This window comes from Phenylobacterium haematophilum (assembly GCF_014196295.1).
Taxonomy (GTDB): Bacteria; Pseudomonadota; Alphaproteobacteria; order Caulobacterales; family Caulobacteraceae; genus Phenylobacterium; species Phenylobacterium haematophilum.
On the sequence record NZ_JACIDK010000008.1, the window covers coordinates 1 to 54,538 of the forward strand.

General features: G+C 67.6%; 58 protein-coding genes and 1 riboswitch (1 of these 59 cut by a window edge). Of the genes, 29 read left to right on the forward strand and 29 right to left on the reverse strand.

What is annotated here, in order from left to right:
- Positions 1–91 precede the first annotated feature (91 nt).
- The 3 genes from GGQ61_RS19550 to cysD are packed head-to-tail and all read right to left on the reverse strand — an operon-like array spanning position 92 to position 4,545.
- A complete protein-coding gene (locus GGQ61_RS19550) occupies positions 92–1,651 on the reverse strand; it encodes a DUF389 domain-containing protein (RefSeq protein ID WP_183776568.1) in 1,560 nt (519 codons plus the stop codon).
- Between the two features lie 60 nt (positions 1,652–1,711).
- The gene (gene cysN, locus GGQ61_RS19555) at positions 1,712–3,616 is read right to left on the reverse strand and encodes a sulfate adenylyltransferase subunit CysN (RefSeq protein WP_183776569.1); all 1,905 of its coding nucleotides are present in this window, start codon (positions 3,614–3,616) and stop codon (positions 1,712–1,714) included.
- Positions 3,616–4,545, reverse strand: a complete 930-nt coding sequence (gene cysD, locus GGQ61_RS19560; RefSeq protein WP_183776734.1) for a sulfate adenylyltransferase subunit CysD — start codon at positions 4,543–4,545, stop codon at positions 3,616–3,618. The genes cysN and cysD overlap by 1 nt, the downstream gene beginning before the upstream one ends.
- Before the next feature lie 251 nt (positions 4,546–4,796).
- Between cysD and GGQ61_RS19565 the strand changes: the two genes are divergently transcribed.
- The 7 genes from GGQ61_RS19565 to GGQ61_RS19595 all read left to right on the forward strand — a co-directional run bounded on the left by GGQ61_RS19565 (position 4,797) and on the right by GGQ61_RS19595 (position 11,676).
- Positions 4,797–6,293, forward strand: a complete 1,497-nt coding sequence (locus GGQ61_RS19565; RefSeq protein ID WP_183776570.1) for a DNA-3-methyladenine glycosylase 2 family protein — start codon at positions 4,797–4,799, stop codon at positions 6,291–6,293.
- Complete coding sequence (locus GGQ61_RS19570) at positions 6,277–6,804, forward strand: methylated-DNA--[protein]-cysteine S-methyltransferase (RefSeq protein WP_183776572.1); 528 nt, start codon at positions 6,277–6,279, stop codon at positions 6,802–6,804. Before GGQ61_RS19565 ends, GGQ61_RS19570 begins: the two co-directional genes overlap by 17 nt.
- A 106-nt stretch (positions 6,805–6,910) precedes the next feature.
- Positions 6,911–7,162 (forward strand): hypothetical protein, encoded by a 252-nt coding sequence (locus GGQ61_RS19575; protein ID WP_183776575.1) that lies wholly within the window; start codon positions 6,911–6,913, stop codon positions 7,160–7,162.
- Positions 7,163–7,300: 138 nt separating this feature from the next.
- A complete protein-coding gene (locus tag GGQ61_RS19580) occupies positions 7,301–9,838 on the forward strand; it encodes a coiled-coil domain-containing protein (RefSeq protein WP_183776577.1) in 2,538 nt (845 codons plus the stop codon).
- Positions 9,835–10,818, forward strand: a complete 984-nt coding sequence (gene dgcA / locus GGQ61_RS19585; RefSeq protein WP_183776579.1) for an N-acetyl-D-Glu racemase DgcA — start codon at positions 9,835–9,837, stop codon at positions 10,816–10,818. Before GGQ61_RS19580 ends, dgcA begins: the two co-directional genes overlap by 4 nt.
- Before the next feature lie 39 nt (positions 10,819–10,857).
- Complete coding sequence (locus GGQ61_RS19590) at positions 10,858–11,289, forward strand: DUF4112 domain-containing protein (RefSeq protein ID WP_183776581.1); 432 nt, start codon at positions 10,858–10,860, stop codon at positions 11,287–11,289.
- Between the two features lie 18 nt (positions 11,290–11,307).
- Complete coding sequence (locus GGQ61_RS19595; RefSeq protein ID WP_183776588.1) at positions 11,308–11,676, forward strand: VOC family protein; 369 nt, start codon at positions 11,308–11,310, stop codon at positions 11,674–11,676.
- 106 nt (positions 11,677–11,782) lie between these two features.
- Here the strand turns inward: GGQ61_RS19595 and scpA are convergent, their stop codons facing one another.
- Positions 11,783–13,933: a methylmalonyl-CoA mutase gene (gene scpA / locus GGQ61_RS19600; protein WP_183776597.1), complete on the reverse strand. Its 2,151-nt coding sequence runs from the start codon at positions 13,931–13,933 to the stop codon at positions 11,783–11,785.
- Positions 13,930–15,360, reverse strand: a complete 1,431-nt coding sequence (locus tag GGQ61_RS19605; protein WP_183776599.1) for a methylmalonyl-CoA mutase family protein — start codon at positions 15,358–15,360, stop codon at positions 13,930–13,932. Before GGQ61_RS19605 ends, scpA begins: the two co-directional genes overlap by 4 nt.
- Positions 15,361–15,494: 134 nt before the next feature.
- Here GGQ61_RS19605 and GGQ61_RS19610 point away from each other — a divergent pair, with 134 nt between their 5' ends.
- On the forward strand, positions 15,495–16,502 hold the full coding sequence (locus tag GGQ61_RS19610) for an NAD(P)H-dependent flavin oxidoreductase (RefSeq protein ID WP_183776607.1): 1,008 nt from the start codon (positions 15,495–15,497) through the stop codon (positions 16,500–16,502).
- 70 nt (positions 16,503–16,572) lie between these two features.
- Here GGQ61_RS19610 and GGQ61_RS19615 read toward each other — a convergent pair whose 3' ends face one another.
- Positions 16,573–17,406 (reverse strand): flagellin, encoded by an 834-nt coding sequence (locus GGQ61_RS19615; RefSeq protein ID WP_183776610.1) that lies wholly within the window; start codon positions 17,404–17,406, stop codon positions 16,573–16,575.
- A gap of 370 nt (positions 17,407–17,776) precedes the next feature.
- Here GGQ61_RS19615 and GGQ61_RS19620 point away from each other — a divergent pair, with 370 nt between their 5' ends.
- On the forward strand, positions 17,777–19,129 hold the full coding sequence (locus tag GGQ61_RS19620) for a dicarboxylate/amino acid:cation symporter (RefSeq protein ID WP_183776612.1): 1,353 nt from the start codon (positions 17,777–17,779) through the stop codon (positions 19,127–19,129).
- Positions 19,130–19,197: 68 nt separating this feature from the next.
- Positions 19,198–20,583, forward strand: coding sequence for a sensor histidine kinase (locus GGQ61_RS19625; RefSeq protein ID WP_183776620.1), 1,386 nt, complete (start codon positions 19,198–19,200; stop codon positions 20,581–20,583).
- Here the strand turns inward: GGQ61_RS19625 and GGQ61_RS19630 are convergent.
- The 3 genes from GGQ61_RS19630 to GGQ61_RS19640 all read right to left on the reverse strand — a co-directional run bounded on the left by GGQ61_RS19630 (position 20,580) and on the right by GGQ61_RS19640 (position 22,928).
- On the reverse strand, positions 20,580–21,005 hold the full coding sequence (locus GGQ61_RS19630; RefSeq protein ID WP_183776622.1) for an OsmC family protein: 426 nt from the start codon (positions 21,003–21,005) through the stop codon (positions 20,580–20,582). The two genes, GGQ61_RS19625 and GGQ61_RS19630, sit on opposite strands and share 4 nt — an antisense overlap.
- A gap of 61 nt (positions 21,006–21,066) precedes the next feature.
- Complete coding sequence (locus tag GGQ61_RS19635) at positions 21,067–22,494, reverse strand: MFS transporter (protein ID WP_221221156.1); 1,428 nt, start codon at positions 22,492–22,494, stop codon at positions 21,067–21,069.
- Positions 22,491–22,928: a MarR family winged helix-turn-helix transcriptional regulator gene (locus tag GGQ61_RS19640; RefSeq protein ID WP_183776624.1), complete on the reverse strand. Its 438-nt coding sequence runs from the start codon at positions 22,926–22,928 to the stop codon at positions 22,491–22,493. Before GGQ61_RS19640 ends, GGQ61_RS19635 begins: the two co-directional genes overlap by 4 nt.
- 114 nt (positions 22,929–23,042) lie before the next feature.
- Between GGQ61_RS19640 and GGQ61_RS19645 the strand changes: the two genes are divergently transcribed.
- Positions 23,043–23,231, forward strand: coding sequence for a hypothetical protein (locus GGQ61_RS19645; RefSeq protein ID WP_183776625.1), 189 nt, complete (start codon positions 23,043–23,045; stop codon positions 23,229–23,231).
- Here GGQ61_RS19645 and GGQ61_RS19650 read toward each other — a convergent pair.
- Entirely contained in the window at positions 23,228–23,629 is a 402-nt protein-coding gene (locus tag GGQ61_RS19650) for a hypothetical protein (RefSeq protein WP_183776626.1), read from the reverse strand. The genes GGQ61_RS19645 and GGQ61_RS19650 overlap by 4 nt on opposite strands.
- A gap of 42 nt (positions 23,630–23,671) precedes the next feature.
- The gene (locus GGQ61_RS19655; RefSeq protein ID WP_183776627.1) at positions 23,672–23,959 is read right to left on the reverse strand and encodes a S24/S26 family peptidase; all 288 of its coding nucleotides are present in this window, start codon (positions 23,957–23,959) and stop codon (positions 23,672–23,674) included.
- Between the two features lie 195 nt (positions 23,960–24,154).
- On the opposite strand from GGQ61_RS19655, the gene GGQ61_RS19660 reads away from it, so the two are divergent.
- Together GGQ61_RS19660 and GGQ61_RS19665 are read left to right on the forward strand one after the other, a co-directional pair.
- Positions 24,155–24,532 (forward strand): hypothetical protein, encoded by a 378-nt coding sequence (locus GGQ61_RS19660; protein ID WP_183776628.1) that lies wholly within the window; start codon positions 24,155–24,157, stop codon positions 24,530–24,532.
- Positions 24,533–24,542: 10 nt separating this feature from the next.
- On the forward strand, positions 24,543–24,926 hold the full coding sequence (locus GGQ61_RS19665) for a hypothetical protein (RefSeq protein ID WP_183776629.1): 384 nt from the start codon (positions 24,543–24,545) through the stop codon (positions 24,924–24,926).
- 181 nt (positions 24,927–25,107) lie between these two features.
- Here GGQ61_RS19665 and GGQ61_RS19670 read toward each other — a convergent pair whose 3' ends face one another.
- Positions 25,108–25,656 carry a DUF2239 family protein gene (locus tag GGQ61_RS19670; RefSeq protein ID WP_183776630.1) on the reverse strand — a complete coding sequence of 183 codons (549 nt, stop codon included), beginning with the start codon at positions 25,654–25,656 and terminating at the stop codon, positions 25,108–25,110.
- Between the two features lie 173 nt (positions 25,657–25,829).
- Between GGQ61_RS19670 and GGQ61_RS19675 the strand changes: the two genes are divergently transcribed.
- Together GGQ61_RS19675 and GGQ61_RS19680 are read left to right on the forward strand one after the other, a co-directional pair.
- The gene (locus GGQ61_RS19675) at positions 25,830–27,707 is read left to right on the forward strand and encodes a M1 family metallopeptidase (RefSeq protein ID WP_183776631.1); all 1,878 of its coding nucleotides are present in this window, start codon (positions 25,830–25,832) and stop codon (positions 27,705–27,707) included.
- Positions 27,708–27,719: 12 nt separating this feature from the next.
- Positions 27,720–28,163, forward strand: coding sequence for an FKBP-type peptidyl-prolyl cis-trans isomerase (locus GGQ61_RS19680; protein ID WP_183776633.1), 444 nt, complete (start codon positions 27,720–27,722; stop codon positions 28,161–28,163).
- On the opposite strand, the gene GGQ61_RS19685 is transcribed toward GGQ61_RS19680, so the two are convergent.
- The 5 genes from GGQ61_RS19685 to hutI are packed head-to-tail and all read right to left on the reverse strand — an operon-like array spanning position 28,160 to position 33,924.
- The gene (locus GGQ61_RS19685) at positions 28,160–28,705 is read right to left on the reverse strand and encodes a HutD/Ves family protein (RefSeq protein WP_183776635.1); all 546 of its coding nucleotides are present in this window, start codon (positions 28,703–28,705) and stop codon (positions 28,160–28,162) included. The two genes, GGQ61_RS19680 and GGQ61_RS19685, sit on opposite strands and share 4 nt — an antisense overlap.
- Positions 28,705–30,372, reverse strand: a complete 1,668-nt coding sequence (hutU, locus tag GGQ61_RS19690; protein ID WP_183776637.1) for a urocanate hydratase — start codon at positions 30,370–30,372, stop codon at positions 28,705–28,707. The genes GGQ61_RS19685 and hutU overlap by 1 nt, the downstream gene beginning before the upstream one ends.
- The gene (gene hutG / locus GGQ61_RS19695; protein ID WP_221221158.1) at positions 30,369–31,190 is read right to left on the reverse strand and encodes an N-formylglutamate deformylase; all 822 of its coding nucleotides are present in this window, start codon (positions 31,188–31,190) and stop codon (positions 30,369–30,371) included. Before hutG ends, hutU begins: the two co-directional genes overlap by 4 nt.
- Positions 31,190–32,734 (reverse strand): histidine ammonia-lyase, encoded by a 1,545-nt coding sequence (gene hutH, locus GGQ61_RS19700; protein ID WP_183776639.1) that lies wholly within the window; start codon positions 32,732–32,734, stop codon positions 31,190–31,192. The genes hutG and hutH overlap by 1 nt, the downstream gene beginning before the upstream one ends.
- The gene (hutI, locus tag GGQ61_RS19705) at positions 32,719–33,924 is read right to left on the reverse strand and encodes an imidazolonepropionase (protein ID WP_183776641.1); all 1,206 of its coding nucleotides are present in this window, start codon (positions 33,922–33,924) and stop codon (positions 32,719–32,721) included. The genes hutH and hutI overlap by 16 nt, the downstream gene beginning before the upstream one ends.
- Positions 33,925–33,989: 65 nt before the next feature.
- Between hutI and GGQ61_RS19710 the strand changes: the two genes are divergently transcribed.
- The 3 genes from GGQ61_RS19710 to GGQ61_RS19720 are packed head-to-tail and all read left to right on the forward strand — an operon-like array spanning position 33,990 to position 37,571.
- Complete coding sequence (locus GGQ61_RS19710; protein ID WP_343056227.1) at positions 33,990–35,360, forward strand: formimidoylglutamate deiminase; 1,371 nt, start codon at positions 33,990–33,992, stop codon at positions 35,358–35,360.
- On the forward strand, positions 35,357–36,094 hold the full coding sequence (gene hutC / locus GGQ61_RS19715) for a histidine utilization transcriptional repressor HutC (RefSeq protein ID WP_183776643.1): 738 nt from the start codon (positions 35,357–35,359) through the stop codon (positions 36,092–36,094). Before GGQ61_RS19710 ends, hutC begins: the two co-directional genes overlap by 4 nt.
- Positions 36,057–37,571: a cryptochrome/photolyase family protein gene (locus tag GGQ61_RS19720; RefSeq protein WP_183776645.1), complete on the forward strand. Its 1,515-nt coding sequence runs from the start codon at positions 36,057–36,059 to the stop codon at positions 37,569–37,571. Before hutC ends, GGQ61_RS19720 begins: the two co-directional genes overlap by 38 nt.
- Positions 37,572–37,802: 231 nt before the next feature.
- Here GGQ61_RS19720 and GGQ61_RS22355 read toward each other — a convergent pair whose 3' ends face one another.
- Both GGQ61_RS22355 and GGQ61_RS22360 read right to left on the reverse strand, forming a co-directional pair.
- Positions 37,803–37,985, reverse strand: a complete 183-nt coding sequence (locus tag GGQ61_RS22355; protein WP_343056228.1) for a heme-binding beta-barrel domain-containing protein — start codon at positions 37,983–37,985, stop codon at positions 37,803–37,805.
- Between the two features lie 39 nt (positions 37,986–38,024).
- Positions 38,025–38,219 (reverse strand): hypothetical protein, encoded by a 195-nt coding sequence (locus tag GGQ61_RS22360; RefSeq protein WP_246371119.1) that lies wholly within the window; start codon positions 38,217–38,219, stop codon positions 38,025–38,027.
- 128 nt (positions 38,220–38,347) lie between these two features.
- On the opposite strand from GGQ61_RS22360, the gene GGQ61_RS19730 reads away from it, so the two are divergent.
- Positions 38,348–38,803 (forward strand): GFA family protein, encoded by a 456-nt coding sequence (locus GGQ61_RS19730; protein ID WP_183776647.1) that lies wholly within the window; start codon positions 38,348–38,350, stop codon positions 38,801–38,803.
- A 7-nt stretch (positions 38,804–38,810) separates the two neighbouring features.
- On the opposite strand, the gene GGQ61_RS19735 is transcribed toward GGQ61_RS19730, so the two are convergent.
- From GGQ61_RS19735 to GGQ61_RS19765, 7 genes are all read right to left on the reverse strand, one after another.
- Positions 38,811–39,830 carry a methyltransferase gene (locus tag GGQ61_RS19735; protein ID WP_183776649.1) on the reverse strand — a complete coding sequence of 340 codons (1,020 nt, stop codon included), beginning with the start codon at positions 39,828–39,830 and terminating at the stop codon, positions 38,811–38,813.
- 351 nt (positions 39,831–40,181) lie between these two features.
- The gene (locus GGQ61_RS19740) at positions 40,182–40,601 is read right to left on the reverse strand and encodes a DUF1801 domain-containing protein (RefSeq protein ID WP_343056229.1); all 420 of its coding nucleotides are present in this window, start codon (positions 40,599–40,601) and stop codon (positions 40,182–40,184) included.
- Positions 40,598–40,825, reverse strand: coding sequence for a hypothetical protein (locus GGQ61_RS19745; RefSeq protein WP_183776651.1), 228 nt, complete (start codon positions 40,823–40,825; stop codon positions 40,598–40,600). The genes GGQ61_RS19740 and GGQ61_RS19745 overlap by 4 nt, the downstream gene beginning before the upstream one ends.
- Positions 40,826–40,842: 17 nt before the next feature.
- Complete coding sequence (locus GGQ61_RS19750) at positions 40,843–41,253, reverse strand: SRPBCC domain-containing protein (RefSeq protein WP_183776653.1); 411 nt, start codon at positions 41,251–41,253, stop codon at positions 40,843–40,845.
- On the reverse strand, positions 41,250–41,573 hold the full coding sequence (locus tag GGQ61_RS19755) for an ArsR/SmtB family transcription factor (RefSeq protein ID WP_183776655.1): 324 nt from the start codon (positions 41,571–41,573) through the stop codon (positions 41,250–41,252). The genes GGQ61_RS19750 and GGQ61_RS19755 overlap by 4 nt, the downstream gene beginning before the upstream one ends.
- Positions 41,574–41,641: 68 nt before the next feature.
- Positions 41,642–41,827, reverse strand: a complete 186-nt coding sequence (locus tag GGQ61_RS19760; RefSeq protein WP_183776657.1) for a hypothetical protein — start codon at positions 41,825–41,827, stop codon at positions 41,642–41,644.
- A 204-nt stretch (positions 41,828–42,031) separates the two neighbouring features.
- The gene (locus GGQ61_RS19765; RefSeq protein WP_183776659.1) at positions 42,032–42,502 is read right to left on the reverse strand and encodes an Lrp/AsnC family transcriptional regulator; all 471 of its coding nucleotides are present in this window, start codon (positions 42,500–42,502) and stop codon (positions 42,032–42,034) included.
- A gap of 114 nt (positions 42,503–42,616) precedes the next feature.
- Here GGQ61_RS19765 and GGQ61_RS19770 point away from each other — a divergent pair, with 114 nt between their 5' ends.
- From GGQ61_RS19770 to GGQ61_RS19810, 9 genes are all read left to right on the forward strand, one after another.
- Positions 42,617–43,816 (forward strand): amino acid aminotransferase, encoded by a 1,200-nt coding sequence (locus GGQ61_RS19770; protein WP_183776661.1) that lies wholly within the window; start codon positions 42,617–42,619, stop codon positions 43,814–43,816.
- Position 43,817: 1 nt separating this feature from the next.
- Entirely contained in the window at positions 43,818–44,888 is a 1,071-nt protein-coding gene (gene hppD, locus GGQ61_RS19775; RefSeq protein WP_183776663.1) for a 4-hydroxyphenylpyruvate dioxygenase, read from the forward strand.
- A 163-nt stretch (positions 44,889–45,051) separates the two neighbouring features.
- A complete protein-coding gene (hmgA, locus tag GGQ61_RS19780) occupies positions 45,052–46,347 on the forward strand; it encodes a homogentisate 1,2-dioxygenase (protein ID WP_221221160.1) in 1,296 nt (431 codons plus the stop codon).
- Positions 46,344–47,639, forward strand: coding sequence for a fumarylacetoacetase (gene fahA, locus GGQ61_RS19785; RefSeq protein ID WP_183776665.1), 1,296 nt, complete (start codon positions 46,344–46,346; stop codon positions 47,637–47,639). The genes hmgA and fahA overlap by 4 nt, the downstream gene beginning before the upstream one ends.
- Positions 47,636–48,013: a Rieske 2Fe-2S domain-containing protein gene (locus tag GGQ61_RS19790; protein WP_183776667.1), complete on the forward strand. Its 378-nt coding sequence runs from the start codon at positions 47,636–47,638 to the stop codon at positions 48,011–48,013. Before fahA ends, GGQ61_RS19790 begins: the two co-directional genes overlap by 4 nt.
- Positions 48,014–48,114: 101 nt before the next feature.
- A complete protein-coding gene (locus GGQ61_RS19795) occupies positions 48,115–49,389 on the forward strand; it encodes an O-acetylhomoserine aminocarboxypropyltransferase (protein ID WP_183776669.1) in 1,275 nt (424 codons plus the stop codon).
- Between the two features lie 87 nt (positions 49,390–49,476).
- Positions 49,477–49,674 (forward strand): SHOCT domain-containing protein, encoded by a 198-nt coding sequence (locus GGQ61_RS19800; RefSeq protein ID WP_183776670.1) that lies wholly within the window; start codon positions 49,477–49,479, stop codon positions 49,672–49,674.
- Positions 49,675–49,741: 67 nt separating this feature from the next.
- Positions 49,742–49,850, forward strand: a riboswitch (SAM-I-IV-variant riboswitch).
- Between the two features lie 52 nt (positions 49,851–49,902).
- Positions 49,903–50,937, forward strand: coding sequence for a threonine aldolase family protein (locus GGQ61_RS19805; protein WP_183776672.1), 1,035 nt, complete (start codon positions 49,903–49,905; stop codon positions 50,935–50,937).
- A 46-nt stretch (positions 50,938–50,983) separates the two neighbouring features.
- Positions 50,984–52,108, forward strand: coding sequence for an AAA family ATPase (locus GGQ61_RS19810; RefSeq protein ID WP_183776674.1), 1,125 nt, complete (start codon positions 50,984–50,986; stop codon positions 52,106–52,108).
- 181 nt (positions 52,109–52,289) lie between these two features.
- Here GGQ61_RS19810 and GGQ61_RS19815 read toward each other — a convergent pair whose 3' ends face one another.
- Both GGQ61_RS19815 and GGQ61_RS19820 read right to left on the reverse strand, forming a co-directional pair.
- Positions 52,290–52,502, reverse strand: coding sequence for a hypothetical protein (locus GGQ61_RS19815; RefSeq protein ID WP_183776676.1), 213 nt, complete (start codon positions 52,500–52,502; stop codon positions 52,290–52,292).
- A gap of 101 nt (positions 52,503–52,603) precedes the next feature.
- On the reverse strand, positions 52,604–52,798 hold the full coding sequence (locus GGQ61_RS19820; RefSeq protein WP_183776678.1) for a hypothetical protein: 195 nt from the start codon (positions 52,796–52,798) through the stop codon (positions 52,604–52,606).
- Between the two features lie 185 nt (positions 52,799–52,983).
- Here GGQ61_RS19820 and GGQ61_RS19825 point away from each other — a divergent pair, with 185 nt between their 5' ends.
- Entirely contained in the window at positions 52,984–53,982 is a 999-nt protein-coding gene (locus GGQ61_RS19825) for an asparaginase (protein ID WP_221221161.1), read from the forward strand.
- Positions 53,983–54,032: 50 nt separating this feature from the next.
- Here GGQ61_RS19825 and GGQ61_RS19830 read toward each other — a convergent pair whose 3' ends face one another.
- Positions 54,033–54,538 carry the 3' portion of an alpha/beta hydrolase family protein gene (locus tag GGQ61_RS19830; protein ID WP_183776686.1) on the reverse strand. Its footprint extends 217 nt past the window's final position, so 506 of the gene's 723 nt are visible here — the last part of the coding sequence; its start codon lies beyond the right edge, outside the window; its stop codon occupies positions 54,033–54,035.

The window sequence follows — 54,538 nt, forward strand, 5'->3', positions numbered from 1 at the left end:
GCTTCACCGACATCAATAGGGCTCCGTCCATCGAACCGAGCCCTATGAATCAGACATCTCACATCGTGAGAATCCTGAATGTCGATATCGCCTAGGGCGCGGCGGTCACCCGCGCGGCCAGGTACTGCGTCGGGGCGCCCTCGACGGCGGCCGGCACGCTGGCGCCGACTCTGGCCTCGATCCCGCGCTCTCGCAGGATCGCGGCCACGGCTTCGCCCCTTGCCTGGGCGACGCGCTGGTCTGCGGCGCGAGGGCCGCGGGAGCCAGGCGTCGCCAAGCCTTCGACCTTGGCCGATGTCAGACCCCACCGGTTCAGCGCCCAGGCGATGGTCTCGGCCGTCCGTCGGCCGTCGGCGTCCAGCGCGCTGGACCCGTAGGCGAAGGGCACGACCGGAAGCGCGGCCAGCGGCGGGACGATCCGCACCGGCGTCTGCGGCAGGAAACGCTGGGCGGCCTGCTCGGCGGCCCGGTAATCGGCCAGGGGCGGCGCCCCGTCCAGCACGAGGCTGACCTCCAGCGCTTCGCCATTCCGGCGGAACGACTCCAGCTGTCCCACGCCCGACAGCATGGCGCGCAGCTTCTGCTCAGGACCGCCCGATGCGTTGGTTGGCGTCACGCGGTTGGCCAGGGCGCCGCCGCTGCTGGCCGCGGGCGGAACGCCGGTGGCGGTGACGATCTGCTCGATCTCTACACGCGCGCCTGCCTTGAGTTGGCGGGCCACCTCTTCCTGTGCGCCTGGAACGTACTTGCGGGTGACGACCACCGCCTGGACGTCGCTGGCGCCGCCGCGCTCGGTCTCGACCACCAGTTCGGTGATGTGCGGCGAGGCGCCCGCGAACGCCTCTGTCAGGACGCTGCGCACACGCACCGTCTCACGGGCCTCGACGACAATGCTGCGCAGCGAGACCGCCAGCGGCACGCAAAGCGCCGTCATCACGGCCAGCAGCGCCCAGGTCTCCCAAGCCCGGCCGGCGCGGACCTGGGGGCGGAAACCGTAGCGCCGCGCCACGCCGTAAACGGCGCCGAGGATCGAGACCACGTTGGTCAGAAACAACAGCGTGGCCCCGCTGGCGATCTGCCAGTTGGCCGTGGCCAGGCCGTAGCCCACCACCGCGAGCGGCGGCATCAGGGCCGTCGCGATGGCGACCCCTGCGATCGCGCCGCCCTTCCGGTTGACGGTTAGGTAGGCGCCGACGAAGCCCGAAAGCAGGGCGACGATCAGGTCCAGCAAGGTGGGGCGCGTGCGCGACAGGATCTCGGGCGTCGCGTCCTTCAGCGGCGAGATCCAGACGATCAGGACGGAGGCGGCCACCGACAACGCCGCGCCGATCGCCAGGGTGGAGGCGGCCGAGCGGAAGGCGCGAGTGTCGAGCCGGGCCAGCGCCATGCCCATCGCCATGATCGGCCCCATCAGCGGCGAGATCAGCATCGCCCCAATGATCACCGCCACCGACGACTGCAGCAGCCCGAGCGCGGCGATGCCGCAGGCGCTGAACAGCATGAAGGCGTAGGCCGGCGTCAGTTGGCCGGCTTCGTAGATCTCGGCCGCCGCGACGCTGCGATCGCTGTCGCTGAGCCGGCGGGCAGGCGGCGCCACAGCCTCGCGGATGGCGTCGACCGTCTGGCCGATCAAGGACTTGGACGCCGCCATGCCGATCCTCCCGACTCTCACCGCCACCATAGCGCGCGGCGCGGTCAGAGCCAGGGATCGTCAGATCGAGTAGTCGAGCTCGCCTTCCAGCCAGGCCACGATCTTCTCGGCGGCGTCGGCGGCGGACATCGCGGTGGTGTCGATGACGATCTCGGCGTTCTCCGGCGCCTCGTACGGGCTGTCGATGCCGGTGAAGTTCTTGAGCTCGCCCGCACGGGCTTTCTTGTAGAGGCCCTTCACGTCGCGCTGCTCGGCGACCGCGAGCGGCGTATCGACGAACACCTCGACGAAATCGCCCTCGGCCTGCAGTTCGCGCGCGAGCCGGCGCTCGGCCCGGAACGGCGAGATGAACGAGACCAGCACGATCAGACCGGCGTCGACCATCAGCTTGGCGACCTCCGCCACGCGGCGGATGTTCTCGACCCGGTCCTCGTCGGTGAAGCCGAGGTCCTTGTTCAGCCCGTGGCGCACATTGTCGCCGTCGAGCAGGTAGGTGTGGCGTCCGTCGGCGTGCAGCCGCTTCTCGACGAGGTTGGCGATGGTCGACTTGCCGGAGCCCGAGAGCCCGGTCAGCCAGACCACCCGTCCGCGCTGGCCCTTGAGCGCGGCGCGCGAGGCCTTGTCGACGTCCAGCGCCTGCCAGTGGATGTTCTGGCTGCGGCGCAGGGCGAAGTGCAGCATGCCGGCCCCGACGGTCCGGTTGCTGATCCGGTCGATCAGGATGAAGCCGCCGAGGTCGTGGTTCTCAGCGTAGGCGTCGAATGCGATCGGCGCGTCGAGCGAGAGGTTGCAGACCCCGATCTCATTGAGCTCCAGCCGCTTGGCGGCCAGATGCTCGAGGGTGTTCACATTGACCTTGTACTTCGGCTCGGTGACCTGGGCCGACACCATGCGGGTCCCGACCTTGAGCAGGTAAGGGCGGCCCGGCAGCATCGCCTCGTCGTCCATCCAGACGATGGTCGCCTCGAACTGGTCGGCGGTCGGCGGCGGCGATCCGGCCTCGGAGATGACGTCCCCGCGCGAGATGTCGATCTCGTCCTTCAGGGTCAGGGTGACCGATTGTCCGGCCACCGCTTCGGCAAGGTCGCCGCGAAACGTGACGATACGGTCGATAGTGCTTTCGCGGCCCGACGGCAGGGCCTTGATCTTGTCGCCCGGACGCACCGTTCCCGACGAGATCAGCCCTGAAAAACCGCGGAAATCCAGGTTCGGGCGGTTGACCCACTGCACCGGCATCCGGAACGGCTGCTCGCGCAGATCGTCCTCGACCGGCAGGGTCTCCAGCAGCGGCATCAGGGCCGGTCCCTCGTACCACGGAGCGGCCTGGCTGCGGCTCGTGATGTTGTCGCCTTTCAAGGCGGACATGGGGATTGCGGTGTAGTCCTTGATGCCGATCTGGGCCGCGAACTCGGCATATTCCTGCAGGATCGCGTCGTAAACCTGCCGATCCCAGCCCACCAGATCCATCTTGTTGACGGCCAGGACGACGTGCCGGATGCCCAGCAGCGAGACCAGGTACGAGTGTCGGCGGGTCTGGGTCAGCACGCCCTTGCGCGCGTCGATCAGGATGACGGCGGCGTCGGCGGTCGAGGCGCCGGTGACCATGTTGCGCGTGTACTGCTCGTGGCCTGGCGTGTCGGCGACGATGAACTTGCGCTTGTCGGTCGAGAAGAAGCGATAGGCGACGTCAATGGTGATGCCTTGCTCGCGCTCGGCGGCCAGGCCGTCCACCAGCAGAGCGAAGTCGATGTCGCCGCCCTGGGTGCCGACCTTCTTGGAGTCTGCTTCGAGCGCGGCCAGCTGGTCCTCGAAGATCATCTTCGAGTCATAGAGCAGGCGGCCGATCAAGGTCGACTTGCCGTCGTCCACCGAGCCGCAGGTCAGGAACCGCAGCAGACTCTTGCGCTCGTGCGCGGACAGGTACGCCTCGATGTCCTCGGCGATGAGTGCGGACTGGTGGGCCATCAGAAGTAGCCCTCTTGCTTCTTCTTCTCCATCGAGGCGGCCTGGTCGTGGTCGATCATCCGGCCCTGGCGCTCCGAGGTCGTGGTGAGCAGCATTTCCTGAATGATTTCAGGCAGCGTGGCGGCCGTGGACTCCACGGCTCCGGTCAGCGGATAGCAGCCGAGGGTGCGGAACCGCACCGACTTCTGCATCGGAACCTCTCCGGGCCGCAGCGGCATCCGGTCGTCGTCGACCATGATCAGCGTGCCGTCGCGCTCCACCACCGGCCGCACCTGCGAGAAGTACAGCGGCACGATCGGGATGTTCTCAAGGTGGATGTATTGCCAGATGTCCAACTCAGTCCAGTTGGAGATCGGGAACACCCGGATGCTCTCGCCGGGGTTCTTGCGGGTGTTGTACAGCCGCCAGAGTTCGGGGCGCTGGTTCTTCGGGTCCCAGCGGTGCTGGGCCGAGCGGAACGAGAAGATGCGCTCCTTGGCGCGACTCTTCTCTTCGTCGCGGCGGGCGCCGCCGAAGGCCGCGTCGAAGCCGTACTTGTCGAGCGCCTGCTTCAGGCCCTCGGTCTTCCAGATGTCGGTGTGCAACGCGCTGCCGTGGTCGAACGGATTGATGTTCCGCGCCACCGCCTCGGGGTTCTTGTGGACCAGGAGCTCGAAGCCGAGCTCCTTGGCCATCCGCTCGCGCATTTCGTACATCGCCTGGAACTTCCAGGTCGTGTCGACGTGCAGCAGCGGGAAGGGCGGCTTGGACGGATAGAACGCCTTGGCCGCCAGATGCAGCATCACCGCGGAGTCCTTGCCGATCGAATAGAGCATGACCGGGCGTTCGGCCTCGGCCGCCACCTCGCGCATGATGTGGATGCTCTCGGCTTCCAGGCGCTGAAGATGGGTCAGCGTTTCGGGAGCGATCGCCGGCGCCTTGGCCTGCATCAGGGCTGTACCTTGCACGTGAACCTCGGGCCTCACCCTGAATTCTAACAACGAAAAAGTCCGCCCGTCGCTGCTGACGCGCCGCGCGGATTGGCCCTGAGCGACGGCTTACGGGACACAGGCCCCGATGACGATAGAGATTTCCTGACAGGCTTCCGAGGAAAATGGAGCCGTCCGAAAACCGCCAAAGCTGGGCCGGTCATGTCCGAAAACCGCGAGACATGCGCCGCTCATAGGCCGATCATCGCGCCATGGATATGGATGACGACGCCTGCTACCGCGCCTTCCAGATGCGCGACGCCCGCTTCGACGGACGCATCTTCAGCGGCGTGACCAGCACCGGGATCTACTGCCGGCCGATCTGTCCGGCCCGCACGCCCAAGCGCGAGAACATGCGCTTCTATCGCTCGGCGGCGGCCGCGCAGGAGGCCGGCTTCCGGCCTTGTCTGCGCTGCCGCCCGGAGACCTCGCCGGACCTCGGATCCTGGCGCGGCACCTCCAATACTGTTTCGCGCGCGCTGAGCCTGATCGAGGCCGGCGCGCTCGACAACGGCGACGTCGACACCCTGGCAGAGCGGCTCGGGGTCGGCGAACGTCAGCTGCGGCGGTTGTTCCAGCAGCATGTCGGCGCCTCGCCGGTCGCCGTCGCCCAAACGCGCCGGGTGTTGTTGGCCAAGCAATTGCTGCACGAGACGCGGATGCCGATGGCCGAGGTGGCGTTGGCCGCCGGCTTTGGCAGCGTGCGGCGTTTCAACGAGACGTTCCAGCAGCTGTTCGACCGCCCGCCGGCCAAGCTGCGCCGGCTCGGCGGCGCCGAGGTGGCGGCCGGCGAGGGCGGGGCTGCGACGATCCGGCTGCCTTATCGCGCCCCCTACGACTGGCAGGCGATGCAGGCCTTCCTGACCGCTCGGGCCATTCCCGGCGTCGAGGCCGTCCGCGACGGGCGCTATGCGCGGACCCTGAGCGTCGGCGAGGCGCGCGGGGTGGTGATGATCGAGCCCGGCGACGGCGATTATCTGAAAGTCACCCTGCGCTTTCCGAAGGTCGAGGCGTGGCCTTCGGTGATCGCGCGGGTGCGCCGGGTGTTCGACCTGGCCGCCGATCCCGCCGTCATCGAGGCGCACCTGTCCGAGGATCCGGATCTGGCGCCGCTGGTGGCGGCCAGGCCCGGTCTGCGTGCGCCGGGGGCCTGGGACGGCTTCGAACTGGCGGTGCGCGCGGTGCTGGGTCAGCAGATCACCGTACAGGCCGCCCGGGTGCTGGCCGGCAAGATCACCTGCGAGCACGGCGCGCGGCTTGAGGACGAGGCGGCCAATGCGCTCGACCTGACCCACTTCTTCCCGGAGCCGGCGGCGCTGGCGCTCGCCGATGTCGAGACGCTGGCCATGCCCAGGGCCCGCGGCCGGGCGCTGGTGGGGCTGGCGGCCGCGGCCGCGGCCGATCCGGAACTGTTCGGCATGCGCCGCAGCCTGGACGAAGCGGTCGCGGCGCTGCGAGCCCTGCCGGGGATTGGGGAGTGGACTGCGCAGTACATCGCCATGCGGGCGCTGCGCGAGCCAGACGCCTTCCCCAGCGCCGACATCGGCCTCATGCGGGCGCTGGAAAGCCCGGACGGCGTGCGGCCGACCGCAGTCGAGCTGTTGGCGCGGGCCGAGCGCTGGCGGCCCTGGCGCGCCTACGCGGCCTCGCACCTCTGGGCGGCCGACCCGAAGAACCCCTCGGAGAGCAAGCATGCCAAGGCCGCCTGAAGTCCTGACCCTCGACCGTATGGCGACGCCCCTCGGCGAGGGGCTGCTGGTGACCGACGCCGAGGGCTTTCTGCGCGCCTTTGACTGGGCCACGCACGAGGCGCGGCTGACCACCCTGCTGCGGCGGCAGAACCCGCCGACGGATCTCGTCGAGGGCTCGGCGCCGGCCGCGACGCGCACGGCGCTGGACGCCTACTTCGCCGGGGACCTGACGGCCCTGGGCGCCATCGCTTGGCGCACCGGCGGGACGGAGTTTCAGCGCTCGGTCTGGAGCGCGCTGTGCACGATCCGGGTAGGCGAAACCTTGACCTATATGGAATTGGCCGCGCGAATCGGGCGGCCGAAGGCGATCCGCGCCGTGGGCTTGGCCAACGGCTCAAACCCCGTTTCGATCGTCGTGCCCTGTCATCGAGTGATCGGCGCGGACGGGACCTTGACCGGGTACGGCGGCGGGCTTGATCGCAAGCATTGGCTGCTCAGCCACGAGGGAGCGGCTTTCGTCGACGAATGATCGACGCTTCATGACTGAAATTTCATGTTGCGACACATCGCCCGAAGACAGCGACCATCGTATAACGTCGCTCGCTGGAATCGTGTCGGACGACGGGAGAGTTCCGATGCAGACCTTTACCGAGATCGTGGCTGCCGTGGTGGTGTCGTCATCGGCCGCCGCCTATTCGCATTTCGGCGTGACGCTGGACGCCCAACAGGTCGAGAAACCTGTTCCGGCGGAGCGAACGATCGCGCGCACGACCAGCCGCAAGGTCGCCTCGACCCCGGCGCCTCGGGTGATCGCCAAGTCCGGCAAGGGACCGACCATGGTCCGCGAAATCTGTCCCGAGACTCGCGCCAAGCTGTTGCGGACCTAAGGGCCGCAGGCCGCGCCGCCGATCAGTGCTTTGCCTCGCGGGCGTTCGCCGGTAATCCTTCAATCCTGGGTGCAATGACGTGGCGCGCGTGTGTTTGCGCGCTCGCCGGCAGGGGTGGAAGGCCGCTTACGACGGGCCATGAAGATCAAGAAGCGGCAACAACCGGTCGATCTGCAATCGCTTGATGGAGAAGGCGCGCCGACGCCTGAGCCTGTCGATACGGTCGAGGCCGCTGCGGCCGACCAGGCCTTTTCCTTCGCTCCGCCGCCGTCCGGTGACTTGGCCGTCGAGGCCAAGACGACCACGGCCGCCGGCCGATCGTCGTCGGACATCGCCCCACGCATCCCCGTTACGCGGACCACGACAGTCGCGCCCTCGTCGGGCTGGACCATCTACATGGCCGCCCTGGTGGTGTCGGTGCTGTGGGCCTGCGCGCCCATCGCCTTCGCCTGGGGCTACCGCCGGTCGGTTGCTCCGTTCGATTTCGAGCCGTTCGCCGTCGCGGTGTTCGCAGCGCTCGCCATTGGTCCGGCGGCCCTGGTCTGGGCGCTGGCCTACATGGTGCGCCAGGGGCAGTTGCTGGGCGTCGAGGCCCGCCGCACGAAGGCGCTGGCCGACGAGATGGTGACCCCGGCGATGGCCGCGGGCGCGCAGACCGTCGACCTCGTCCACGCCATGCGCGAGGAGATCGCCCGCGCCGGGGCCGCCGCTCAGGAGGCCCGCGACACGATCATCGTCCTGCGCCAGGCGCTGGCCGGCGAAAGTGAGGAACTCGCCGCCGCAGCCGCCAACGCCGCACGCACCGCCCAGGGGCTGTCCGAAACTCTCGGCCGCGAGCGCAGCGAGTTGGGCGGCTTGGCCCAGACGTTGGACGCCCAGGCGGCCGCCGTCGCCGACGCCATCACCCGCCAGGCCAAGATGGTCGGCGAGGCGTCTGACCTGGCCGAGGCGCAGCTACGTGAAGCCGAGGCCTCGCTCGCGGCCCGCGCCGCCGACCTGGCCGCGGCCGCCGGCGAGACCAGCGACGCCGCCCGCGTCGCCGCCGAGGACCTGACCCGCCATATCGCCCGTCTGGAGACCGCTGGCCTCGGCGTCACCGAGCAGATCGGCGCGGTCGAGAAGGGCTTGACCGAACAACGCGCCGGCTTGGTCACCGCCGCCCATGCGCTGCGCGCCGACCAGGAGAGCTTCGCGGCCCAGTCCGAGACCCACACCGCGCAGCTGGCCGAGTTCATCGGCCAGGCGCGACTGTCAGCCGCCGAGATGGGCGACCGGGCCGTAAAGGGCGGCGAGGCCCTGCGCCAACTGATGGCCGAGGCGACCGCGCAGTTCCGCGAACTGGCTGAGACGGCCAAGGCCGAACGCGACGAGTTCGGACAATCGACTCTGCATTCGGTCGAGGCCGTGGCGCGGGCCGCCGCCGCCGAGCGGGCGCGCCTGGAAGAGCAGACCCGCGCCGCCATCACCGCTATGACCCAGGCGGCCGAGGACACCCGTCAGGTCGCCGCGCGCCATGCCGAAACGGCGCGCAATCAGGTCGACCAGTTGTCCGAAGCGGCCTTCACCGCCGGCCAGCAGGCCAACAAGGTGTTCGAGGCGCGGCTGGACGAGGCGCGCGCATTGATCGAGCAGTCGGCGAAGATGGTCGAGCAGGCCGGCGCCGCCACGATCAGCAAGCTCGACGAAGGCGCCCGCGCTGCGCGCGCGACGCTGGATGAGCTGGCCAGCATGCTCGCCGACATCGAAGAGCGCGCGACCAAGCTGCCGGCCGCGGCCCGCGACCGGGCCGAAGAAGTCCGCATGGCTGTGGCCGAGAGCATCGACGAGCTGATGGATCACGCGCGGCGCACCGCCGACGAGACCCAGGCCATTGATGAGGCGTTCCAAGATCGCGTCCGGCGCAACTACGACATGCTGAGCGAGGCCGTGCGGCTGATGGGCTCCGTGGCGACCGCCAGCGCGCCGCCGCCTGCGCCTCCGGCTGCACGGGAGCGTCCCGAACGGGTGTCGCTGCGCGCCAGTTTGACCAAGGCTCCGCCAACCGCCGCGGTCCCCGAACCCCAGCAGGCGGCGGAACGGGCCGACGAGAGCGCTGAGCTCGAGCTCAACGATCCGCTGCCGGCCGATGACGCTGGCGAGCGCGGCCGGCCGCGCCTGCGGCTGACACCGACGGCGACCGACGCCGAGTTCTCACACGTCTTCGAGCAGGCCGGCGGCCGTCACGAAGAGCCCGCCGCCGACGGCTGGACCTGGAAGGACCTGCTGTCCTCGCTTGAGGAACACGACGACGGCGCGGAGACGGAAGCCGAGGCGGCGTCTCGGCCGCTGGAGGAGATCCTCGCGGGCGAAATCGCGGCCATGGGCATCGACCCGACGGCGCTGCTGCCGCGCAGCCGGATCCATGAACTGGCCGTGGCGATGCAGGTCCGCGACGTCGACGGCGCGCGGGCCGTGGTGCGAAAGTTGGCGCCGGCCGCGACGCGGCGACTGACCCGTAAGCTGTTCACCGACGAGCCGCTGAAACGCCAGGTGATGACCTATCTCGCCCGCTACAACGAACTGCTGGAGGACGCGGCGGAGCGCGACGCCGAGGGCTTCGTCGTCGAGAGCCTGCTGAGCTCTGAGCCAGGCCGTACCTACCTGCTTTTCGACGCGGCGGCCGGCGACCTCGCTTGAGGCGGCGCCTGACGGTCCGGGACGAGCGCTGGCCGCTGGCCAGCGCTTTCGTGATCGCGCGGGGAGCCAAGACCGAGGCGCACGTCATCGTCGCCGAGGTCAGCGAAGGCGGCGCAACTGGGCGCGGCGAGGCGACGCCATATGCTCGCTACGGCGAGACCGTTGAGGGTGAGATCGCGCGGATCGAGGCAGTGCGGGCGGCCTTGGAGGCGGGGTTGACCCGTCAGGCGCTGCAGCACGCGCTCCCGCCTGGGGCGGCTCGCAACGCTCTCGACTGTGCGCTCTGGGACCTGGAGGCCAAGGTGAGCGGCGTACCCGCCTGGCAGGCGGCGGGGCGACCGCGCCTAGACCCGGTGAAGACCTGCTACACAATCAGCCTCGACACGCCCGAGGCTATGGCCGACGCCGCGCGGCCGATGGCGCGCCGGCCATTCCTGAAGCTGAAGATCGGCGGGCCGGACGACCTGGACCGCGTGGCCGCCGTACGCGCCGCCGCGCCGAAGACCCGGCTGATCGTCGACGGCAACGAGGGGCTGACCTTCGAAGACCTTGTGCGGCTGGCGCCGGAGTTCGCACGGTTGGACGTCAAGATGATCGAGCAGCCGTTGCATGCCGACGCCGACGAGGCGCTTGAGGGGTGGACCAGCCCCGTCATGCTCTGCGCCGACGAAAGCCTGCACACACGCCGCGAGTTGGCGACCTGCGCGCGACGCTATGGCGCAATCAACGTCAAGCTGGACAAGGCGGGCGGGCTCACCGAGGCGCTGGCGGTCGTGGCCGAGGCGCGGGCGCTGGGGCTGGACCTGATGGCAGGCTGCATGGTGGCGACTTCGCTCGCCATGGCGCCGGCGATGATCATCGCTCAGGGGGCCGAGGTGGCCGACCTCGACGGGCCGTTGCTCTTGGCAAAAGATCGAGAGCCGGGGCTGGCTTTTGACGGTTCGCTGATTTTTCCGCCCACGCCGGAGCTTTGGGGCTAGGCTGTAGTTCCTATATTCTGGCGATGACGTGGGAACGTGATGGCTGACGATAAGGAACGCGCGCACGGGGCCTGGCGGGCCGCCGAGCGCATAAAGCGCCTCTCAGACCGGTTGGTCGGGATCGGTCCGGTCGGCATCGGCCTGGACGGCGTGCTGGCCTGGGTGCCGGTCGCCGGGACGGCCTACAGCCTGGGCGCGGGCGGGTTGCTGCTTTATCAGGGCGTGGTGGCGGGGGCATCGCTGCCGACGTTGGCGCGGATGGCAGCATACCTGCTGCTCGACTCGGCTGCTTCGGTGCCTCCAGTGATCGGCTGGGCGGTGGATACCCTGTTTCCAGGCCACCTGATGGCGGCCCGGGCGTTGCAAAAGGACATCGAGGCGCGGCACGGCCCCGCGGACCTGCCGGCGACCTGGTACGGCAAGCCAGGGCGGCGCGCGAAGGCGGTGAGGATCACGCCTGACACGATCTAGGACGGCGGAGGCACGGCGATGTTCAAGCACGTGAAGTTCGCGGGACTGCCGGTAAGCGACCAGGATCGGGCGGTCGCGTTCTATCGCGACGTGTTGGGGTTGGTGCTGGCGGCCGATCAGCGCTACGGCAGCGGATGGCGCTGGATCGAATTCGAAGTGCCGGGCTCGCCGACCAGGATTCTCTTCGAGAGACGTGCGAACGAGGCGCCTGGCGAACAGCCGAGCCTGATCCTCGTGGTCGAGGACGTCGACGCGGCGTTCGGCGAGCTCAGCGGCCGCGGGGTGACGTTCGATCAGGACCCGATGGATGCACCCTGGTCGCCCAAGGAGCGCTACGCCCTGCTGCGTGACAGCGAGGGCAACCTGGTGATGATCGGTTCGGGCTAGATCGCTGCCGGGGCGACGGTCTCTAGGACCTCGAAGCCCTCGAACTGGGGGTGGACAATGAGCGCCATTCTGCTCCCGATGGGCGCGGCGTTCCAGCGTCGGCGGCTCAGACCTTCTCGAGCTGGGCGTAGCCCATCTGCTCGTTGAGCCGGTCGAGCACCTCGATGGCCGCCTCCGGCACCACCGTGCCTGGGGTGAAGATCGCCGCCACGCCGGCGTCGCGCAAGGCCTGGAAGTCCTCGGGCGGGATCACCCCGCCGACTACGACCAGGATGTCTGGGCGCCCGAGCTTGGCCAGTTCGTCCTTCAGTTCCGGCACCAAGGTCAGGTGGCCGGCGGCCAACGAGCTCGCCCCAACCACATGGACGTTTTCGGCGACCGCCTGTGCGGCGGCCTCGGCCGGGGTCTGGAACAGGTTGCCGATGTCGACGTCGAAGCCGAGGTCGGCGAAGCCCGAGGCGATCACCTTCTGGCCGCGGTCGTGGCCGTCCTGGCCCATCTTGGCGATCATCACCCGCGGCTTGCGGCCGTCGGCCTGGCGGAAGGCTTCGGTCATGGCCTTGGCGCGCTGAGCCTGCGGCGTGACGCCCGACTCGCGCAGATACACGCCGGTGACGGCGGACGCCTCGGCGGCGTGGCGGCCGAACACCTTTTCGAGCGCCAGGCTGATCTCGCCGACCGTCGCCTTGGCGCGGGCCGCGTTGACCGACAGTTCGAGCAGGTTGCCGTTGCCCGCTGCGCCGCTGGTAAGGGCGTCGAGGGCGGCTTCGACGGCGAGCGGATCGCGTTCGGCGCGCAGCCGCTGCAGCTTTTCGAGCTGGCGCGCGCGCACGGCGGTGTTGTCGACCTTGAGCACAGGGATCTCGTCGGCGACTTCGGGCTTGTAGCGGTTGACGCCGACGACGCTCTGGCGACCCGCGTCAATGCGGGCCTGGGTGCGGGCGCTGGCTTCCTCGATGCGGCGCTTGGGCAGGCCGTCCTCGATGGCCTTGGCCATTCCGCCCAGGGCTTCGACCTCGGCGATGTGCTCAAGGGCGCGGGCGGCGAGGTCGGCGGTCAGGCGCTCGACGTAGTAGGAGCCGCCCCAGGGGTCGACGACGCGGGTCTGGCCGCTCTCAAGTTGCAGGAAAAGCTGGGTGTTGCGGGCGATCCGGGCCGAGAAGTCGGTCGGCAGGGCCAGGGCTTCGTCGAGCGAGTTGGTGTGCAGGCTCTGGGTCTGGCCGCCGGTGGCGGCGATCGCCTCCACCAGGGTGCGGGGGACGTTGTTGTAGACGTCGTGGGCCGCGAGGCTCCAGCCGCTGGTCTGGGTGTGGGCGCGCAGGGACAACGAACGAGAGTCCTTGGGGTCGAACTCGTCCTTCATCAGCTTGGCCCACAGAAGGCGGCCAGCACGCTGCTTGGCGATCTCCATGAAGGCGTTCATGCCGGCGTTCCAGAAGAACGACAGGCGCGGCGCAAACTGGTCGACGGTCATCCCGGCGGCGACGCCGGCGCGAACGTATTCGATACCGTCGGCCAGGGTGTAAGCCAGCTCCAGGTCCAGCGTCGCGCCGGCTTCCTGGATGTGATAGCCGCTGATCGAAATCGAGTTGAACTTCGGCATTTCGCGCGAAGTATATGAAAAGATGTCCGAAATGATCCGCATCGAGGGCGATGGCGGATAGATGTAGGTGTTCCGAACCAGGAACTCCTTGAGGATGTCGTTCTGGATCGTGCCCGATAGCTTCGCGTGGGGCACGCCCTGTTCCTCGGCGGCCACGATATAGAGCGCCAGGATCGGCAGCACCGCGCCGTTCATGGTCATCGAGACGCTCATCTTGTCGAGCGGGATCCCGTCGAACAGCGTCCGCATGTCGAGGATCGAGTCGATGGCGACGCCCGCCATGCCGACGTCGCCCTTCACCCGTGGGTGGTCGCTGTCGTAGCCGCGGTGGGTGGCGAGGTCGAAGGCGACCGACAGGCCCATCTGCCCGGCAGCCAGGTTTCGCTGGTAGAAGGCGTTGGAGTCCTCGGCCGTGGAGAAGCCCGCATACTGACGGATCGTCCACGGGTTGGTCAGGTACATAGTCGGATAGGGACCGCGCACGAACGGCGCGAGGCCGGGATAGCCGGTGGTCAGACCCGCGATGTCGGCTGGCCCGTAGGCCGGGCGCACGGCGATGCCTTCCGGCGTCTCCCAAGCGTCGCCGACGGCGAGCGCCGCTGCGGCGCCCTCGGCGTCGAAGGGCAAGGCGGCGAAATCGGGGAACTGGCTCATCTGGCGGCCTCATGCGGCGCGGCGATACGGATGGGGGCGAGCGGCGGGCAGCGGCCGTCGGGGCCGGGCAGCCTCGGCGAGGGGGCTTCGACCGCGACCGGCTGGTGGCGTTCGACCTCGACCGGCGCGTCCTGGGTCGGCGGGAACGCGGTGACGCCGACGATCTTCGGCGCGCCTGCGGCGTCGCGGGCCTCGCGCACGGCGGCGACCTGAGCGGCGACGTGGCCCGACGCCAGGGCGGCGATCAGTCCGCCTTGGGCCTCGATCGCCTGGAACTGGGCCCAGGCGGCGCGGGACATCTCGTCTGTCAGCGCTTCGACGTAGCCGGAGCCGGCGGCCGGATCGGCCACGCGGCCGAGGTGGGCTTCTTCCATCAGCACCAGCTGGGCGTTGCGGCTCTGGCGGCGGGCGAACGCCGTCGGCAGGCCGATGGCGTCGGTGAACGCGCCGAGCACGACGGCGTCGGCGCCGCCGACCGCCGCGCCGAACCCGGCCGAGGTCAGCCGCAGCATGTTGGTCCAGGGATCCTGCACCGCGAGCATGCGCTGCGAAGAGCGGGCTTCGATGCGGGCGGGGGCGGAGACGCCGCAGGCTTTGGTCAGCTGGCCCCAGATCACGCGGGCGGCGCGGAGCTTGGCGATCGTGGCGAAGTAGTCGGCGTCGGCGGAGAGGCCGAGATGGATGCCGACGAACGCCTGATCCATGCCTGCGCCGGCGCGCACCAGCGCCTTGGCGTAGGCGAGCGCCGAGGCCAGCATGAAGGCCAGTTCGCCGGCCTCGCCGCCGCCGGCCTCGTGGACGGCGCGGCCGGAGGCCAGGAATAGGCCGGCCTTGGGGTAGGATTCGGCCAGCCGCGCGCCGACCGTGGCCGCTGAGACCAGGTGGCTTTCGATCGGTCCGGGGCTTTCGCCCGCCTGCGCGAAGGCGTTGAGCGGATCCATGTGGAAGAGCAGCAGCGCCGTGGGCGAGCCCTTGGCGGCGGAAGCCAACCAGTCGGCCGCCTTCGGTCCGAGGAACCCGGCGTCCAGCGCCACTGGCGCCAGTTCCAGCAGCACGCCGTCCAGTACGCGGGCCAAGTCGGCGGCCGAACCGACGGCGACGCCGTGATCCCCTGTCGGGTCTATGCGTAGCAGCCCCGACGCCGCGCCGCCCTCAAGGTCGGCCAACAGGTCGGTGCGAGCCCGCGCCGGATCGGGATGCGCCACGGCCGCGCGCAGGTCCCAGGGCCGATCGGCGTCGTGCGGCCGCGGCATGAATCTGGCTCCGCCAGCTGCCGCCTCATAGAGCGGAGCGATGGGCAGACCCTCAAGCGTGGTGCGCTGAAGGCTCTCGAAGGGAGCATCCTTCAGGGTCTTTTCCACCAGGGCGCGCCAGTCGGCGGCGGTGGCGGGCGGGAAGGCGCCGGAAGCGATGGAAGTGTCGGTCATCAGCCTGTCATTGCGACCTGTCGAACCGACGCGTCAAGTTCACGCGAGGTCATGCGGCGGCGGTGCTTGCGTGTCGCGATTTTTTGTGTGTACGCTGTAAAAATTAGATCGACCCATCTCATAAGGACGACTCCATGGCCTTGCCCCCCATTCTCGCAGAGCGGCTGCGCATTCCGGTGATCGGTTCGCCGCTGTTCATCATTTCCGGCCCGGAGCTGGTGATCGCGCAGTGCAAGGCAGGGATCGTCGGTTCGTTCCCGGCGCTGAACGCGCGTCCAGCGAGCCAACTCGACGAATGGCTGGCGCAGATCACCGAGGAGTTGGCTGACTGGGATCGCAAGAACCCGGACCGCCCGTCAGCGCCGTTCGCGATGAACCAGATCGTCCACAAGACCAACGACCGCCTTGAGCACGATGTCGAGATGGCCGTGAAGTATAAGGTTCCGGTGACCATCACCTCGCTCGGCGCGCGCGAAGACGTGAACCAGGCGATCCACTCCTACGGGGGCGTCGTGCTGCACGACGTCATCAACGACCGCTTCGCCCGCAAGGCGGTCGAGAAGGGCGCCGATGGCCTGATCCCCGTGGCGGCCGGCGCCGGCGGTCACGCAGGGCACCTGTCGCCGTTCGCGCTGGTGCAGGAACTGCGCGAGTGGTTCGACGGACCGATCGCGCTGTCGGGTTCGATCGCCAATGGCGCGGCGATCCTTGGGGCGCAGGCCATGGGCGCGGACCTGGCCTACATCGGCTCGGCCTTCATCGCGACCAAGGAAGCCAACGCCCAGCAGGGCTACAAGGACATGATCGTGGCCAGCAGCGGGGACGACATCGTTTACTCGAACCTGTTCACCGGCGTGCACGGCAACTATCTGCGCCCGTCGATCGAGGCGGCCGGCCTGGATCCGGACAACCTGCCGCAATCGGATCCGTCGAAGATGAGCTTCGGCTCGGGCGGCAACCAGAAGGCCAAGGCCTGGAAGGACATCTGGGGCTGCGGTCAGGGCATTGGCGCGATCAAGGACATCCCCAGCGCCGGCGACATGATCGACCGCCTGGCGGCCGAGTACGAAGCGGCCAAGGCCGCGCTGGCGGCGAAGACCTCGCTGACCCGCGGCAGCGCCCTGGCCATGGCGGCCGAGTAGCTCCCAAACGAAAGCGGCGGGAAGGTTTCCCTTCCCGCCGCCGTCGTTGAACGCAGAGCGTTCGTCAGACCTATCGGAACAGTCCGAGCAGGGTGCTCGACGACTGGTTGGCGATGCTGAGGGCCTGCACGCCAAGCTGTTGCTTGGTCTGCAGCGCCTGCAGTTTCGCACTTTCCTTCGCCAGGTCGGCGTCGACCAGGTTGCCGACACCGGCGTCCAGGGTGTCCTGGAGCTTCATGACGTTGGTCATGTGGGTGTCGAGCGCCTTGGCGCCGGTGCCGAGCTTCGAGAGGGCCGAGGAGATGTCCTGAATGGCATCTTCCACTTCCTTCACGTCCGCCGAGTTAACCGTGCCGGTCAGCGAGGTCAGCGTCGCGGCGATCTTGGCGTTCGACTTCGACAGGTCGACGTGGTCGATGTCGATGGTCGCGGTGGCGTCGGCGTTGGCGATCGCCTTGATGCTCGAGCTGTTGACCGAGGGGCGCGAGATCAGGTTGACGCCGTCGAAGGTGGCGTTGTTTGCGATCGTGTCGATCTGATCGCGCAGCGAGGTGTACTCATCGCTGAGCGCCTGCTTGGAGGCGGTCGACAGGCCCGCTTCAGTCGCCGCCAGGACCTTTTCCTTCATCTGGACGAGAATGTCCGAGATGGCGGTGCCGGCCGACATAGCGACGTCAGCCACCGACTGGCCGCGTTGCAGCGACGAGATGACCGAATTGAGCGAGGCGGATTCGGCGCGCTGGTTCTGGGCGATGGCCCAGATGGCGCCGTTGTCCTTGGCGGTGGCGATCTTCTGACCGGTGTTGATCCGGTTTTGAACGGTGCCAAGGTCCTTGTTGGTGGCGTTCAGATTTTGGAGCGCGATCATCGCGCCCTTGTTCGTGTTGACCGAATTCAGCGACATACACGTGTTTCCTTTTCTCGGAGACCGACGTCATTTTGACTGCCGGAGGCGTTTTGCCTGCGAGACTCCTGAGCAAGGGGCGGGCCAATTCAGGCCGTTAACCTCTTTTCGTTGATGCGCTTGAGCTTTTTCGGCGACCGCCGTTCGTTGCGGATGTTTCGAGCGGGGTGCGACCTGTCGAATACGGTAAATTTTGCCGTCCGCGCGCGGCAAAAACTGCTCGCCAGGGTGGGCAGGATCTGCCGATCGGCGCCAGGGGTGCAGTCGATCTGACCGTCGTCAGCTTTTCTAACGACACAAAAAGCTCAAACCGCTGGCGTGGGGACAGAGCCCCGACCATGCTCCGCGCGACTTTCAGTAGGAGCTTTCCATGGCGCAGGCGCGCAAACGCGGCGGCATCTTCGCTTCATTCGGGTTCCAGGTCCTGGCCGGCATGGCGCTCGGCTTGGGGCTGGGCCTGTTGGCGCGTGAACTGGGCTCCGAGGTCGGGCAGGCGGGGCATGGATTATCCGAGGCCCTGCGCCTGGCCGGGTCCACCTTCGTCCAGCTGCTGCGCGTGCTGGTGCCGCCGTTGGTGTTCACGGCTATCGTCGCCAGCATCGCCAACCTGCGCCAGCTACAGAACGCCGCCGCCCTGGTCTGGCGCACCCTGCTGTGGTTCGCCGCGACGGCGCTGATCGCGGTCAGCATCGGCATCGTCCTGGGCCTGGTGCTGAAGCCGGGACTGAACACCAGCGTGGCGGCGGCCGCAGCCGAGATTCCGCACACCAGCGGCTCGTGGCTCGACTTCCTGACCGGCCTCGTGCCGTCGAACATGCTGGGCCTGGCGGCCGCCACGACCCTGACGGACGACGGCGCCAAGACGTCGCTGTCGTTCAACGTGCTGCAGATCGTGGTCATCTCGCTGGTCACGGGAATCGCGGCGCTGAGGTCGGGCGCGGCGGCCGAGCCGTTTCTGGCGTTCAACGCCTCCGCGCTGGCCATCGTGCGCAAGATCCTCTGGTGGGTGATCCGGCTGACCCCGATCGGCACCATCGGGCTATTCGGCAACGCGGTGGCCCACTACGGTTGGGACGCGCTGGCCCAGCTCGGAGCCTTCGCTCTGGCGGTATATGCCGGGCTCGGCCTAGTGCTGTTCGTGGTCTATCCGATCCTGCTCGCGGCCAATGGCTTGAACCCGCTCAAGTTCTTCGCCGGCGCGTGGCCGGCGATCCAGCTCGGCTTCGTCTCGCGCTCGTCGATCGGAACCCTGCCGGTCACCCAGACCGTGACTGAGAGCGCGCTGGGCGTGCCGCGGCCGTATGCGGCGTTTGCGGTCCCTCTCGGGGCGACGACCAAGATGGATGGCTGCGCAGCGATCTATCCGGCCGTGGCGGCCATCTTCGTCGCTCAGTTCTACAACGTGCCACTGGCGGTCAGCGATTACTTCCTGATCGTGTTCGTCTCGGTGATCGGGTCGGCGGCGACGGCCGGCCTGACCGGAGCGGTTGTGATGCTGACCCTGACGCTCTCGACCCTGGGACTGCCGCTTGAAGGCGTGGGGCTGCTGCTGGCCATCGATCCGATCCTCGACATGGGCCGGACTGCGACGAACGTGGCGGGACAGGCGCTGGTCCCGACCCTGGTTGCCAAGCAGCAGGGGATGCTCGACATGGACGTTTACAACGCCGCGTCGGGCGACCTGCCGACCGAGCCGGACGAAACGACGCAGCGCGCGGCCTGAGGTCGATCGCCGGCTGTCCAGCCGCGGATTCCGGTCCTAGGATCGGACGCGTCACGGGCGGAGGGCTTATGGGCGACGAGCAGCGGAAGGGCGACTGGCCGAACGCCAGCGCCGGCAGCGAAGCGCTGCTTCAGGCGATGCTCGACGCCTCGTCGATGCTGGCGGGCGTGGTTGAGCCGCTGGATGACGACTACCGCTTCCTCATGGCCAACCGAGGGGCTTGCGAATTCTATGGCTGCGCGCCGGGGACATTGAGCGGCCGCACGGGACGCGACCTGGGCGTAACCACCGACCAAATCCAGGGCCGCCTGGACGTTTTGCGCCGGGTGCTGGCCAACGGCGCGCCAGAGACCATTGAGTACTCTTTCCGCTTTCCGAACGGTCACCAAGGCTGGTTCCTAGGCACCTTCACGCCGTTTGCGGGCGCGGCCGGCCAAGTGGTCTTCATCATCATAGACATCACCAAGCAGCACGCCGCTCAACTGGAGGCCGAACGTCAGGGGGCGCGGCTTGCACTGGCGCTCAACGCGACCGAATTGGGCCTTTGGGAGTACGACGTCGCGGCCGACCGAGTCGATTGGGACCCTCGGACACGTCGGATGTTTGGCATGCCGCCCGAGGGCGAGCTGAACTACGCCACCTACGCTGCGGCCGTTCACTTCGAGGACTTTCCGGCCACGCGGGCCGCCTATGATGCGGCGATGGCAGGGGAGAACGGCGGCCACTACGTGGTGGAGCATCGCACCACAGCCGCCGGCGACGGCGGTTCCGCGGTTTGGGTGCGGGGGGCGGCCCGAGTGTCGTTCGACGCTCAGCGGCGACCGGTGCACGTTATTGGCACCTCGCAAGACATCTCTGCGCAGGTGGCTGCGCGCGAGCGCCAGAACCTGCTGCTCGGGGAACTGAACCACAGGGTGAAGAACAACATGGCTGCGGTGCAGGCGATCGCCTCGCAGACCATGCGCGGCGCTCCGGACGACCCGGCGGCGTTCCGCGCGGCGTTCGAGAGCCGCCTGCAGTCGCTGGCGCGGGGCCACGACCTGCTCACTCGCAATGTCTGGGAAGCGGCCGATCTGCGCGACGTGATCGAGGCGGCCTTGGCTCCATTTGCAGCGGAAGGGTTCCAGATCGACGGCCCGCTTGCGCCCGCGCCCCTGGATCCGGAAATGGCGGTCAATCTGGTCATGGTGCTCAACGAACTGGCCACCAACGCAGCCAAGTACGGCGCGCTCTCGGGCGCGGGGCGAGTTTCGATCGTCTGGGGCGTCGACGGCGAGCGCCTGCAGTTGCACTGGCGGGAACGGGGCGGCCCGCCCGTGACGCCGCCGAAGCGCACAGGCTTCGGCACCCGCCTGACCCTTAGCGCCCTGCAGGCGTATGGCGGCACGGTCAAGCTGGACTTCCCGCCCGAGGGGGCTGAGTGCCGGATGACTGCGCTGCTGGCGCGGCGCTAGGAGATCAGCGTCGCCTGCAGCGTGATCTCGGCGTTGAGCAGCCGCGACACCGGGCAGTTCTTCTCGGCCATGCGGGCGAGCTCGTCGAACTTCACCTGATTGATGCCGGGCACCTTGGCCTGCAGCGTCAGCGCCGAGCGGTCGATCTTGAAGCCCTCACCGTCGGGGACCAGCGAGACGGCGGCCTCGGTGGTCAGCTCCTCGGCCGCCAGGCCGGCGCGCTGGATAAGGAAGGCGAGCTGCATCGTGAAGCAGCCGGCGTGGGCGGCGGCGATCAACTCTTCAGGGTTGGTTCCGGGCGTGTCTTCGAAGCGGGTCTTGAAGCTGTAGGGCGTCGACGAAAGGACCCCGGAATCGGTGGTGAGGTCGCCGTCGCCGTCACGGCCCGTTCCACGCCAAACTGCGCGCGCCTTGCGGATCATTCTCGCCTCCTGAACCGGGATCGCCCCTGGCGAGCGGATAACGCCCGATGTGGCGATTGGATCACCGGCGGCCGTTCATCTCATCGCCGGCGTCGCGGGGCAGGGGGATGAAGAAGGCCAGCGAGATCAGCGTGATCAGCCCGGTGACCACGAAGGCCGGCGAGATCGCCGCGGCGGTGAGCTGGTCGTCGCCGCGGGCCACCATGAAGAAGTGCATAAGAGCGGCCGCGAGCCCGATGCCGATCGACTGCACCAGTTGCTGGACCATCGAGGAGGTGGTCGACGCGCGGCTCATGCGGTCCTGGCCGATGTCGGCGAAGGCTAGGCCGTTGAGGCTGGTGAAGTGCAGCGAGCGGAAGAAGCCCCCGACGCCGAGGATCAGCAGGATCAGCCAATGGGGCGTAGTCGGCTTGAACAGGCCGTAGGCCACGAAGCTGACGGCGACGATCAGGGCGTTGACGATCAGCACCGTGCGGAACCCGAAACGGCGCAGGATCGGCGGGGCCGTAGTCTTCATGACCAGGGCCCCAGCCGCGGAAATGAAGGTCATCAGACCGGCTTGGATCGCCGAGAGGCCGAAGCCCACCTGGAGCAGCATGGCCAGCATGAACGGGGTGGCGCCCATGGCGATGCGCATGAACGCTCCGCCGATGACCGAGGCACGAAAGGTCTGCAGCTGGAACACCGAGAGATCGAGGATGGCGTGCGGGTTGCCGCGCGCGTGACGCCAGTAGACGACCAGCGCCGCCAGGCCGCCGAAGAACATAGATGCGACCAGGACGTCCGGCAGCAGCCCGCGACCGATGTTCTCGAAGCCGAAGATCAGGCCGGCCAGGCCGAGACCGGTGAGCAAGGTGCCCTTCCAGTCGATCGGCGAGACCTGCTGCTCCTTGACGTTGGGCACATAGCGCATGACCAGCAGGACGCCGACGACGGCCACCGGGATGCTCAGGAAGAAGATCCAGCGCCAGTCGGCGAAGGTCACGATCGCGCCGCCGACGATCGGGCCGATGACCGGGCCTAGCAGGGCCGGCATAGTCATTACCGACATGGCCCCGACGAGTTCCTCCTTGGGGGTGGTCCGCAGAAGAACGAGTCGGCCGACGGGCATCATCATCGCCCCGCCCATGCCCTGGAAGATCCGCGCGATGACCAGTTGCGTGAGGTCCTGGGCGAAGCCGCAGGCGGCCGAGGCCAGCGCGAAGAGCACCATCGAGACCATGAACACCCGCTTGGCGCCGAACTTGTCGGCGACCCAGCCGCTGATCGGCAGGAAAACGGCCGAAGCCAGCAGGAACATGGTGATGGCGAGGTTGAGACGCAGGGGCGGCTCCCCCAGTGCGACGGCCATGGTCGGCAGCGCGTTGGCGATCACCGTCGCGTTCATCGTCTGCATGAGCATGGCCGACCCGATGATCGCCGGGATCAGCCAGCCGCGGGTGGTTCGAGTGGAGCCTTCGTCCTGCAGCGGTTGATCGACGGGGCTCAAGGTTCGCACTCCAGGAGTTTCAGCAGCGGCGCGCCAGCGTCGGCCAGGGCCGCGCGATCGTCCGGCGAGAGGCGCGCGAGACGGTCGGCGAGCCAGTCGTTGCGGCGCTGGCGGATTGCGTCCACCTGAGCCTCGCCCTGCGGAGTGATGCGCAGGCCCGAGCGGCGTCCATCATTGGCGTCATCGATGCGCGACACCCAGCCGGCCGCCTCGAGGCGTTTGACGTGGCCGCTCATGCTGGGGCGCGAGATCTGTTCAGCCTGCGCAAGCTCGCTGACGCCGACACCGGGGTGGCGGCGGATGTGGCCGAGGATCAGGGCGTCGAGCGCCGAACTGCCGGCCCGCTGGGCCTCCTGGCGCAGGCGACGCGCCACCCGCAGCAGCGGCGCGCGCAAGTTGTCGGCAAGGGCCAGTGTCTCGGCGGAGTTCGGCATGGCGAGTTAGTTAGGTTGGCGAACTATCTATGTCAAATGCACGATTAACGGGAACAAGTCTGCGTGCTCGCGAATTGGAGGAGTGGGCTGTACGGGCTAGCGTGAGGCAAGACGATGAGCGCCAATCAAGGCTTACCGTCCGACCTGATGTCACGCCTCGCCGCCGAAGTGCGCGGCGCGACGCGGCGTATGTCGCGTGAGCAGGTGTTGGATCTGGCGGACATGCTGCACGACGAAATCCGGGCGCGCCGGGAGGTGCGGTCTTGGCGGCCGGCGCGGGAGCGCGCCGTCGGCCGCTGCTAGGGCGTAAGCGCGCGGCGGGCCTGGCGTACGCCGGCCGCAAGCGCGCGGGCTTGCGCGGACAACTCGTCCAGCACCTGCAATCGCCATTCGGCCGGCTCTTCGCGGGAGGCGCCGGCGCGAGCGCGTTCGGCGGTGGTGAAGGCCTGCCGCGCAGCCGCCTGGCAGCGGCCGACGGCGGTGACGAACGCGCCGTCGGCACCAGCGCGCCAGGCCTGTCGCGCGGCGAGCCGGGCCTGGGCGCGCTTGCGCAGCGTCTCGGGCGGGCAAGGCACCTGATGCTCCGGCGTCATTCCGGACCAGGCGACGCCGCGGCTGCGGGAGAGTTCACGCTCGGCGAGGGTCACCCGCGCTGCGTCGGCCGAGGCCTCTAAATCGATCAGCCGTTCGAGTTCGGACATCCGAGCAATGTATATTATATACATTAACTCACAACCGAAAGCTCAGCCTTCGCTGATGATGATCCGGCGGGCCTGATAGGGCGGGATGATCGCGGTGATGTGCGCGGCCCAGCGCAGTCGCGCGTCGCGGCGGGTGGGGCCGGCGACGCTCTCCAGGTCATAGAGCCCAGGGGCGGAGCCGCGCAGCAGGCGCTTGACCAACACTTCGTCGGTGTCGGTCTCTACGACGACCACCTGACCCAGCATGTCGGAGCTTGGCGAACTGCGCTGATCCTCGAAGTAGATCAGGGCGCCGTCATCGGCCAAGCCGCGCATGGAGTGGTCGAGCACCGATAGATATCTGAATACGCCGCTGGCTGATGGCCTTACTCGCGCCGATCACCTCCAAAAAATCAGCGAGACGCTCGCCGAGCCCGGTTGGACGGGCGCGGTGCATGAGACCGGTGACTTTTTGCCTCCCGCGGCGGCGTTGCCGTCATCGCGGGGCGGTGGCGTGGGTGGCGTCGGCGGGGGCCAGAGAAGGTGGTGGCGATCGTGACGTCGGCCGACGATGCGGGCAGTTTCGCTGAGGCGCTTCACCAAGCGCAGATCCTTACGCTTCGGCAAATCGGCGACAATGTCGCAGCGCAGACGAAGCGACTTGAAGGGCTTACCAACAAGGTGGACGACGTCCGAGAGCGCCTGGCGCGGCTCGAGGCGCAGGAAGCCGGCAAGCTGGTGGAAGCGCTGCGCGGAGAGCTTCGCACCGCCCTTGGTCGGATCGACCTGCTTGAAGCGCAGCGTGATCGCGTCGAAGGCGTCGCCGCGTTCTGGACGTGGCTTGCTCGTTGCGGACCATGGCTCGCTGCCGGCTTAGCGGCGTTTGCTGCAGGCGTCGGGTTGCGGGCGAGCGGGCTCAAGTGAGCAGAGTTCCGTGGGATTCACGTCGATGACGTTGCGCGCATGGTTCGGCCTCGCCAGCGTCGCCGCGATCGCGATGGTGCTCGTTTCCATCTACTGGAAGGGGCGTAGTCACGGCGTCGAGGACGAGCGTCACAAGGCCGAGGTCGCCCAGACGCAGGCTGCGACTGCAATGGTCGAAGTTGATCTTGCGCGCCGGGCCGCGGCGCGCACGGACATGTTTGTTCGCCGTCAAACGGGCGGCGCGGAGCTCGCCCGTCAACACTCCATCGAGGCCATGAATGCAAAGGACGCTGATAAGCCGCTTGCTGACGAGCGGGCTGCTCGCCTGCGCACTGCTGACCGCCAGTTGTGCGAGCTTTCACCCGGCCTCGTCGGTTGCGCTTCCACGCGTTGAGATTCCTGACGCGGCTATGCGCACCTGTCGGCTGCATCAGCTGCCGTCGGATCCGACGATCGGTGATCTCGAGGCAGGCTATGTGATCCGCGGATCCGACCTCGCCGCTTGCGATCTTGCGCGTCAACTCGCGGTCGACATGCTTCTCGATCTGCGGAAGGCTTGGGCGCGGCAGTGAAGGTCAGGCGATGGCGCGGGCGGTGATCTCACGCACATAGTCGCGGACATCCATCGGCCAACCGTCGGTGAGCGCAAGGAAGCGGTCCTGATCTCCCGCATAAAACGCCCGCGTCGCCTCTTCGAAATCTGGGAGATCGCCGGCCAGGGCGAACATGACCCGATGGGCGGCTTCCTGCGCTTGCCGTTTGTCGTCGCCGCCCGACCTCCGAGCCTGGTCGACCAATCGGCGCAGCGCCGCCGATGCGCCGCCCGGTTGGCTCGAAAGCCATTCCCAATGTGAGGGCAGGAGAGTGACTTCTCTCGCGGTGACGCCGAGCTTCGGTCGTCCACGTCCCGGCGATCGGGGCAACGGTTCCGCCATCAGGCGCTCTAGCACCTCGCCTAGGCTGCCCCGCAGATCGAAATCGACTTGCCGGCCGGACATGTCGTTAAAGACTAGCACGTGGGATTCGCCGGCATCGACCGCAGCCTTTACCGCCGGCGCGATGGCGGAAAGCGGCCCGGAGGCAAGCTTGCGGGCGCCGGCGAATGCGGTGTGCGTGTCGGACATCGTAGAGTCATTGTCACAAAATCACCCGGGCATAAATAGGGCCAGACCCGGGATTGGCTTAGCTGATGCATGATCGGCCGTCATAAAGACAAGAATTGCCCCAATCAGCGGCTAGGATGACGACGACTCGGGCCGCTGTGCGGGCCAGTACTTTTCCTGGGGGCGTTTTCAGCATGCGCACTTTCCTGCGGGCCATTCTTCTCGCGTCCGCCCTCTCCGCCGCCGGCATCGCGACGAACACCCTGGCGGCTTCGCCCGTCGCCCCCGTGCTCACGACCCCGGACGCAAGGGATGTGCGTTCGTACGCGCGGCCGCTCGTCGCGCGGGTAACGCACGTCGATCTCGATCTGACGGCCGACTTCGATACCAAGACCATGAGCGGGCAGGCCGCCATGGACGTGCTCGCGGCCCCCGGGGCCAAGGAGATCGTGCTCGATACGCTGGGGCTGACGGTCAGCAAGGTAACGGACGGAGCCGGACGTGACCTGGCCTGGAAGCTCGGCGCATCGGATGCGGAGCTCGGGGCGCCGCTCACCGTGCAACTGAACGGCGCCAGGCGGATCGTGGTCCACTATGCATCCAGCCCTGGCGCGCGCGCGCTTCAGTGGCTGCCGCCGTCACTGACTGCAGGGAAGGCCAAGCCGTACCTCTTCAGCCAGGGCCAAGACATCAATAACCGCAGCTGGATCCCGACGCAGGATAGCCCTGGGATTCGGCAAACCTGGACGGCGCGGGTCGTTGTTCCCAGCGACCTCGTGGCGGTGATGAGCGGCGCGCGCCTGACGCCGGATGGGGAGCCGGCGGGCGAGGGCAAGCACGCCTATCGCTTCCGGATGGACAACTCGGTGCCTCCGTATCTGATCGCCCTGGCGGTGGGGGATCTGACCTTCCGCGAGCTTGGGCCGCGCACTGGCGTCTATACCGAACCGTCGATGATGGACCGGGCGGCCGCGGAACTGGTCGACACCGAGAAGATGGTGACCACCGCCGAGGCGCTCTATGGGCCCTACCGTTGGGGTCGTTATGACGTGCTCGTTCTGCCGCCCTCGTTTCCCTTCGGAGGCATGGAGAACCCGACCCTCACCTTCCTGACCCCGACCTTCATCACCGGCGACCGGGCCAATGTCGGCCTCGTCGCGCACGAGTTGGCCCACAGCTGGTCCGGCAATCTGGTTACCAACGCGACTTGGCCGGACGGCTGGCTGAACGAGGGTTTCACCACCTACTTCGAGAACCGCATCATGGAGGCGCAATACGGCGCGCCGCGGGCTGAGATGGAAGCCGATCTCGATTGGGACGGGATGCAGGCGGACATCGCCGAGGTCGGCGGTCCGACCGGCGAGGCCACCAAGCTCTATGGGGACGTCGGCGGGCAACTGGCCTACTTCAAGGGCGCGACCTTCTTGCGAACGATCGAGAAGACGGTCGGGCGCGAGCGCTGGGACGCCTATCTCACCTCGTATTTCGATCGCCACGCGTTTCAGCCGCAAACCACGGCCGGATTCCTAAAGGATTTGCGCGCCAATCTCATCAAGGGCGACAAAGGCCTGGAGGACAAACTCCAGCTTGATCGCTGGGCGTACGCAGCGGGTCTTCCCGACAATGCAGTGCACGTTAAGTCCGAGGCGCTTGCACGCGTCGACGCCCAGGTCGCCGCATTCAAGCAGGGCGCGCCGGCGTCGCAACTGACGACGTCGGCCTGGACGACCCAGGAGTGGTTGCGGTTCCTGAACAGCCTACCGCGGCAGCTGTCGAAGGCTCAGCTCGACGACCTGGACGGAACCCTCAAGCTCTCGACCTCGACGAACAGCTACATCCGGTCGGCCTGGCTGGAGCTCGCGATCGCCAATCGCTACGAACCGGCTGTTCCGGCCCTCGAGGAGTTTCTTACCTCGGTCGGTCGCGGGCTCTTCCTGCGTCCGCTCTACGCCGGCCTGATGAAGCAGGGCGACTGGGGCCGTCCCATCGCAACTCGCATCTTCCAGAAAGCGAAACCGACGTATCATCCGACCGTAGCGTCGAGTCTCGAACGTCTTGTGTCTGGCGGCTGACCGGAGCAGCGAATGCAAAAGCTTATCGGCGCTCTTTTAGCTTTCGCTCTGACCGCCCCGGCGATGGCGCAGGATGCGAACGTGGAGTTCTTCACGCGGAACGGGCAGGTCCCGGGCGTCAAGACGATCCCGGGCATTCAGTACAAAATCCTCAAGTCCGGGCCCGAAAAGGGCGTGCACCCGACACGCTCGTCCACGATCAAGGTGCGGTACGAAGGCAAGTTCCTTGACGGACGCGTGTTCGACTCCTCCAAGAATGATCCGGATGGAGCCGTGACCTTTCCGCTCGGCAAGCTGATCCCGGGCTGGGTCACCGTACTGCCGCTGATGCGGCCAGGTGACGAGTGGGTGATCTACATTCCGCCCGAGTACGCCTACGGCGTGGCGGGCAAGGATATGATCCCGCCAAACACGCCGCTCGAGTTTCGCATCGAGCTTGTCGAGGTCGTCGACTAGACGCGCGTCAGTTCAGCCACGACCCACGCGCCGTGGACGAGGTCCACCTCGTGCTCGCCTTCGATAAGCACAGCGTCCTCCGGCCCGAGGCAATTGACGTCCAATGAAGCCGAGGTGCGGGCAAGAACGATGGTGACTTCCGCCTGCATGTGCAGCGTCGTCGGCGCATCGACTCTCCGAACGTGAGCGGCCCAGCGGCCTCGCCGAACCATCACGTTGAAGTCGCGCACCGCCCCGCCGACGAGGGCGGCGCTGCAGGGCACATCGCCCGGGAAAGCGAGCGGAACGGCAGAGGTGTCGACTCTGACCGCCTTATGTCCCTCGAACCGCAGTTCAAGGCCTGCCCCTTCAAGCACCGTGATCACACGGTCGACGCCCTCAAAATCTGAGAACGGCCCGTCCGACGTCACCTCGGCGATGCTAGCGCGCCACTCGAAGTGGGGGAGCGATGCGCCTGGCGGCCAGGCTGCGACCTCGCAGGTGAGGCCTCCTCCGTTCTTCCATGGGGTCGGTATGCGGTCCGCGGCGCGAAGGATGCGCATCAGCCAAGGATACCCGGCAGGTCGAGGGACTTCTCGCGGGCGACGTCGAGCGCGATGTCGTAGCCGGCATCCGCATGCCGCATTACCCCCGTCGCCGGGTCGTTCCACAGCACGCGTTCGATGCGCTTGGCTGCGGCGTCCGTGCCGTCGCAGACGATGACCATGCCCGAGTGCTGGGAGAAGCCCATCCCCACTCCACCGCCATGGTGGAGCGAGACCCAGGTGGCGCCAGATGCGGTGTTCAGCAGCGCATTGAGCAGTGGCCAGTCAGAGACCGCGTCGGAGCCGTCGCGCATCGCTTCGGTTTCACGGTTGGGGGAGGCGACGGAGCCAGAGTCCAGGTGATCGCGGCCGATGACGACCGGCGCCTTCAGATCGCCTTTCGCGACCATCTCATTAAAGGCGAGGCCGAGGCGGTGGCGATCGCCGAGCCCGACCCAGCAAATCCGGGCGGGGAGGCCTTGGAATTTGATCCTCCGGGCCGCCATGTCGAGCCAGTTGTGCAGGTGTGCGTTATCCGGGATCAGCTCCTTCACCTTGGCGTCAGTCTTGTAGATGTCCTCCGGATCGCCGGAGAGCGCGGCCCAACGGAACGGACCGATGCCCCGGCAGAACAGCGGGCGAATGTAGGCGGGCACGAAGCCAGGGAAGTCAAAGGCGTTGGCCACGCCTTCCTCCTTGGCCATCTGACGGATGTTGTTTCCGTAGTCGACGGTGGGCACACCCGCGGACTGAAAGTCGAGCATCGCCTTGACGTGCCCGGCCATGGACGCGCGAGCGGCTTCTTCGACCTGCTTGGGATCTTGGTCGCGCATGGCGTACCAACGCTCAAGGCTCCAGCCCTTGGGCAGATAGCCGTTCACGGGGTCGTGGGCCGAGGTCTGATCCGTCAGCAGGTCAGGGCGCACGCCGCGGGCCAGCAGTTGGGGTAGCAACTCAGCGGCGTTGCCCAGCAGTCCCACCGAGATCGGAGCCTTGTCGGCGCACGACCGCTCGATCCAGGCCAGAGCCTCGTCGACGTTGTCAGTCGAGCGATCGAGGTAGCCTGTGCGAAGGCGCATTTCGATGCTGGACGGTTGGCACTCGATGGCGAGGCACGACGCGCCGGCCATGACGGCGGCGAGCGGCTGAGCGCCGCCCATACCGCCGAGGCCCGCGGTTAGCAGCCAGCGACCCGAGAGATCGCCGTTGTAGTGCTGGCGCCCCATCTCCACGAACGTCTCATAGGTGCCCTGCACGATGCCCTGCGCGCCGATGTAGATCCACGAGCCGGCGGTCATCTGGCCATACATGGCCAGACCTTTGCGATCGAGTTCGTTGAAGTGATCCCAGGTCGCCCAGCGCGGCACCAGGTTCGAGTTGGCGATCAGCACGCGCGGCGCATCTGCATGGGTGCGAAACACCCCCACCGGCTTGCCGCTCTGGACCAGCAGCGTCTGATCGTCCTCGAGGCGGCGAAGGGTCTCGACGATCTTGTCGAAGCTCTCCCAGTCGCGCGCGGCGCGTCCGATGCCGCCGTAGACCACCAACTCCTCAGGACGTTCGGCGACGTCAGGATGCAGGTTGTTCATCAACATGCGCAGCGGCGCTTCGGTCAGCCAGCTCTTGGCGGACAGCTCCGTTCCGGTCGCGGGGTTGATCACGCGGGTCTTGTCGAGGCGGGTCATTTCAGATCTCGGGATTGGGCGAAGGCGATGCAGGCCTTCAGGACGTCGGTCAGCACGGCGCGCATAGGTTCGGCCTGGACCGGCGAATAGGGCGCAGGCCAGTTGGCGTGCGTGGCCGGTTCGGCCGGATCGTCCATGTAGCCGCGGCAGGCGAGCTCCATCTGGATCGCATGTACGCCGGCTCCGGGGCGGCCATAGTGCCGGGTGGTCCAGCCGCCCTTGAAGCGGGCGTTGGTCACCTGTGTGAACCTGGAATTTTTGCAAGCCGCCTCGACCGCTGCCGCCAGGACCGGAGAGCAACTCGCGTCAGAATTTGTGCCGAGATTGAAGTTAGGCAACTCGCCTTCGAACAGTCGCGGGATACGCGAGCGTATGGAGTGGGCTTCGTAAAGCACCACGGTTCCGTGCAACTGGCTCAGCCGCTCGATTTCTTGGGCAAGCGCCGCATGGTAGGGCTCGAAGTAGGTGGCGCGACGGCGGGCGATCTCGGTCTCATCTGGCGGACCGTCCCGATAGAGGGGTTCACCATCGAAGGTCGTCGTCGGACACAGTTCGGTGGTGGCCTGGCCAGGATACAACGAGGCGCCGCTCGGGTCGCGATTGACGTCGATGACGCTGCGGCTGACCGTGGTTCGGACAGTTGTCGCGCCGAGGTCGCTGGCGAAGTCGTAGAGACGATGAATCCACCAGTCCGCGTCCTTCCTAGCCAGCCAGGAGGATGTCAGCTGTGCTTCGATGTCGGCTGGAATGTCCGTGCCGGTGTGCGGAAAGCTCACAATCAACGGCGCCTCGCCGCGCCGAACCTCCAGCCAGTCCATCAGCCGACACCTGGCAGGTCGACGGAACTGGCGGCCGCAATGACGGTGCCCGAGCGCACGATATCGTTCGCCGCCTGCATATCAGGGTAGAAGTGGCGATCGTCGCCAAGGTGCGGCACGCGTGCGCGCACGGTCGAACGGACTGCCTCCAGCGGCTCGCTTGACGCCAAGGGCGCATGAAAGTCGCAGCCCTGCGCGCTGGCCAGCAGTTCGATCCCCAGTACGCCGACGACGTTTTCGGCCATTCCCAGCAGCCGCCGTGCTCCATGTGCGGCCATCGAGACGTGGTCCTCCTGATTGGCGGAGGTGGGAATGGAATCGACGCTGGCCGGGTAGGCTTTCTGCTTGTTCTCAGACACGAGCGCCGCGGCGGTCACTTGCGGGATCATGAAGCCCGAGTTCAGCCCGGGCTTGGGACTCAGGAACGCTGGAAGGCCGGAGAGCGCAGGGTCGACGAGCATCGCCACTCTGCGCTCGGACAGCGAGCCGATCTCGCAGATCGCCAAGGCGATCATGTCAGCGGCGAAGGCGACAGGCTCTGCATGGAAGTTGCCGCCCGACAGGGCTTCGTCGGTGTCCGGAAAGATCAACGGATTGTCGGACACGCCGTTCGCCTCGGTCGCGAGCGTCGCCGCGGCCTGGCGAAGGATGTCCAGCGCGGCGCCCATGACTTGAGGCTGGCAACGCAGGCAGTAGGGATCCTGCACCCGCTCGTCGTCCTTCAGGTGCGAGGCGCGGATTGCAGAGCCGGCCATTAGCGAGCGAAGGGCGTCGGCCGTCTCGATCTGGCCGGCGTGCCGGCGCAAAGCATGGATACGGTGATCGAATGGGGTGTCGGATCCCTTCGCCGCCTCCGTCGACAGTGCGCCGGTGACGAGCGCGGTCTGGAACAGCAATTCGGCTTCAAACAGACCGGCGAGCGCGTTGGCCGTTGAAAACTGTGTTCCGTTCAGCAACGCCAGTCCCTCCTTCGGGCCGAGGGTGAGGGGGGCGAGACCGGCTTCGGCCAAGGCTTCCCGCGCGGGACGACGCGCGCCGGCCACGAAGATTTCCCCGACGCCGATCATGGTTGCGGCCATGTGCGCCAGCGGCGCCAGGTCGCCGGATGCGCCTACGGACCCTTGCGCCGGAACGACAGGGGTCAGCCCCTTTGTCAGCATCGCTTCGAGCAGGGCGATGGTGGCGGAGCGGACGCCGGAGGCTCCCTGCGCGAGGCTGGCGAGCTTGAGGGCGAGCATCAGGCGTGCGACCGCGACGGGGGACGGCTCACCGATGCCAGCGGCGTGCGAGAGCACGATATTCCGCTGCAAGGTCTCGAGGTCGGCAGCGTCGATACGAACGCTGGCCAGCTTTCCGAAGCCGGTGTTGATGCCGTAGACTGGGGCGCCTTTGGCGAGGATGCGCTCGACGGCCGCGGCGCTTTGCGCGATCGCCGCGTCCGACGCGGAGTCCAGCCGCACCTCGGCGCCGCGATAGATTGCGCGCCAATCGGCCAGGCTCACATCGGCCGAGTGTAGCACCACACAATTCATTTTCCGCTCCACACGCGCGCATGGAGCGGATTGAAGCCCATGCGGTAGACAAGTTCGGCTGGGCGCTCGACGTCCCAGATCGCTAAGTCGCAGGCCTTGCCGGCCTCCAAAGTTCCGGTCTCGCTGAGCAATCCAAGGGCGCGGGCGGCCTCGCGGGTCACGCCGGCCAGGCACTCGTCGACGGTCAAGCGAAACAGCGTCGCGGCCATGTTCATCGCCAGCAGCAGCGAGGTAAGTGGGGAGGTGCCAGGATTGCAGTCGCTTGCCAAAGCGATGGGCACGCCGGCTCCACGCAAGTTGTCGATGGGCGGCAGGCGGGTCTCGCGGACGAAGTAGAAGGCGCCGGGCAGCAGAGTCGCGACGACGCCCGCGCGCGCCATGGCTGCCACGCCCTCCGCGTCGAGGTGTTCCAGGTGATCGGCCGACAAGGCTCCGAATTCGGCGGCCAGGGCGGCTCCATGCTGGTTCGAGAGCTGCTCGGCGTGCAGTTTCACGGCCAGGCCGTGAGCGCGGCCTGCCTCGAAGACCCGTCGGGTCTGGGCGGTCGTGAAACCGACGCCTTCGCAGAACGCATCAACCGCCGTGGCCAGATTCTCGACCGCGACGGCGGGGATCATGCGGTCGCAGATCTCGTTGATGTATCCATCGGCGTCGGCTGACCATTCGGGGGGCAGGGCGTGTGCACCGAGAAAGGTGGTGACGATCCGGACCGGCCGTTCGGACGCTAGTCGGCGAGCGGCGCGCAGGCATTTGATCTCATGTTCAAGCGACAGTCCGTAGCCCGACTTCACCTCAATGGTGGTGGCGCCTTCCGCAATCAGGGCATCGAGCCTAGGCAGCGCCGCCGCCACCAGATCGTCTTCGCTCGCGGCCCGTGTCGCGCGCATTGTTGAGACGATGCCGCCTCCCGCGCGGGCGATCTCCTCGTAGGAGGCCCCCGCCAGGCGCATCTCGAATTCCTGCGCACGATCACCACCGAAGATCAGATGCGTGTGCGGATCTATCAAGCCTGGCGTGATCCAACGACCTTCGCAGTCGATCGTTTCATCAGCGACCAAGGCAGGGGCGAGCGTGGCGGGGCCGGCGTAGAGGATGCGGCCGTCGCAGGAGGCGATGACGCCGCCTTCGACCTCGCCGATTCCCGGCTGATCCGCCGCAAGCGTCGCCAGGCGCGCGTTGGTCCAGAGCCGGTCGCACCGCATATTCGCCTCCTTCCTCGCCGCTGCAATTATGTATAGACATATGTCCGAGCGAGGAGGCTTGTCCAGTGGCTGATCACCCTCAGACGATCTGGTTTGAAAGCGCGTTGCTTGAGGCGGGCTGGGCTCGGAATGTCCGCGTCTCAGTGCAGGATGGAGTTATCGCGCGGGTCGCGGCCGACGTTGAGCGCGATGCCGGCGAGCAGGCCCATGGCCCGGCCTTCCCAGGTCTGCCGAACCTTCATAGCCATGCTTTTCAGCGGGGAATGGCCGGCTTCGCGGAAGTGCGCGGGCCGTTGGCCGACAGCTTCTGGACTTGGCGCGACGTCATGTACCGGTTCACCGAGCGCCTACGTCCTGACGAACTGCAAGCGATCGCCGCGCAGGCCTATGTCGAGATGTTGGAGGGCGGTTTCACGAGGGTCGGAGAGTTCCACTATCTCCATCACGGCGTAGGGGGCGTCCCGTTCGACAATCCGGCCGAGATGGCGGCCGCGATCGTTGCGGCGGCGGAGGAGGCGGGCCTGGGATTGACGCTGCTACCGGTGTTCTACGCCCACGCGGGATTTGGAGGCGCGCCGCCGACGGCCGCGCAGGCGCGCTTCATCAATGACCTCGACGGCTTCGCGCGGTTGCTTGAGGCGAGCCGTGCCGCGGTCGCACCGCTATCTCACGGAGTGGTCGGCGTAGCGCCGCACAGCCTGCGCGCGGTGACGCCCGATGAGCTTTCGGCGTTGACGAGCCTAGCGGGCGGGGCGCCGATTCACATGCACATCGCCGAGCAGACGAAGGAGGTCGATGACTGTCTCGCATGGTCAAGCGCGCGGCCCGTCGAGTGGCTGCTGGAGCGTGCCCCCGTCGGCGCCAACTGGTGCTTGGTGCACGCCACGCACGTGACGCCTGCGGAGACGCAGGCGATGGCTCGTAGCGGCGCGGTGGCGGGTCTGTGCCCAATTACAGAGGCCAATCTCGGCGACGGGATATTTCCCGCGTCCGAGTTTGTGGCGGCCGGCGGCCGGTTTGGCGTCGGTTCGGATTCCAACGTGCTGATCGATGCAGCCGAAGAACTGCGGCTCCTGGAGTACGGCCAGCGCCTCACCCTCCGGACCCGCAACGTGCTGGCCCGCGATGCGGGAGGCGCCACTGGGGCCGATGTATATCGCGCAGCCGCCAGTGGCGGAGCGCAGGCGCTCGGCTGCGGACCGGCGGTGCTCGCGGAGGGTGCGCCGGCGGACATAGTAACTCTCGATCCTTCACATCCTTCGCTCGCGGGGCGCAGCGGCGACGCCGTCCTCGACAGCTACGTCTTCGCCGGTCGCAGGGACATGATTGACAGTGTCTGGCGAGCGGGCGCGAAGCTGGTCACTAATGGACGCCATCATCGGCGGGCCGAGATCGCGGCCCGTTACCGCAAGGCCCTGGAGTACGTGCTCGCGTGAACAAGCCCGCTCCCGGGGGGGAGGCCGACGCTCCGGCCGCCCTCCACCAGCGCATCCGCACTGACATCGAGGCCAAGATCCTCTCGGGCGACCTCGGGCCCGGGGATCGGATTCCCTTTGAGCATGAACTGACCGCGCAGTACGGCTGTTCGCGGATGACGGTCAGCAAGGCGATCTCCGCCCTGGCCGAGGCGGGACTGATCGAGCGCCGGCGTCGCGCGGGGTCGTTTGTAGCGCGCCCCCGGTTGCATTCGGCCGTCCTCGACATTCCCGATCTGCGCGCCGAAATCGAAGGTCGCAGGCAGGCCTATCGTTTTGAATTGATTGCCAGCGTTCAGCGGGCCGCCCAGGGTGCGGACGAAGCGGAGTTAGCCGGTGGGCGAACGCTGCTGGCGCTGAGGGGCGTGCATTTCGCCGACACGCAGCCGTTCTCGCTGGAAGATCGCCTGATCAGCTTGCGCGCGGCTCCCGAGGCGGCCCGGATTGACTTTGCTGCAATATCCCCGGGCGCCTGGCTGCTGGAACACATTCCCTGGACCGAGGCGGAAAACCGCATCTCGGCCTTGGCGGCGGACGCGGAGGCGGCGCGCCTGCTGGCGGTCCCGCCAAGGACCGCTTGCTTGGCCGTCGATCGCCGAACCTGGCGTGCGGGGGTAGGTGTTACGCGCGTACGTCAGCTCTTTCCCGGCGAATCCTATGATCTCGTCGCCCGCTTCGGGCCTTCGCGCGGCTGAGCTTGCCAAGGGGTGCTGGACGAGCGAAATCAGGGCCGTGACGACGCTTCTCTGGTTTCGCAGCGACCTGCGCCTGGCCGACAACCCCGCGCTCGCTGCGGCGCTGGCGAACGATGGGCCGGTCGCGCCGGTATTCATCCTCGATGACGAAGACGCAGGCCGTTGGCGGCTCGGTGGAGCGTCGCGGTGGTGGCTGCATCACTCGCTCGCCGCACTCGCCGCCGACCTCGCGGCGCGAGGCTCGCGGTTGATTTTGCGACGTGGGCCGGCGGAGCGCGAGATTGAGCGACTCGTGGCGGAGACTGGAGCGGCTTCGGTCGTTTGGAACCGTCGTTACGAGCCCTGGGCCGTGGCGCGTGACGAGCGCCTCAAGGCGACGCTCAAGGGGCGGGGCGTCGCCGCGCGCAGCTTTAACGCCGGTTTGCTGCGTGAGCCGTGGGAGGTGATGAACGGCAAGGGCGAGCCCTACCGGGTGTTCACGCCGTTCTGGCGGGCGCTGCGCGCCGGATTGGAGCTTCCGGCCGTGATCGAGCCGCCTGCGCGGCTAGCCGGGCCGCAAGCATGGCCGCACAGCGACGTGATCGAGAATTGGGGCCTGACGCCGAAGCAACCGGATTGGGCTGGCGGCCTGCGCGACACCTGGGGCCCAGGGGAAGCTGGCGCGTGGGAGCGTCTGGACGCCTTCGCCGGCCGCACCAGCCTGGAGTATGGGGAAGCTCGCAATCTGCCGGGACGGGAAGGGACATCGCGGCTGTCGCCGCATCTGCATTTCGGCGAAATCGGCCCGCGTCAGGTCTGGCGGGCGCTGACCGGTAGGGCGCTGGCGGAGAGCGGCGATCTGATGCCGGCGGGTGTCGAGATTTTCCTGTCGGAGATCGCTTGGCGAGAGTTCTCTCACCACCTGCTCTTTCATGCGCAGAAATTGCCCGAACAGCCGCTTCGGCCGGAGTTCTCGGCCTTTCCTTGGGCGAGCGATCCCACAGGACTGGCGCGATGGCGCGAGGGCGCGACGGGCTATCCGATCGTCGACGCGGGCATGCGCCAGCTCTGGGCGACCGGTTGGATGCACAATCGTGTGCGCATGATCGTCGCTTCCTTCTTGATCAAGCATCTGCTGATCGATTGGCGCGAGGGGCAGGCGTGGTTCTGGGACACGCTGGTCGATGCGGACCTGGCTAACAACGCCGCCAACTGGCAGTGGGTGGCGGGTTCAGGCGCCGACGCTTCGCCCTACTTCCGCATCTTCAACCCAGTTACCCAGGGGCAGAAATTCGACCCCGACGGCGCCTATGTCCGTCGTTGGGTTCCTGAGCTCGCGAAACTTCCCGACAAGTTTTTGCACGCGCCGTGGACGGCGCGGTCGATCGACCTGGCTGACGCCGGCGTTCGCCTGGGCGTCGACTATCCGGCCCCGATCGTCGATCACGCGATGGCTCGCGCGCGGGCTCTCAAAGCCTATGCCTCCACGCGGGCTTAGCAGATCAGAAATCCAGTCCGCTCTTGCGCCTCATCAGCGGGTTGCTCATAGGCTCGGCGACCCTCTTCAGGGTGTTGCGGTCGCTGTGCTGGAACAGCCCCTCCTGACCGCGCACCGTCAGCATGGTGTCGGAGACGTAGCTCCAGCTGTCGTGGGCGCGGAGGGTGATTTCCAGCTGATAACTGTCGGTTCGGACGCGTGCTCCAGAAAGGCTGTCGAGCTAATGCCGTGCTATGTGCCGCCGCGAGTTGCTTTCACCAGGATTCCGGTCTCTGTCGCCGCGCCGCCGGCCAACGCCGTCTGGCCGCGAGGGATCGTCAGAGACTGCAGGATCAGCCCGGTCGCTGGTTCATAGAGCCAATAACCGACTTGGTCGTGGAAAGTGGTCTCCTCGTCGACCGCGATGACCCGCACATGATAGCGCAGGCCGTAGAACAGTTGTGGTCCGTTGGCTTACGGATCGATCGGCCGCATCACGATGCGCTCGACGTACTGTCGTTGCTCTGGCCCATCAGCCTTGGGGTTTACGTCGACGCCTTTGCGCCCTTCCCAGACGCCAGCCAGCCGTCGCAGTGGCCCCAGGTTAGCTAGGCCGTCCGGATCCACGTCCTCCGGCTCGGTGAAGATGTCGTTGGGGAACGGGTTCACGGGCGCTTGCTCGCATCAGTTTTGCAGCCCAGCCAATGCCAATCGGCCCACAATACGGTCAAGCTCGGCCGCATTGGTGTTGGTTCCAACTGCTGGCATAAAGCGAAGTCGAAAAGCGGGAGCGGTTCATGGGCGAGTTTGCACGGGATGGCGGGTGTCGCTGCGGCCAGGTGCGGTTCCGGATCTGCGCGCCGCCGCTGATCACCATGGCTTGCCACTGCACCGGCTGTCAGAAGATGACGGGCAGCGCCTTTTCGCTCAGCGTGCTGACGCCGTCCGCCGGTTTCGTCGTGACCGAGGGGGAGCCGGTGCTCGGCGGCTTGCACGGCCCGACCCGGCATTTCTTCTGTCCGCACTGCAAGAGCTGGATCTTCACGCGTCCCGACGGCGCTGAGCATCTGGTCAACGTTCGCACGACCTTGCTGGACGATCCGAGGGATCTGGATCCCTACATGGAGACCATGACCGCCGAAAAGCTGCGCTGGGCGGTGACGCCGGCGGTCGAAAGCTTCGACGGCTTCCCACCAGTCGAGGCCTATGGCCCGATGATGGCGGCGTTCGCCGCGCGGCGCGCCGCTGGCTGAGGCAAGGCTACTTCGTCCCAATCACCATAGAATCCGGCCCGGCCAGCGGCTGTACCCTAGTCTCCCGAAAGCCAGCCTCCTTCATCCAGCCGATGCAGTCGGCGCCGGTGTAGTCGAACCCTCCGTTGGTCTCGATCAGCATGTTGAGGCTCATAAGCAAGCCAAAGGCGTTCTGCCGCCGCTCGTCGTCGATGATGGCGTCATAGACGATCAGCCGTCCCCCTTCGGGAAGCGCGGCGTAGGCCTTAGCCAACAGCATACGCTTCTGCTCAAGGTCCCAATCGTGAAGGATGTGGCCCATGATGATTACGTCGGCCGACGGGAGAGGGCCGGCAAAGAAGTCGCCAGCCGCAAAACGCACCCGGTCAGAGAGCGCCTTCTCCTTTACGTAGGCCTCGAACACCGGCTGCACGACAGCCAGATCGAAGCCAACCGCCTCCAGGTGTGGATGCGCCTGGGCGATGGCGACCGTCGCCCCGCCCTGCGCGCAGCCGACGTCCACGAACGACGTGACTTCATTCCAGGGAAACAGCGCCGCCATGGCCTGGGCGGCCGGCAGGCTGACGCCTGTCATGCCGCGCAGGAAGCTCTCCAGGATCACCGGATCGGCGTAGATGACGCCGAACAGGTCTTCGCCTCCATCTTTGGCTTCGTTCTGCGGCAGTCCCGTACGCAACGCCTCCGTCAGTCCGTCCCAGAACCGGTAGAGCCGCTTGTTGGCCATCTCCAGGATGCCGCCGATATAGGTCGGCTTGGCCTTATCGAGGAATAGCGTGCTCTCGGGCGTGTTGGCATAGACGCGGCCGTCTCGGGCCAGCATGCCCAGCGCCACCAGGGCGTCGAAGAAGTCGCGAGCGGATCGCGGATGCAGGGCTAGCCGGGAGGTCAGCGCTTCCAGGTCTAGCGGGCCCTTGCTCAACTCGGTGAACACCCCGAGTTCGACGGCGCTGAGCAGGGTCTTTGAGCCCCAGAAACCCCAGCCCAACTGCATGATCGTCTCAGGGGTAATCGGGCGCGCGTCGTTCATGCCTAGCCTCCCTGGCCAGCCCCGCCCAGAGCGGACGGTCCGCCCGGCGACGCGAGCTCGTCAAGAGCCGATCGACGAGTGTGTTCGGCGGACCGTTGCAGAATGGTCACGTGACCGAGCGTCGTCCAGACGGAGGGGGCGCACGGACCGCCTTCACCGATCCGCGCTCTTGGGGAACCTCCGACGGTCATGGCCGAGGGATCACTCCGCCCGACAGCATGATCCGCAACTCCCCGACCCTGCGACGGGAAGCGTGTGGCCGGGTCACCGATCCTTGGGAGCAACCCAAAGCGCCTGCGCAGACTGAAGGTGGCTGGCGAGCCCCGCAGCTTCCCGTGCCCTAGGCAGCGACTAGGGGGTCCAACCGGGCAGGGCGGCGGCCTGCCGAAGCCAATCGCTCATCTGCGTCTCGTCCAGTTGATCGCCCTCATATATGTCGATCCATCGCGACTGGCCGCTCTTCGGCGTTCCGCCGGGCGGGATCGGCGCCAGCGACAGCCCCTCGAAGAAAGTCACCTTTACGTACTTCGTCAGCACGTGGAACGACATGAACCAGCCGCCGTCGCGGGATCCATAGAATGGAGAGTTCCAGCGTACGGCCTTTCGCGCCGTTGGTACGTTCCGCATGACGAGATCGTCGAGCCGACGGCCAAGATCGCTCTTCCAGCCCGGCATGGCGGCAATGTAGGCCTGTACCGGGGCGTCGCCGTCGCCCTTCGGGATTTGAGGGTTTCCGCCAGACAGCAGCTTCGGAGCCTCAGACTGGGTCACAGCGCCCTCCTGGTGTCCCGCATCGCACGCCGCTTAGCCGCGTAGGGCGCAACGAAGAGATAGAGCCCAGTGGGCAGCAGCAGGGCGAGCGGCGCCAGCGCGAGAAGGCCGATCCAGGTCGCAGAAGACTGCTGCAGCATGGCGACCACATTGAGGATGACGGCCGCCGTGAAGGCGAGCGACACCCACCGGTGCGTCGTACGGATCCACTTGTTCCAGTTCATACGCGCCTCCTTGAGTTTCAATCGGCTCGCGCGAGCACGTCTTCCAGGGCTGCGAAGAACCGCGGCCAGCCGGAGGTCGCGCCACGGAACGCCATTTCCTGATCGGGGCCGAAGCCCGACTGCTCCATGCGCAGCCGTGTTCCGGCGTCGGTCGGCGTCAGCGTCCAGGTGACGACGCTTTCCAGGCCCATCCCGGCCCAGGTGTAGGAGAGCGAGGTCGGTGGTTCGATCTCCAGCACCTTGCAATTCACTGCGCCCCACTCGGCGTTCAGGCTGAAGGCGTGACCGACCAACGGCTTGAAGTCGTTCTTCATCAGCCACTCGGCGATCAGGTGGGGCTGGGTCAGGGCGCGCCAGATCTTCTCGGGCGCAAACGGCATCTCGCGTTCGACGACGACGGTGCGGGCTTGGGGCGCGGTGGCGCTCACTGGTCCATCCTCCTGAGCAGGTCTTCGAGTTGATCGAACCGACGTTCCCAGAACTCGTTCATCTGCCGGGTCCAATCGATCAGCGGCGCGAGAGCCTCAGTCTGCGCGCGATAATGCGTCTGGCGGCCTTCCGGGCGGTCGCGCACAAGCCCGGCCAGCTTCAAGGCCGCCAGATGCTTGGAGACCGCGGGCTGCGAGACGCCGGCCTGGGCGGTCAGCGCTCCCACCGTCTGTTCGCCGTCACGGCAAAGCCGCTCGAAGATCGCGCGGCGGGTCGGATCGGCCAAAGTTCTAAAGATCAGGTCCGGGGCGTTGGGCATTCTCAATTCATAACCGTTTGGATATGAATTAATACATAACTGTTCGGTTATATGTTCGTCAAGCCCGGCTACGGGAAGGTCGCTTCGGCCAGCTCACCACCGCCGCCTGCAATGCGATGATCATTGTAGCTGTGGTCGGTGGTGAAGCGGACGCGCGTCGGTTTCGGACCGCCAGCCGCCTCTATGGCGTCGACTTTTTCGCTGTGGGAAAGATGGCGCAGCCAAGTCACGGCGGCGCGCGCATCCTCGATCATATTGCTGAAGCTGAACTGGCCGGGGGCACCCAGGTGCCCCGATAGTGGTGGCCAGGACGTTCCAGCCGGCGTGCTGGATCGATTGCTCCAGGTCGAGATTTAGTTCGGTTCCCGGAGATCCCCTGCAGCAACAGGTGCGGGAGGTCCTTGTCGGACACCGAGTCGGGTCAAGACTGCGGGCGTCGATGCTCGGGTGTCACCGGCTCACACCGGCATGGCGGTGGTGTACTTCACCTGGCTGAGCGCAAAGTGCGAAGCGGCGGTGGCGACGTTCGGATGGTTTAGGACCACGCCCATCAGGAATCTCTCGTAGCCGGCGACGTCCGCGACGACCACGCGCATCAGATAGTCCCACTCGCCGGACATCGAGTGGCATTCCATGATCTCCGGACGGGCGCGCAGGAAGGCCTCGAACTCCTGGCGCTGGGCCGTCGCGTGCGACTTCATCCGCAGCTGACACATGACGTTGACCCCGCGGCCGACGCGCTCGGCGTCGACGAGGCGCACGTTCTCTCGCAGGACGCCGGCGGTCTCCAGCGCCTTGATCCGCCGCCAGCAGGAGGCCGGCGAGGCGCCGACCTGCTCAGCGAGCGCGGCATGACTCTGGGAGGCGTCGGCCTGCAGCGCACGAAGCAGCTTCCGGTCGATCTCGTCAAGTTGATGTATTTCTTTCATGCTGACGCCGTGCAGTGAAATGTACCACCACAAGATCGTCAAAACGCCGCGAGATTGAAAGCCATTCATCGCGGCGCGCGCGTAACTTTCTTCTCAGATCGAGGAGGAAGCTGCATGACCGACGTGATCGCCCCGCCGCGCTCGCTGTTCGCCGGCCTTGAGGCCCAGGCGCCCGATCCGCTGCTGTCTCTCATCGCGCTCTACAAGAACGACCCGCGGGCCCATAAGCTCGACCTGGGCGTCGGCGTCTATCGCGACGCGGCGGGAGACACCCCGGTGTTCGGCGCCGTGAAGGCCGCCGAGCAGATCCTGCTGCAAACCCAACCGACCAAGGCCTATCTCGGTCCGGAAGGCGACTTCGGCTTCCTCGAAGCTATTGCCCCGGTGGCGTTCGGAAACGGGGCGGCCGGCGAGGGGCTGTTCGCGGTCCAGACCCCAGGCGGCACCGGCGCCCTGCGCCTGGCGGCCGAGCTCGCCAACGCCGGGACGCCCGGCGCACGCATCTGGATGGGCACGCCGTCGTGGCCGATCCACGCGCCAATCTTCCGGCAGGCGGGCATGGTCGTGGAGACCTTCCGCTACTTCGACGCCGTGACCCAGCGGATCTGCTTCGACGAGATGATGGCCGCCCTGGCCAAGGTCGAGGCTGGCGATCTCGTGCTGCTGCACGGCGCTTGCCACAATCCGACCGGCGCTGACCTTTCGCTCGACCAGTGGGCGCAGGTCGCTGCGCTGATGAACGCCCGCGGCGCTGTTCCGCTGATCGATCTGGCCTATCAGGGCCTGGGCGCGGGCCTCGACGAGGACGCCGCCGGCATGCGTCTGGTCATGGAGACGAGCGAGACCGCAATCGTCGCCTTTTCCTGCGACAAGAACTTCGGCCTCTATCGTGAGCGCACCGGCGCCCTGTTCATCCGCGCCCGCGGCCATGAAGAGCTGGTCCGGTCGAACATCCTGCAACTGGCCCGCTGCGCCTGGTCGATGCCGCCGGATCACGGCGCGGCCGCGGTGCGGGTGATCCTCGAGGATCCTTCGCTCACCGGCCAGTGGCGGGCCGAACTGGACGACATGCGTAGGCGTTTGAACGAAGTGCGCGCGGCGCTGGCCGACGCCGACCCGCGCCTGGAGCCGCTGCGCGATCAGCACGGCCTGTTCGCCCTGCTGCCGCTGAGCCCCGCCCAGGTCGAGGCGATGCGCCGCGACCACGCCGTCTACATGGCCGGTTCCGGCCGCATCAACATCGCCGGTCTCAGGGCCGACACTATCCAGCCATTCGTGCAGGCCTTGACCGCCTGCCTCAAGGGAGACGCCTGACATGACCGTGACCCCGGAAAACCCGATCGGCCTCGACGGCTTCGAATTCGTCGAGTTCACGAGCCCTGACCCGGCTAAGATGGCCGCGCTGATCGAACAGCTCGGCTTCACCGCTTATTCCAAGCATCCGACAAAGGCGATTGTCCGCTACAAGCAGGGCCGCACCAACCTGCTGGTCAACCAGGAGCCGACCGGTCAGGCTGCCGACTTCCGCGCCGCGCACGGTCCGTCGGCCAATGGGATGGCTTTCCGCGTAGCCGACGCCAAGGCGGCCTACGAACTGGCGGTCTCGCGCGGCGCCAGGCCGGCTGACGCTGCAGCCTCGGCCCTGAGCGACGCCTACGTTCTGGAAGGCATCGGCGGCTCGCTGCTCTATCTGGTCGACCGCTTCGGCGACAAAGGTACGATCTACGATGCCTGGGAGCAGATCCCCGGCGCCGCCGAGGCTGAGGCCAAGAACGCCGTCGGCCTCGACCTGCTCGACCACCTGACCCACAACGTCAAGCGTGGCCAGATGCGCACCTGGTCGACCTTCTACAACCAGATCTTCGGCTTCGAAGAGCAGAAGTATTTCGACATCAAGGGCCAGGCGACCGGTCTGTTCAGCCAAGCGATGATCGCGCCCGACAAGGCGATCCGCATTCCACTGAACGAGAGCCAGGACGACAAGTCCCAGATCGAAGAATTCATCCGCGAGTACAATGGCGAGGGCATTCAGCACCTGGCCTTCACGACGGACAACATCTTCGAGACGGTCGAGGCGTTGCGCGCCCGCGGCGTGAAGCTGCAGGACACCATCGAGACCTACTACGAGCTGGTCGACAAGCGCGTCCCCGGTCACGGCGAGGACCTTGAGCGGCTGCGCAAGAACCGCATCCTCATCGACGGCGCTGTCGGCGACGAGGGCATCCTGCTGCAGATATTCACCGAGAATCTGTTCGGCCCGATCTTCTTCGAGATCATCCAGCGCAAGGGCAACGAAGGCTTCGGCAACGGCAACTTCCAGGCCCTGTTCGAGTCCATCGAGCTCGACCAGATCCGCCGCGGCGTCATCAAGGTCGACGCGGCCTGAGTTGCACTTGGCCCCTTCTCCCCTTGGGAGAAGGCGGCCCCGCGCAGCGGGGTCGGATGCGGGGATTGCCCGCCCGTCCGCCCCTCATCCGTCGGGCCTCGCCCGCCACCTTCTCCCTTGAGGGGAGAAGGGTACAGTCTGCGGTTAGGATAGGGATGGGACTATGCCGCTGAACTACATGTCCGGCTTCGGAAACAGCTTCGCGACCGAGGCGGTGGCCGGCGCGCTGCCGGTCGGCCAGAACTCGCCGCAGCAGACGCCGTTCCGCCTGTTCGCCGAACAGCTCTCGGGCAGCGCCTTCACAGCGCCGCGGCACGAGAACAAGCGCTCCTGGCTCTACCGCCTGCGCCCCACCGCCAGCCATGCGCCGTTCAACCCCTACGACGGCGGCAAGCTGCTGCGCTCGGGCCCGTTCGACGAAGTCCCGCCCAGCCCCAACCGCCTGCGCTGGGATCCGCTGCCTATCCCGGCCGAGCCGACCGACTTCGTCGACGGCTTGGTCACCTACGCTGGCAACGGCGACGTCGGGACCTTCGCCGGCATCGCCATCCACCTCTACGCCGCCAACCGATCGATGCAGGGGCGGGTGTTCTACGACGCCGACGGCGAGCTGCTGATCGTGCCGCAGGACGGCGAGCTGCTGATCGCCACCGAACTCGGCCGCCTGGAGCTGAAGCCGGGCGAGATCGCGGTGGTGCCGCGCGGCCTGCGCTTCCGCGTCGAGCTGACCGGTCCGCAGGCCCGCGGCTATGTCTGCGAGAACTACGGCGCGCCGTTCCGTCTGCCGGAGCTCGGCCCCATCGGCGCCAACGGCCTGGCCAACGCCCGCGATTTTCTCCACCCCACCGCATGGTTTGAGGATCGCGACGAACCCACGGAAGTCATTCAGAAATTCCAGGGCGCGCTGTGGACGACAACGCTCGACCACAGCCCCCTCGACGTCGTCGCCTGGCACGGCACGCTCGCGCCCTGCAAGTACGACCTGGACCGCTTCAACACCATCAACACGGTCAGCTACGACCACCCCGATCCGTCGATCTTCACGGTCCTGACCTCGCCGTCCGAGATCCCCGGAGTCGCCAACTGCGACTTCGTGATCTTCCCGCCGCGCTGGATGGTGGCCGAGCACACGTTCCGCCCGCCCTGGTTCCACCGCAACGTGATGAGCGAATTCATGGGCCTCATCCACGGCGCCTATGACGCCAAGGCTGGCGGCTTCGCGCCCGGCGGCGCCAGCTTGCACAACTGCATGAGCGGCCATGGGCCGGACCGCGAGAGCTACGAGAAGGCGGTCGCCTCTAACCTCGCGCCGCACAAGATCGAGAACACCATGGCCTTCATGTTCGAGAGCCGATGGGTGATCCGCCCGACCAAGTTCGCAACCGAGACCCCGCTGCACCAGCTCGACTACGACGACTGCTGGACCGGCTTTTCCAAGGCGCAAGTTCCCAGCAAATGATCGACGAGACCCATGACCCGGCGCGTACCAGCTGGGTTTCGAGCGCCAACGGCCATGCCGACTTTCCAATCCAGAACCTGCCCCTCGGCGTTTTCTCGCCGGGCGGCGGCGCGCCGCGCGGCGGCGTGGCGATCGGCGATCTGATCCTCGACCTGTCGCTGGCCGCGCGCTCGGCGCTGCTGAGCGGCGAGGCCAAGGCCGCCGCCGAAGCCGGCGCCGGCGCCACGCTCAACCCGCTGCTGGGCCTTGCGCCCTCGGCTCGCCGCGCGTTGCGTCGGCGGCTGTCGGAACTGCTGGCCCTGGGCGCGCCCGATCGCGCCGAGGTCGAGACCTGGCTCTATCCGGTCTCAGGCTGCACGTTGCACCTGCCGGCGGCCATCGGCGACTACACCGACTTCTACGCCGGCATCCATCACGCCCTGAATGTCGGCCGCCAGTTCCGGCCCGACAATCCGCTGCTGCCGAACTACAAGCACGTGCCGATCGGCTATCACGGCCGCGCCTCCTCGATCCGGGTCTCGGGCGCTGCGGTCCGCCGGCCGAGCGGCCAGAAGAAGGCCCCCGACGCCGAGGCGCCGACCTTCGGGCCGTCCGCGCGGCTCGACCTGGAGCTGGAGCTCGGCGTCTGGATCGGTCAGGGCAACGCGCTGGGCGAGCCGATCCCGATCGGCGAAGCGTCGTCCCATATCGCCGGCCTCTGCCTGCTCAACGACTGGTCGGCCCGCGACCTCCAGGCCTGGGAATACCAGCCGCTTGGGCCGTTCCTGGCCAAGAACTTCATGACCACGATTTCGCCCTGGGTCGTGACCAGTGAGGCCCTGGCGCCGTTCCGCATCGCCCAGCCAGCGCGGCCCGAAGGCGATCCGGCCCCGATGGACTATCTCTTCGGCGACGCCGACCAGGCCTCGGGCGCCTACGCCCTGGACCTCGAAGTCTTCCTGTCGACGGCACAGATGCGCGAGCAGCGGATCGCTGCCGTCCGCATCTCGGCCAGCGCCGCCCGTCACCTCTATTGGACGGCGGCTCAGATGGTGACCCATCACACCGTCGGCGGCTGCGACCTCAATCCCGGCGACCTGCTCGGCACCGGCACCATCTCGACTCCCGACGACACGGGGCTGGGGAGCCTGCTGGAGCTGACGCGGGGCGGCGCACAGCCGATCACCCTGCCGAGCGGCGAAACCCGCGCCTTCCTGCAGGACGGCGACGAGCTTTCCATCGCCGGTCACGCCCGGGCCGACGGCTATGTCGCCATCGGCTTCGGTCCCTGCACAGGAATGGTCGTCGGGTGAGCGGCCAGGAGCCCCAGCCGCCAGCGCGCCTGTTCTCCACGCCGGCCGGCGTGAAGCTCGGCCCGCTGGAGCTGATCGCCGACGGTGCGGCGCGCAACTTCGTGCTGCAGATCGGCGAGGGCTTCTTCCACGGCTTCGTAGTTCGCCAGGGCGAGGCGGTGAGGGGCTATGTCGACCGCTGCCCCCACGCCGGCCTGCCGCTGGCCCAGAAGCTCGACGACTACCTGACCCCGGCCGGTGACCTGATCACCTGCTCCTGGCACGGCGCGCTGTTCGACATCGACACCGGCGCCTGTGTCGGCGGACCGTGCGCTGGCGCGGCGCTGCGGCCCTGGCCGGTCGCGCTGATCGATGGCTGGATTCGCACGACCTAGGCCTCCGCGCAGCAATTCTGAGGACGCTCCGTAGTCTCGGAGGCTGGACCGCGCCGCACCCGGCGGGCTAGGTCGCAGCAACGAGACGTAGAGGACGCCCCATGACCCAGAACTTCGAGACCCGCGCCATCCACGCTGGCGCAGCGCCCGATCCCACGACCAAGGCCCGGATCACCCCGATCTACCAAACCACGGCCTTCGTCTTCGACGACGCCGACCATGCGGCCAACCTCTTCAACCTCGAAGCACCGGGCAACATCTACACCCGCCTGGGCAACCCTACGACCGGTGTGCTGGAAGCGCGCCTGGCCGATCTCGAAGGCGGCGTCGCGGCCCTGGCCGTGGGCAGCGGTCACGCCGCCCAGTTCCTGGCCTTCCACTCGCTTATGGAGCCCGGCTGCAACATCGTCGCCTCGCGCAAGCTGTACGGCGGCTCGATCAACCAACTCGGCCAGTCGTTCAAGCGGATGGGCTGGGAAACCACCTTCATCGACAGCGACAACCCGGCCGACTACGCCGCGGCCATCAACGACAAGACCCGCGCGGTCTTCATCGAATCGATCGCCAATCCGGGCGGCGTGATCACCGACATCGAAGCGATCGCGAAGGTCGCGCATGACGCCGGCGTGCCGCTGGTCGTCGACAACACCCTGGCCACGCCCTACCTGTGCCGCCCGTTCGAGCACGGCGCCGACATCATCGTCCACTCGCTGACCAAGTTCCTCGGCGGCCACGGCAACTCGATGGGCGGAGCGATCATCGATTCCGGCCGCTTCGATTGGGCCGCCAGCGACAAGTTCGGCTACCTATCGCAGCCCAACCCCAGCTACCACGGCAAGGTGTTCACCGAAGCCTTCGGCCCGGCCGCCTTCATCGTCGCCTGCCGCGCGCTCGGGCTGCGCGATCTCGGCCCGTCGATCTCGCCGTTCAACGCCTTCATGATCCTGACCGGCATCGAAACCCTGCCGCTGCGCATGCAGCGCCACGTCGACAACGCCCTGGCCGTCGCCAAGTGGCTGGAAGCCAGCGACAAGGTCGCGTGGGTCTCCTACGCCGGCCTCGACGGCAATCCGTACAATGCGCTGGCCAAGCGCTACACGCCGAACGGCGCCGGCTCGGTGTTCTCGTTCGGGCTCAAGGGCGGGTATCAAGCCGGCGTGAAACTGGTCGGCGGGGTGAAGCTGTTCTCGCACCTGGCCAACCTGGGCGACACGCGCAGCCTGATCATTCACCCGGCCTCGACCACCCACCGTCAGCTGGACGAGAAGAACCAGATCGCCGCCGGCGCCGGCCCCGACGTCATCCGCCTGTCGGTCGGCATCGAGAACGCCGCCGACCTGATCGCCGACCTCGAGCAGGCTTTCGCGGCCCTCTGATCCGGCCCAGGCGCGCGCGACGCAGGGTTGCGCGCGCCTGGCGCTCCGAGCCAAGATGGGGTGGGGGCTGCAGTCAGTAGGATGCTCATGACCCGCACGCTCGCCGTCGCCCTCGTTCTCACCCTCGCCGCCGCGCCGCTAGCCGCCTGCGGCAGCACCTCGACCACCCAGGTCGACACCGCGACCACCGGCCAGCAGCTCATCGACCTGAAAGCCGCCTACGATCAGGGCGTGATCAGCAAGTCCGAGTACGAGCGCAAGCGGAAGGAGATCCTCCGCAACTAGCGGTGACCGCAGGAGGCGAGGGGCGCCGCCCCCTTGCTCCGCACCGCGATCCCCGCTACGCAGCCCGCAATAGCATCAAGAGTTTGAGCCGACGCTCAAACGCCAACCTGCTCCCCGAGCAAGGTGGCGCCTCCGCCAGGAGGGATGTGGCCGGTCCGGCAACCAAACGGGACGAAGCCTCAGCGTCATTCATCTTCGCGATGCGCCAACCGCATTCTCGAGGGACGCATGTCCAACATCCAGCAGTTCGCCAGCGACAACTACGCCGGCATTTGCCCGCAGGCCTGGGCGGCCATGGACGCCGCCAACCGCGGCCACGCGCCGGCCTACGGCGAGGATCCGTGGACCCAGGCCGCTGCCGACACTTTCCGCGCCCTGTTCGTGACCGATTGCGAGGTGTTCTTCGCCTTCAATGGCACGGCCGCCAACTCGATGGCTCTCGCCGCACTTTGCCAGTCCTATCACAGCGTGATCTGCGCGGAGTCGGCCCACGTCGAGACCGACGAATGCGGCGCGCCGGAGTTCTTTTCCAACGGCTCGAAGCTGCTGGTCGCGCCCAGTCCGGACGGCAAGCTGACCCCGGCCGCGATCCGCGAGATCGCCGGCAAGCGCAGCGACATCCACTATCCCAAGCCCCGGGTGGTCACGATCACCCAACCGACTGAGACCGGGCAGGTCTATTCGCCGGCCGAGGTGGCGGCGATCTCGGCGGTCTGCCGCGAGCTTGGTCTGCGCCTGCACATGGACGGCGCGCGCTTCGCCAACGCCTGCGCGCACCTGGGCTGCGATCCGGCCGACATCACCTGGAAGGTCGGTGTGGACGTGCTGTGTTTCGGCGGCACCAAGAACGGGATGGCGGTGGGCGAGGCGATCCTGTTCTTCGACCGCGCCCTGGCCGAAGACTTCGACTATCGCTGCAAGCAGGCCGGGCAACTGGCCTCCAAGATGCGTTTCCTGGCCGCGCCCTGGACCGGCATGCTGGAAGGCGGCGCCTGGCTGGCCAACGCAGCCCACGCCAACGCCTGCGCGCGACGCCTCGCCGATCGGATCGCCGGCGTGCCGGGGGCGTCGCTGATGTTCCCGGTGCAGGCCAATGCGGTCTTTGTCGCCGCGCCCGAGGACCGGCTAGAGGCCCTGCGCGCCAGGGGCTGGCGCTTCTACACCTTCATCGGCGGCGGAGCCCGGTTCATGTTCTCCTGGGACGCCGACATGGGCCGCGTCGACGCCCTCGCCGCCGACATGGAGACGGTGTTCGGCGCATAGGTTCGAGGCTAGGGTCGAGAGGCCCATGGCTGCCTCGGGAGAGCCCTTGCTTCGCGTCCGTGAATTCTCCGCCGCCGGCTATCGGTCGCTGCGCAAGATCAGCTGCCCGGTCTCGGACCTCGACGTCTTCGTAGGCGGCAACGGCGTGGGCAAGACCAACCTCTATCGGGCCTTGGAGCTGGTTGCGGCGGCGGCCGACAACAGCCTCGGCCGGCAGCTGGCGCAGGAAGGGATGGCCGCCGCCTTCTGGGCCGGAACGCGGCGATCAGGCGCGCAGAGGATCGAACTGGAGGTCAGTCTCGCCGATCCCGGCCGGCGGGGGCGTTACCGCTACCGGGTCGAGATCGGCTTTCCCCAACGCGGCGTGGCCGCGGCTTTCGACCTTGAGCCGCAGATCAAGGAGGAGCAGCTATCGTACGACGGCGGCGGGCGCCAAGTGCGGCTGCTCGACCGGCGTGGACCGTCGGTCATGGCGCGCGACGAGGACGGTCGCCCGGCGGAGATCGACATCGACCTGCTGGCCTCGGAGACCGTGCTCGGCCGGCTGCAGGATCCCAGCCGCTATCCGATGCTCGACCTGGTTCGACGGACCTTGCTGGAATGGCGCTTTTATCACGACCTGCGCACCGACGCCGGCTCGCCGCTGCGCCGGCCGTGCCCGGCGGTGGCGACCCCGACCCTGGCGTCCGACGGGGCGAACTTGGCGGCGACGTTCGCGACCCTCGCCCACATCCGCCAGGACACCCGCGACCTGGACGATGCGGTAGCCGAGGCGTTTCCCGGTGCGCGGCTCGTCATCCCTGCGCCCGAACGGACAGCCCGCTTTGGCATGATCTTCGCCGAGTTTCCTGACCGGGTGTTTGAGCCGGAAGAGTTGTCTGACGGGACGTTGCGCTTTCTAGGCCTGGCGGGGGCGCTGCTAGCCTACCGGCTGCCGCCGCTGGTGGCGCTGAACGAGCCGGAGGCCAGCCTGCATCCGCAGCTCATGGCTCCGCTGGCGCGGATGGTCGCGCGTGCTTCGGACCGCTCTCAGGTGTGGCTGGTCACGCACTCGGAGGCGTTGGCGGAGGCGGTCGAGCAATCCGGCGCCGGCCAGGTGCGCACGGTGATCAAGCGGGACGGCGCGACCTGGATCGAGGGGCTGAAGTTGACAGGAGAGTTCGCGGGGTAGGCGCTCGAGCACGCGGCGAAGCGCAGATTCTGCTGCGCCCGGCCTTGGCTATCGGCAGGTATCGCGGCCGGACCTCGCAGGAACGCTCACGATAGGGCCGGAGGGGCGGGCTCTGGGCCCGGAAAGGGCGTGTCTATCGTCTCAATCGGCAGGTTCGGGCGCTGCAACCTGCCGATGCCGATCAGAGCAGGTGGCGCAGCCAGGGTTCGGCGCTCCAGGCGGGGGTTGTCGACAGCGACAGGCGACGGCCCTCGATGTGGATTTCGACGGGATAGCCGTCCGACTCGAAGCTCCGGCCATGGGCGAGGGCGGCCGCATCGTCGGCGCAGGCCGCGGTGCGCGTGCCGAAACGCTCGCCGAGATGATTGACCAGGGAAAAGGAGTAGATGCGCATGCGCCCTCGATCGCCGCAGTCGCGGCGGATGACCGGGGGAGGCCGCAACGATACGGCCTGCCCTGAGCCACGGCAAGATGCCGACACAACGCGTGCCTATTTCAATCGGCCGGCGAGGGCGGCGGGGCGGCGGTGTCGCGCGGCGGCGGGTCGTGGCCGCGGGCCTCGTGCCGGGCGACCGCACCCGGATCGCGCTTGTCGACCGGCTGGCCGCAGCGGGCGCAGATGTGGAAGTGGCGGGCGTCGTCGATCGGTTCGTGATCCTGGCGATCGATGTAGTGGAGTTCCCTTGGCATGGGATCGTCCTGAGGCGCCGCCCTGGGGCGGCTGGGGGAGCGGTTCGCCATCATAGCAGACGGCGACGACGGCGGAGCGCCGAGCCGCGCGCATCAGGTCTTGTCCTGCGGCGAGGCATCAGGGCTGGCGCGCCGCCCTCAAGCGCGCCAAGAGAGCCGTTCAGCACCAGTCCCCGAGGTCCGCCTTGCACTCGCCCGCCCAACGCCCGCGCGTCACCCTCTTCTCGCTCGGCGGCACGATCTCAATGGAGGGCGCCGCCGGCTCGGGCGTGGTCCCCAAGCTGGACGCCAACGATCTGCTGGTGGGGATCCCGCACTTGGCGGCGGTGGCGCAGGTCGCCGGGGAGACCGTCTCCAAGGCCCCCAGCGTCGAGCTGGGCTTCGCCGACATCGCCGCCCTGGCCGATCGGATCCGCGCCGCGGTCGCCGGCGGCGCGGCGGGGGTGGTCGTGACCCAGGGCACCGACACCCTCGAGGAGACGGCCTATCTGCTCGACCTGCTGTTGGACCTGGCCGAGCCGGTGGTGGTGACCGGCGCGATGCGCGATCCGACCAAGCCCGGGGCTGAAGGGCCTGCCAACCTCGCCGCGGCGATCCGCGTCGCCGCCAGCCCGGCGGCCCGCGACCTGGGGGTCGTGGCGGTGATGAACGACGAGGTGCACGCCGCCCGCTACGTGGCCAAGCGCCATACGCACAAGACCTCGGCGTTCGGTTCGGAGAGCGCCGGCCCGCTGGGCTGGGTGGTCGAGGACCGGGTGCGGATCGCATTCCGTCCGGCCGAGCGCTCGCCGACGATCGCCTGGAAGGGAGCTCCGCCGCGGGTGGTGCTGCTGCCGATCGTGTTCGGCGGCGACCTTCAGAGCCTGCACGACCTGACCCGAGGGCCGCTGGGCGGGATGGTGGTCGAGGCGGTCGGCGGCGGTCACGCGCCGTCGGCGATGGCCGGGGCGCTGGGCGACCTGGCCGCGAAGATCCCGGTGGTGCTGGCCACGCGCGTCGGGGCGGGCGAGACGCTGACGAAGACCTACGGCTACGGCGGCGGCGAGATCGACCTGCTGGGCCGCGGGCTGATCGGGGCCGGCGTGCTGGACGCGCGCAAGGCCCGGCTGCTGCTCAGCCTGCTGCTGGGCGCCGGCGCGAGCCGTGAGGAGATCGCCGAAACCTTCGCCCGCGCCAGCGCCTAGCGCCGCCTTCAGCCGAGGTGGCGTTTCCAGAACGCCAGCCAGGACTCGCGCTAGCGGGCCGGGATGCCCACATGGCCGCCGGGATTGACGTGCATGGTCTTGTCGGCGGACCCGAAGGCGTCGAACAGGTCCATGCCCTGTTGGCGGGTCATCAGCTCGTCGTCCCACTGGAACACGAACATCAGCGGGACCTGGATCTGCGCGGCGGCGGCGCGGTGGTCCTCAAGACCCGGAAACACCCCGAACAGGCCGAAGATGGCGCAGGCGACCTTCGGCTCCTGGGCCACGAACGGCACGCCGAAGCGGGTCCCCATCGAGACGCCCCAATAGCCGACCCGGTCGTGGTCGCCGACAACGTCGAGCTGCTGGACGGCGGCGAGGGCGGCGCGCCATTCGGCGACCGCCTTGGGGGCGTTGCCGGGTATGCGCGAGACCCGGGCCGGCGGCGGGCCGCCCTCCTGCGCGCGGCGGCCGGCTTCGAGCGCGGCGGCGCGGGCGGCCTGCGCCTGCTCGCGGCTGATGCGGTCGCCGTGGCCGGGGGCGTCGATGGCCAGTG

Bases quoted from the DNA above. Each gene is read 5' to 3' on its own strand.
- GGQ61_RS19550 (WP_183776568.1), bottom strand. From the start codon at position 1,651: ATGGCGGCGTCCAAGTCCTTGATCGGCCAGACGGTCGACGCCATCCGC.
- cysN (WP_183776569.1), bottom strand. From the start codon at position 3,616: ATGGCCCACCAGTCCGCACTCATCGCCGAGGACATCGAGGCGTACCTG.
- cysD (WP_183776734.1), bottom strand. From the start codon at position 4,545: ATGCAGGCCAAGGCGCCGGCGATCGCTCCCGAAACGCTGACCCATCTT.
- GGQ61_RS19565 (WP_183776570.1), top strand. From the start codon at position 4,797: ATGGATATGGATGACGACGCCTGCTACCGCGCCTTCCAGATGCGCGAC.
- GGQ61_RS19570 (WP_183776572.1), top strand. From the start codon at position 6,277: ATGCCAAGGCCGCCTGAAGTCCTGACCCTCGACCGTATGGCGACGCCC.
- GGQ61_RS19575 (WP_183776575.1), top strand. From the start codon at position 6,911: ATGCAGACCTTTACCGAGATCGTGGCTGCCGTGGTGGTGTCGTCATCG.
- GGQ61_RS19580 (WP_183776577.1), top strand. From the start codon at position 7,301: ATGAAGATCAAGAAGCGGCAACAACCGGTCGATCTGCAATCGCTTGAT.
- GGQ61_RS19590 (WP_183776581.1), top strand. From the start codon at position 10,858: ATGGCTGACGATAAGGAACGCGCGCACGGGGCCTGGCGGGCCGCCGAG.
- GGQ61_RS19595 (WP_183776588.1), top strand. From the start codon at position 11,308: ATGTTCAAGCACGTGAAGTTCGCGGGACTGCCGGTAAGCGACCAGGAT.
- scpA (WP_183776597.1), bottom strand. From the start codon at position 13,933: ATGAGCCAGTTCCCCGATTTCGCCGCCTTGCCCTTCGACGCCGAGGGC.
- GGQ61_RS19605 (WP_183776599.1), bottom strand. From the start codon at position 15,360: ATGACCGACACTTCCATCGCTTCCGGCGCCTTCCCGCCCGCCACCGCC.
- GGQ61_RS19610 (WP_183776607.1), top strand. From the start codon at position 15,495: ATGGCCTTGCCCCCCATTCTCGCAGAGCGGCTGCGCATTCCGGTGATC.
- GGQ61_RS19615 (WP_183776610.1), bottom strand. From the start codon at position 17,406: ATGTCGCTGAATTCGGTCAACACGAACAAGGGCGCGATGATCGCGCTC.
- GGQ61_RS19620 (WP_183776612.1), top strand. From the start codon at position 17,777: ATGGCGCAGGCGCGCAAACGCGGCGGCATCTTCGCTTCATTCGGGTTC.
- GGQ61_RS19625 (WP_183776620.1), top strand. From the start codon at position 19,198: ATGGGCGACGAGCAGCGGAAGGGCGACTGGCCGAACGCCAGCGCCGGC.
- GGQ61_RS19630 (WP_183776622.1), bottom strand. From the start codon at position 21,005: ATGATCCGCAAGGCGCGCGCAGTTTGGCGTGGAACGGGCCGTGACGGC.
- GGQ61_RS19640 (WP_183776624.1), bottom strand. From the start codon at position 22,928: ATGCCGAACTCCGCCGAGACACTGGCCCTTGCCGACAACTTGCGCGCG.
- GGQ61_RS19645 (WP_183776625.1), top strand. From the start codon at position 23,043: ATGAGCGCCAATCAAGGCTTACCGTCCGACCTGATGTCACGCCTCGCC.
- GGQ61_RS19650 (WP_183776626.1), bottom strand. From the start codon at position 23,629: ATGTCCGAACTCGAACGGCTGATCGATTTAGAGGCCTCGGCCGACGCA.
- GGQ61_RS19670 (WP_183776630.1), bottom strand. From the start codon at position 25,656: ATGTCCGACACGCACACCGCATTCGCCGGCGCCCGCAAGCTTGCCTCC.
- GGQ61_RS19675 (WP_183776631.1), top strand. From the start codon at position 25,830: ATGCGCACTTTCCTGCGGGCCATTCTTCTCGCGTCCGCCCTCTCCGCC.
- GGQ61_RS19680 (WP_183776633.1), top strand. From the start codon at position 27,720: ATGCAAAAGCTTATCGGCGCTCTTTTAGCTTTCGCTCTGACCGCCCCG.
- GGQ61_RS19685 (WP_183776635.1), bottom strand. From the start codon at position 28,705: ATGCGCATCCTTCGCGCCGCGGACCGCATACCGACCCCATGGAAGAAC.
- hutU (WP_183776637.1), bottom strand. From the start codon at position 30,372: ATGACCCGCCTCGACAAGACCCGCGTGATCAACCCCGCGACCGGAACG.
- hutG (WP_221221158.1), bottom strand. From the start codon at position 31,190: ATGGACTGGCTGGAGGTTCGGCGCGGCGAGGCGCCGTTGATTGTGAGC.
- hutI (WP_183776641.1), bottom strand. From the start codon at position 33,924: ATGCGGTGCGACCGGCTCTGGACCAACGCGCGCCTGGCGACGCTTGCG.
- GGQ61_RS19720 (WP_183776645.1), top strand. From the start codon at position 36,057: ATGATCTCGTCGCCCGCTTCGGGCCTTCGCGCGGCTGAGCTTGCCAAG.
- GGQ61_RS19730 (WP_183776647.1), top strand. From the start codon at position 38,348: ATGGGCGAGTTTGCACGGGATGGCGGGTGTCGCTGCGGCCAGGTGCGG.
- GGQ61_RS19735 (WP_183776649.1), bottom strand. From the start codon at position 39,830: ATGAACGACGCGCGCCCGATTACCCCTGAGACGATCATGCAGTTGGGC.
- GGQ61_RS19745 (WP_183776651.1), bottom strand. From the start codon at position 40,825: ATGAACTGGAACAAGTGGATCCGTACGACGCACCGGTGGGTGTCGCTC.
- GGQ61_RS19755 (WP_183776655.1), bottom strand. From the start codon at position 41,573: ATGCCCAACGCCCCGGACCTGATCTTTAGAACTTTGGCCGATCCGACC.
- GGQ61_RS19760 (WP_183776657.1), bottom strand. From the start codon at position 41,827: ATGATCGAGGATGCGCGCGCCGCCGTGACTTGGCTGCGCCATCTTTCC.
- GGQ61_RS19765 (WP_183776659.1), bottom strand. From the start codon at position 42,502: ATGAAAGAAATACATCAACTTGACGAGATCGACCGGAAGCTGCTTCGT.
- GGQ61_RS19770 (WP_183776661.1), top strand. From the start codon at position 42,617: ATGACCGACGTGATCGCCCCGCCGCGCTCGCTGTTCGCCGGCCTTGAG.
- hppD (WP_183776663.1), top strand. From the start codon at position 43,818: ATGACCGTGACCCCGGAAAACCCGATCGGCCTCGACGGCTTCGAATTC.
- hmgA (WP_221221160.1), top strand. From the start codon at position 45,052: ATGCCGCTGAACTACATGTCCGGCTTCGGAAACAGCTTCGCGACCGAG.
- fahA (WP_183776665.1), top strand. From the start codon at position 46,344: ATGATCGACGAGACCCATGACCCGGCGCGTACCAGCTGGGTTTCGAGC.
- GGQ61_RS19795 (WP_183776669.1), top strand. From the start codon at position 48,115: ATGACCCAGAACTTCGAGACCCGCGCCATCCACGCTGGCGCAGCGCCC.
- GGQ61_RS19800 (WP_183776670.1), top strand. From the start codon at position 49,477: ATGACCCGCACGCTCGCCGTCGCCCTCGTTCTCACCCTCGCCGCCGCG.
- GGQ61_RS19805 (WP_183776672.1), top strand. From the start codon at position 49,903: ATGTCCAACATCCAGCAGTTCGCCAGCGACAACTACGCCGGCATTTGC.
- GGQ61_RS19815 (WP_183776676.1), bottom strand. From the start codon at position 52,502: ATGCGCATCTACTCCTTTTCCCTGGTCAATCATCTCGGCGAGCGTTTC.
- GGQ61_RS19820 (WP_183776678.1), bottom strand. From the start codon at position 52,798: ATGCCAAGGGAACTCCACTACATCGATCGCCAGGATCACGAACCGATC.